General features: G+C 30.8%; 70 protein-coding genes and 1 other RNA gene (1 of these 71 cut by a window edge). 45 read left to right on the forward strand and 26 right to left on the reverse strand.

Annotated features, from left to right (window positions below; translation table 11 throughout):
* The first annotated feature begins 102 nt into the window (after positions 1 to 102).
* The 25 genes from hsdR (at position 103) to FMM58_RS02415 (ending at position 16,538) form a co-directional block, all read left to right on the forward strand.
* Positions 103 to 2,397: an EcoAI/FtnUII family type I restriction enzme subunit R gene (hsdR, locus tag FMM58_RS02295; RefSeq protein WP_150180357.1), complete on the forward strand. Its 2,295-nt coding sequence runs from the start codon at positions 103 to 105 to the stop codon at positions 2,395 to 2,397.
* Between the two features lie 11 nt (positions 2,398 to 2,408).
* Entirely contained in the window at positions 2,409 to 3,923 is a 1,515-nt protein-coding gene (locus FMM58_RS02300) for a class I SAM-dependent DNA methyltransferase (RefSeq protein WP_150180358.1), read from the forward strand.
* Between the two features lie 305 nt (positions 3,924 to 4,228).
* Complete coding sequence (gene rpsJ / locus FMM58_RS02305) at positions 4,229 to 4,540, forward strand: 30S ribosomal protein S10 (RefSeq protein WP_150180359.1); 312 nt, start codon at positions 4,229 to 4,231, stop codon at positions 4,538 to 4,540.
* Positions 4,541 to 4,549: 9 nt separating this feature from the next.
* Complete coding sequence (gene rplC, locus FMM58_RS02310; protein ID WP_150180360.1) at positions 4,550 to 5,125, forward strand: 50S ribosomal protein L3; 576 nt, start codon at positions 4,550 to 4,552, stop codon at positions 5,123 to 5,125.
* On the forward strand, positions 5,122 to 5,736 hold the full coding sequence (gene rplD / locus FMM58_RS02315; RefSeq protein ID WP_150141377.1) for a 50S ribosomal protein L4: 615 nt from the start codon (positions 5,122 to 5,124) through the stop codon (positions 5,734 to 5,736). Before rplC ends, rplD begins: the two co-directional genes overlap by 4 nt.
* A complete protein-coding gene (locus tag FMM58_RS02320; protein WP_150141375.1) occupies positions 5,736 to 6,017 on the forward strand; it encodes a 50S ribosomal protein L23 in 282 nt (93 codons plus the stop codon). The genes rplD and FMM58_RS02320 overlap by 1 nt, the downstream gene beginning before the upstream one ends.
* A gap of 1 nt (position 6,018) precedes the next feature.
* Positions 6,019 to 6,849, forward strand: a complete 831-nt coding sequence (rplB, locus tag FMM58_RS02325) for a 50S ribosomal protein L2 (protein WP_150180361.1) — start codon at positions 6,019 to 6,021, stop codon at positions 6,847 to 6,849.
* A 1-nt stretch (position 6,850) separates the two neighbouring features.
* Positions 6,851 to 7,132, forward strand: a complete 282-nt coding sequence (rpsS, locus tag FMM58_RS02330) for a 30S ribosomal protein S19 (RefSeq protein WP_150141372.1) — start codon at positions 6,851 to 6,853, stop codon at positions 7,130 to 7,132.
* 9 nt (positions 7,133 to 7,141) lie between these two features.
* Positions 7,142 to 7,513, forward strand: a complete 372-nt coding sequence (rplV, locus tag FMM58_RS02335; RefSeq protein WP_150141370.1) for a 50S ribosomal protein L22 — start codon at positions 7,142 to 7,144, stop codon at positions 7,511 to 7,513.
* Entirely contained in the window at positions 7,513 to 8,214 is a 702-nt protein-coding gene (rpsC, locus tag FMM58_RS02340; protein ID WP_150141369.1) for a 30S ribosomal protein S3, read from the forward strand. The genes rplV and rpsC overlap by 1 nt, the downstream gene beginning before the upstream one ends.
* 2 nt (positions 8,215 to 8,216) lie before the next feature.
* Complete coding sequence (gene rplP, locus FMM58_RS02345) at positions 8,217 to 8,642, forward strand: 50S ribosomal protein L16 (protein WP_150151446.1); 426 nt, start codon at positions 8,217 to 8,219, stop codon at positions 8,640 to 8,642.
* Positions 8,629 to 8,820, forward strand: a complete 192-nt coding sequence (gene rpmC, locus FMM58_RS02350; RefSeq protein WP_150141365.1) for a 50S ribosomal protein L29 — start codon at positions 8,629 to 8,631, stop codon at positions 8,818 to 8,820. The genes rplP and rpmC overlap by 14 nt, the downstream gene beginning before the upstream one ends.
* Before the next feature lie 3 nt (positions 8,821 to 8,823).
* Entirely contained in the window at positions 8,824 to 9,075 is a 252-nt protein-coding gene (gene rpsQ / locus FMM58_RS02355) for a 30S ribosomal protein S17 (protein WP_150141363.1), read from the forward strand.
* Positions 9,075 to 9,443 (forward strand): 50S ribosomal protein L14, encoded by a 369-nt coding sequence (rplN, locus tag FMM58_RS02360; RefSeq protein ID WP_150141361.1) that lies wholly within the window; start codon positions 9,075 to 9,077, stop codon positions 9,441 to 9,443. The genes rpsQ and rplN overlap by 1 nt, the downstream gene beginning before the upstream one ends.
* Positions 9,440 to 9,667: a 50S ribosomal protein L24 gene (gene rplX, locus FMM58_RS02365; RefSeq protein WP_150141359.1), complete on the forward strand. Its 228-nt coding sequence runs from the start codon at positions 9,440 to 9,442 to the stop codon at positions 9,665 to 9,667. The genes rplN and rplX overlap by 4 nt, the downstream gene beginning before the upstream one ends.
* Positions 9,668 to 10,222: a 50S ribosomal protein L5 gene (gene rplE, locus FMM58_RS02370; protein WP_150141357.1), complete on the forward strand. Its 555-nt coding sequence runs from the start codon at positions 9,668 to 9,670 to the stop codon at positions 10,220 to 10,222.
* Positions 10,215 to 10,400 carry a type Z 30S ribosomal protein S14 gene (locus FMM58_RS02375; protein ID WP_150141356.1) on the forward strand — a complete coding sequence of 62 codons (186 nt, stop codon included), beginning with the start codon at positions 10,215 to 10,217 and terminating at the stop codon, positions 10,398 to 10,400. The genes rplE and FMM58_RS02375 overlap by 8 nt, the downstream gene beginning before the upstream one ends.
* A gap of 11 nt (positions 10,401 to 10,411) precedes the next feature.
* The gene (rpsH, locus tag FMM58_RS02380; RefSeq protein WP_150141354.1) at positions 10,412 to 10,807 is read left to right on the forward strand and encodes a 30S ribosomal protein S8; all 396 of its coding nucleotides are present in this window, start codon (positions 10,412 to 10,414) and stop codon (positions 10,805 to 10,807) included.
* Between the two features lie 62 nt (positions 10,808 to 10,869).
* Positions 10,870 to 11,409 (forward strand): 50S ribosomal protein L6, encoded by a 540-nt coding sequence (rplF, locus tag FMM58_RS02385; protein ID WP_150141353.1) that lies wholly within the window; start codon positions 10,870 to 10,872, stop codon positions 11,407 to 11,409.
* Positions 11,410 to 11,418: 9 nt separating this feature from the next.
* A complete protein-coding gene (gene rplR, locus FMM58_RS02390; RefSeq protein ID WP_150141351.1) occupies positions 11,419 to 11,775 on the forward strand; it encodes a 50S ribosomal protein L18 in 357 nt (118 codons plus the stop codon).
* Between the two features lie 9 nt (positions 11,776 to 11,784).
* Entirely contained in the window at positions 11,785 to 12,228 is a 444-nt protein-coding gene (gene rpsE, locus FMM58_RS02395) for a 30S ribosomal protein S5 (protein ID WP_150141349.1), read from the forward strand.
* 3 nt (positions 12,229 to 12,231) lie between these two features.
* Positions 12,232 to 12,624, forward strand: a complete 393-nt coding sequence (gene rplO / locus FMM58_RS02400) for a 50S ribosomal protein L15 (RefSeq protein WP_150180362.1) — start codon at positions 12,232 to 12,234, stop codon at positions 12,622 to 12,624.
* Positions 12,624 to 13,889 carry a preprotein translocase subunit SecY gene (gene secY, locus FMM58_RS02405; protein ID WP_150141345.1) on the forward strand — a complete coding sequence of 422 codons (1,266 nt, stop codon included), beginning with the start codon at positions 12,624 to 12,626 and terminating at the stop codon, positions 13,887 to 13,889. The genes rplO and secY overlap by 1 nt, the downstream gene beginning before the upstream one ends.
* 59 nt (positions 13,890 to 13,948) lie before the next feature.
* On the forward strand, positions 13,949 to 14,608 hold the full coding sequence (locus FMM58_RS02410) for a Fic family protein (RefSeq protein ID WP_150180363.1): 660 nt from the start codon (positions 13,949 to 13,951) through the stop codon (positions 14,606 to 14,608).
* 586 nt (positions 14,609 to 15,194) lie between these two features.
* Positions 15,195 to 16,538 carry a hypothetical protein gene (locus tag FMM58_RS02415; protein WP_150180364.1) on the forward strand — a complete coding sequence of 448 codons (1,344 nt, stop codon included), beginning with the start codon at positions 15,195 to 15,197 and terminating at the stop codon, positions 16,536 to 16,538.
* On the opposite strand, the gene ffs is transcribed toward FMM58_RS02415, so the two are convergent.
* The 6 genes from ffs to ruvC all read right to left on the reverse strand — a co-directional run bounded on the left by ffs (position 16,525) and on the right by ruvC (position 19,982).
* An RNA gene (gene ffs, locus FMM58_RS02420) (signal recognition particle sRNA small type) lies at positions 16,525 to 16,622 on the reverse strand. The two genes, FMM58_RS02415 and ffs, sit on opposite strands and share 14 nt — an antisense overlap.
* A gap of 235 nt (positions 16,623 to 16,857) precedes the next feature.
* Positions 16,858 to 17,496 (reverse strand): HAD family hydrolase, encoded by a 639-nt coding sequence (locus FMM58_RS02425; RefSeq protein WP_150151517.1) that lies wholly within the window; start codon positions 17,494 to 17,496, stop codon positions 16,858 to 16,860.
* Positions 17,496 to 18,512 (reverse strand): OmpA family protein, encoded by a 1,017-nt coding sequence (locus FMM58_RS02430; RefSeq protein WP_150151520.1) that lies wholly within the window; start codon positions 18,510 to 18,512, stop codon positions 17,496 to 17,498. The genes FMM58_RS02425 and FMM58_RS02430 overlap by 1 nt, the downstream gene beginning before the upstream one ends.
* Before the next feature lie 93 nt (positions 18,513 to 18,605).
* Positions 18,606 to 18,995: a 30S ribosomal protein S9 gene (gene rpsI, locus FMM58_RS02435; protein ID WP_150151523.1), complete on the reverse strand. Its 390-nt coding sequence runs from the start codon at positions 18,993 to 18,995 to the stop codon at positions 18,606 to 18,608.
* Between the two features lie 2 nt (positions 18,996 to 18,997).
* On the reverse strand, positions 18,998 to 19,423 hold the full coding sequence (gene rplM / locus FMM58_RS02440) for a 50S ribosomal protein L13 (protein ID WP_150140102.1): 426 nt from the start codon (positions 19,421 to 19,423) through the stop codon (positions 18,998 to 19,000).
* An 82-nt stretch (positions 19,424 to 19,505) separates the two neighbouring features.
* Positions 19,506 to 19,982 carry a crossover junction endodeoxyribonuclease RuvC gene (ruvC, locus tag FMM58_RS02445; RefSeq protein ID WP_150140103.1) on the reverse strand — a complete coding sequence of 159 codons (477 nt, stop codon included), beginning with the start codon at positions 19,980 to 19,982 and terminating at the stop codon, positions 19,506 to 19,508.
* A gap of 120 nt (positions 19,983 to 20,102) precedes the next feature.
* On the opposite strand from ruvC, the gene dnaA reads away from it, so the two are divergent.
* From dnaA to gyrB, 3 genes are all read left to right on the forward strand, one after another.
* The gene (gene dnaA, locus FMM58_RS02450; protein ID WP_150140104.1) at positions 20,103 to 21,434 is read left to right on the forward strand and encodes a chromosomal replication initiator protein DnaA; all 1,332 of its coding nucleotides are present in this window, start codon (positions 20,103 to 20,105) and stop codon (positions 21,432 to 21,434) included.
* 148 nt (positions 21,435 to 21,582) lie between these two features.
* Positions 21,583 to 22,650, forward strand: coding sequence for a DNA polymerase III subunit beta (gene dnaN / locus FMM58_RS02455; RefSeq protein ID WP_150140105.1), 1,068 nt, complete (start codon positions 21,583 to 21,585; stop codon positions 22,648 to 22,650).
* A 12-nt stretch (positions 22,651 to 22,662) separates the two neighbouring features.
* Positions 22,663 to 24,972 (forward strand): DNA topoisomerase (ATP-hydrolyzing) subunit B, encoded by a 2,310-nt coding sequence (gene gyrB / locus FMM58_RS02460; protein WP_150140106.1) that lies wholly within the window; start codon positions 22,663 to 22,665, stop codon positions 24,970 to 24,972.
* Here gyrB and FMM58_RS02465 read toward each other — a convergent pair.
* The 7 genes from FMM58_RS02465 to FMM58_RS02495 all read right to left on the reverse strand — a co-directional run bounded on the left by FMM58_RS02465 (position 24,969) and on the right by FMM58_RS02495 (position 30,088).
* Complete coding sequence (locus tag FMM58_RS02465; RefSeq protein WP_223810438.1) at positions 24,969 to 26,330, reverse strand: nicotinate phosphoribosyltransferase; 1,362 nt, start codon at positions 26,328 to 26,330, stop codon at positions 24,969 to 24,971. The two genes, gyrB and FMM58_RS02465, sit on opposite strands and share 4 nt — an antisense overlap.
* The gene (locus tag FMM58_RS02470; protein ID WP_150140107.1) at positions 26,317 to 27,339 is read right to left on the reverse strand and encodes a ribonucleotide-diphosphate reductase subunit beta; all 1,023 of its coding nucleotides are present in this window, start codon (positions 27,337 to 27,339) and stop codon (positions 26,317 to 26,319) included. Before FMM58_RS02470 ends, FMM58_RS02465 begins: the two co-directional genes overlap by 14 nt.
* Positions 27,311 to 27,745: an RDD family protein gene (locus FMM58_RS02475; protein WP_223810180.1), complete on the reverse strand. Its 435-nt coding sequence runs from the start codon at positions 27,743 to 27,745 to the stop codon at positions 27,311 to 27,313. Before FMM58_RS02475 ends, FMM58_RS02470 begins: the two co-directional genes overlap by 29 nt.
* Positions 27,746 to 27,747: 2 nt before the next feature.
* Positions 27,748 to 28,359, reverse strand: a complete 612-nt coding sequence (gene pyrE, locus FMM58_RS02480) for an orotate phosphoribosyltransferase (RefSeq protein WP_150151526.1) — start codon at positions 28,357 to 28,359, stop codon at positions 27,748 to 27,750.
* A 3-nt stretch (positions 28,360 to 28,362) separates the two neighbouring features.
* A complete protein-coding gene (gene frr / locus FMM58_RS02485; RefSeq protein ID WP_150151529.1) occupies positions 28,363 to 28,920 on the reverse strand; it encodes a ribosome recycling factor in 558 nt (185 codons plus the stop codon).
* Positions 28,921 to 28,922: 2 nt separating this feature from the next.
* Entirely contained in the window at positions 28,923 to 29,297 is a 375-nt protein-coding gene (gene secG / locus FMM58_RS02490) for a preprotein translocase subunit SecG (RefSeq protein WP_150140110.1), read from the reverse strand.
* Between the two features lie 104 nt (positions 29,298 to 29,401).
* Positions 29,402 to 30,088 (reverse strand): Bax inhibitor-1/YccA family protein, encoded by a 687-nt coding sequence (locus FMM58_RS02495; protein ID WP_150140111.1) that lies wholly within the window; start codon positions 30,086 to 30,088, stop codon positions 29,402 to 29,404.
* A gap of 123 nt (positions 30,089 to 30,211) precedes the next feature.
* Between FMM58_RS02495 and FMM58_RS02500 the strand changes: the two genes are divergently transcribed.
* Genes FMM58_RS02500 through FMM58_RS02510 form a run of 3 tightly spaced genes read left to right on the forward strand, consistent with a single transcriptional unit; the run spans position 30,212 to position 33,702 of the window.
* Entirely contained in the window at positions 30,212 to 30,847 is a 636-nt protein-coding gene (locus FMM58_RS02500) for a carbonic anhydrase (RefSeq protein ID WP_150140112.1), read from the forward strand.
* Entirely contained in the window at positions 30,844 to 32,751 is a 1,908-nt protein-coding gene (locus FMM58_RS02505; RefSeq protein WP_150140113.1) for a mechanosensitive ion channel domain-containing protein, read from the forward strand. Before FMM58_RS02500 ends, FMM58_RS02505 begins: the two co-directional genes overlap by 4 nt.
* A gap of 3 nt (positions 32,752 to 32,754) precedes the next feature.
* Positions 32,755 to 33,702, forward strand: a complete 948-nt coding sequence (locus FMM58_RS02510; protein WP_150140114.1) for an asparaginase — start codon at positions 32,755 to 32,757, stop codon at positions 33,700 to 33,702.
* Position 33,703: 1 nt separating this feature from the next.
* Here the strand turns inward: FMM58_RS02510 and FMM58_RS02515 are convergent, their stop codons facing one another.
* From FMM58_RS02515 to FMM58_RS02525, 4 genes are all read right to left on the reverse strand, one after another.
* Entirely contained in the window at positions 33,704 to 34,675 is a 972-nt protein-coding gene (locus FMM58_RS02515) for an aldo/keto reductase (protein ID WP_150180388.1), read from the reverse strand.
* A 90-nt stretch (positions 34,676 to 34,765) separates the two neighbouring features.
* Complete coding sequence (locus FMM58_RS02520) at positions 34,766 to 35,728, reverse strand: alpha/beta hydrolase (protein WP_150140288.1); 963 nt, start codon at positions 35,726 to 35,728, stop codon at positions 34,766 to 34,768.
* A 240-nt stretch (positions 35,729 to 35,968) separates the two neighbouring features.
* Complete coding sequence (locus tag FMM58_RS08615) at positions 35,969 to 36,127, reverse strand: hypothetical protein (RefSeq protein ID WP_190317926.1); 159 nt, start codon at positions 36,125 to 36,127, stop codon at positions 35,969 to 35,971.
* 85 nt (positions 36,128 to 36,212) lie between these two features.
* Complete coding sequence (locus FMM58_RS02525; RefSeq protein ID WP_150180365.1) at positions 36,213 to 36,431, reverse strand: hypothetical protein; 219 nt, start codon at positions 36,429 to 36,431, stop codon at positions 36,213 to 36,215.
* 340 nt (positions 36,432 to 36,771) lie between these two features.
* Here FMM58_RS02525 and flgE point away from each other — a divergent pair, with 340 nt between their 5' ends.
* From flgE to FMM58_RS08625, 5 genes are all read left to right on the forward strand, one after another.
* Positions 36,772 to 39,297, forward strand: a complete 2,526-nt coding sequence (gene flgE, locus FMM58_RS02530) for a flagellar hook protein FlgE (protein WP_150180366.1) — start codon at positions 36,772 to 36,774, stop codon at positions 39,295 to 39,297.
* A 241-nt stretch (positions 39,298 to 39,538) separates the two neighbouring features.
* On the forward strand, positions 39,539 to 39,841 hold the full coding sequence (locus FMM58_RS02535; protein ID WP_150180367.1) for a hypothetical protein: 303 nt from the start codon (positions 39,539 to 39,541) through the stop codon (positions 39,839 to 39,841).
* Positions 39,817 to 39,963 (forward strand): hypothetical protein, encoded by a 147-nt coding sequence (locus FMM58_RS08620; protein ID WP_190317927.1) that lies wholly within the window; start codon positions 39,817 to 39,819, stop codon positions 39,961 to 39,963. The genes FMM58_RS02535 and FMM58_RS08620 overlap by 25 nt, the downstream gene beginning before the upstream one ends.
* Before the next feature lie 63 nt (positions 39,964 to 40,026).
* Entirely contained in the window at positions 40,027 to 40,515 is a 489-nt protein-coding gene (locus FMM58_RS02540; RefSeq protein WP_223810448.1) for a Fic family protein, read from the forward strand.
* Positions 40,516 to 40,557: 42 nt separating this feature from the next.
* Positions 40,558 to 40,701, forward strand: a complete 144-nt coding sequence (locus FMM58_RS08625) for a hypothetical protein (RefSeq protein WP_190317928.1) — start codon at positions 40,558 to 40,560, stop codon at positions 40,699 to 40,701.
* Between the two features lie 65 nt (positions 40,702 to 40,766).
* On the opposite strand, the gene FMM58_RS08870 is transcribed toward FMM58_RS08625, so the two are convergent.
* From FMM58_RS08870 to FMM58_RS08885, 4 genes are all read right to left on the reverse strand, one after another.
* Entirely contained in the window at positions 40,767 to 40,973 is a 207-nt protein-coding gene (locus FMM58_RS08870; RefSeq protein ID WP_223810439.1) for a hypothetical protein, read from the reverse strand.
* A 28-nt stretch (positions 40,974 to 41,001) separates the two neighbouring features.
* Positions 41,002 to 41,268, reverse strand: coding sequence for a nucleotidyl transferase AbiEii/AbiGii toxin family protein (locus tag FMM58_RS08875; protein ID WP_223810440.1), 267 nt, complete (start codon positions 41,266 to 41,268; stop codon positions 41,002 to 41,004).
* Positions 41,220 to 41,471, reverse strand: a complete 252-nt coding sequence (locus FMM58_RS08880; protein ID WP_223810441.1) for a nucleotidyl transferase AbiEii/AbiGii toxin family protein — start codon at positions 41,469 to 41,471, stop codon at positions 41,220 to 41,222. The genes FMM58_RS08875 and FMM58_RS08880 overlap by 49 nt, the downstream gene beginning before the upstream one ends.
* A gap of 125 nt (positions 41,472 to 41,596) precedes the next feature.
* Positions 41,597 to 41,806, reverse strand: a complete 210-nt coding sequence (locus FMM58_RS08885; RefSeq protein ID WP_223810189.1) for a hypothetical protein — start codon at positions 41,804 to 41,806, stop codon at positions 41,597 to 41,599.
* A gap of 224 nt (positions 41,807 to 42,030) precedes the next feature.
* Between FMM58_RS08885 and nifJ the strand changes: the two genes are divergently transcribed.
* The 9 genes from nifJ to FMM58_RS08635 all read left to right on the forward strand — a co-directional run bounded on the left by nifJ (position 42,031) and on the right by FMM58_RS08635 (position 52,177).
* The gene (nifJ, locus tag FMM58_RS02550; RefSeq protein WP_150140119.1) at positions 42,031 to 45,588 is read left to right on the forward strand and encodes a pyruvate:ferredoxin (flavodoxin) oxidoreductase; all 3,558 of its coding nucleotides are present in this window, start codon (positions 42,031 to 42,033) and stop codon (positions 45,586 to 45,588) included.
* On the forward strand, positions 45,557 to 45,892 hold the full coding sequence (locus FMM58_RS02555; protein ID WP_150140120.1) for a transformation system protein: 336 nt from the start codon (positions 45,557 to 45,559) through the stop codon (positions 45,890 to 45,892). Before nifJ ends, FMM58_RS02555 begins: the two co-directional genes overlap by 32 nt.
* Positions 45,870 to 47,279 carry a pilus (MSHA type) biogenesis protein MshL gene (gene mshL, locus FMM58_RS02560; protein WP_150140121.1) on the forward strand — a complete coding sequence of 470 codons (1,410 nt, stop codon included), beginning with the start codon at positions 45,870 to 45,872 and terminating at the stop codon, positions 47,277 to 47,279. Before FMM58_RS02555 ends, mshL begins: the two co-directional genes overlap by 23 nt.
* A gap of 83 nt (positions 47,280 to 47,362) precedes the next feature.
* Positions 47,363 to 47,992, forward strand: coding sequence for a hypothetical protein (locus FMM58_RS02565; RefSeq protein ID WP_150140122.1), 630 nt, complete (start codon positions 47,363 to 47,365; stop codon positions 47,990 to 47,992).
* A 13-nt stretch (positions 47,993 to 48,005) separates the two neighbouring features.
* Positions 48,006 to 48,608: a hypothetical protein gene (locus FMM58_RS02570; protein ID WP_150140123.1), complete on the forward strand. Its 603-nt coding sequence runs from the start codon at positions 48,006 to 48,008 to the stop codon at positions 48,606 to 48,608.
* Complete coding sequence (locus tag FMM58_RS02575) at positions 48,605 to 49,219, forward strand: transformation system protein (protein ID WP_150140124.1); 615 nt, start codon at positions 48,605 to 48,607, stop codon at positions 49,217 to 49,219. The genes FMM58_RS02570 and FMM58_RS02575 overlap by 4 nt, the downstream gene beginning before the upstream one ends.
* Positions 49,216 to 50,820, forward strand: coding sequence for a GspE/PulE family protein (locus tag FMM58_RS02580; RefSeq protein WP_150151538.1), 1,605 nt, complete (start codon positions 49,216 to 49,218; stop codon positions 50,818 to 50,820). Before FMM58_RS02575 ends, FMM58_RS02580 begins: the two co-directional genes overlap by 4 nt.
* Complete coding sequence (locus FMM58_RS02585) at positions 50,817 to 52,004, forward strand: type II secretion system F family protein (protein WP_150140126.1); 1,188 nt, start codon at positions 50,817 to 50,819, stop codon at positions 52,002 to 52,004. The genes FMM58_RS02580 and FMM58_RS02585 overlap by 4 nt, the downstream gene beginning before the upstream one ends.
* 11 nt (positions 52,005 to 52,015) lie before the next feature.
* Entirely contained in the window at positions 52,016 to 52,177 is a 162-nt protein-coding gene (locus tag FMM58_RS08635; protein WP_190317929.1) for a hypothetical protein, read from the forward strand.
* Positions 52,178 to 52,285: 108 nt separating this feature from the next.
* On the opposite strand, the gene FMM58_RS02590 is transcribed toward FMM58_RS08635, so the two are convergent.
* The 5 genes from FMM58_RS02590 to FMM58_RS02610 all read right to left on the reverse strand — a co-directional run.
* Complete coding sequence (locus FMM58_RS02590; protein WP_150140127.1) at positions 52,286 to 53,542, reverse strand: RNA polymerase factor sigma-54; 1,257 nt, start codon at positions 53,540 to 53,542, stop codon at positions 52,286 to 52,288.
* Positions 53,542 to 54,270, reverse strand: a complete 729-nt coding sequence (lptB, locus tag FMM58_RS02595) for an LPS export ABC transporter ATP-binding protein (RefSeq protein ID WP_150140128.1) — start codon at positions 54,268 to 54,270, stop codon at positions 53,542 to 53,544. Before lptB ends, FMM58_RS02590 begins: the two co-directional genes overlap by 1 nt.
* Complete coding sequence (tsaE, locus tag FMM58_RS02600) at positions 54,263 to 54,673, reverse strand: tRNA (adenosine(37)-N6)-threonylcarbamoyltransferase complex ATPase subunit type 1 TsaE (protein ID WP_150140129.1); 411 nt, start codon at positions 54,671 to 54,673, stop codon at positions 54,263 to 54,265. The genes lptB and tsaE overlap by 8 nt, the downstream gene beginning before the upstream one ends.
* Entirely contained in the window at positions 54,670 to 54,930 is a 261-nt protein-coding gene (locus tag FMM58_RS02605) for an RNA-binding S4 domain-containing protein (protein ID WP_150140130.1), read from the reverse strand. Before FMM58_RS02605 ends, tsaE begins: the two co-directional genes overlap by 4 nt.
* Before the next feature lie 82 nt (positions 54,931 to 55,012).
* Positions 55,013 to 55,741 carry the 3' portion of a hypothetical protein gene (locus tag FMM58_RS02610; RefSeq protein WP_150151541.1) on the reverse strand. The gene runs 93 nt beyond the window's last position, so the window shows 729 of its 822 coding nt (coding positions 94-822); the start codon falls outside the window, past its right edge — the gene reads right to left on this strand; its stop codon occupies positions 55,013 to 55,015.

Genomic DNA, 55,741 nt, shown 5'->3' on the forward strand with positions numbered 1-55,741 from the left:
ATGGACCTTTTAAAAAGTTTAATTCTAACAAAAAAAGGTAAAATAAATTTTTTGATTTAAAAAAATTTGTTAGAATTTATAAATTTGTTGAAGGCTTGCAATATGGATGAAAACGAAGTTAGGCAAAAGATTATTACACCAAGTTTACTTAGGGCTGGTTGGCGTGATGATGATATAAACGAAGAAAGGACCATGAGAAAACATGTGGAATTTACAAAGGGAAGAATGGTTTTTTTAAAAGATGAAGTTAAAAGGGTTGAAAATAAAAGATATGATTATTGTTTACGAAAACATGGCGTAAATCTTGCAATAATAGAGACTAAAAGATATGATAAACGAGCAGAAGATGGAATTCAACAAGCTATAGAATATGCTTTTAAATTAGATATTAAGTTTGTATATGCTAGTAATGGGAAAAAATTTATAGAACATGATTGTTTTACTGGCAAAGAAAGAGAATTTAATATAGATGAATTTCCAAGTCCTGATGAACTTTATAATCGCTATATAGAAAATAAAAACATACCAAAAGAAAGATTAAAGCTGCTTCAAACTCCTGGGTATTATGAGATAAATAACGATAGAAAAACAAGAGAGGAAAGGTATTATCAAGAAAATGCCGTAAATTTAAGTATAGAGGCTATAGCAAGGGGGCAAAATCGCCTTTTACTTGTAATGGCAACTGGAACTGGTAAGACCTATGTATCTTTTCAGATTGTTTATAGACTTTTTAAGGCAGGTATTGTAAAAAGGGTGCTTTATCTTGTAGATAGAAATACTTTAATTGACCAAACCATGCAAGGAGATTTTAATAAGGTCTTTAAAGATAAGATGACAAAAATAAAAAATAAAAAAATGAAATCAAATTATAATATTTATTTTGCACTTTATCAGCAATTTTTTTCTAATGATGATAATAAAATAGTAGAACATTATAAGCAATTTAAAGAAGATTTTTTTGATTTGATTATTATAGATGAGTGCCATAGGGGAAGTGCAAATGAAACTTCTATTTGGAGAGGCATAGTAGAGTATTTTAAACCTGCCATTCAATTAGGTATGACTGCTACTCCTAAATATAAAGAAAAAAAAGAGGATAATATTGATTATTTTGGCGAACCTATTTATGTTTATAGTCTTAAAAAAGGCATTGAAGACGGCTTTTTAGCACCATATAAGGTGGTAAGTTATAATAGTAATATTGACGATGGAATTGTTGTTAATGATAAAGAATATAAATTAAAAGATTTTGATAAGAAGATTGAGATTAAGGATTATACTAGGCTTGTCGCACAAACTATAAGTAATTTTTTAAAATATACCCTTAAAGATAGATATGCAAAAACCATTGTATTTTGTGAAGACCAATACCATGCTAATACAATGAGAAGAGAATTAATTAACGCTAATAGCGATGAAGTTAGCAGGGCTCAAGCACAAGAAAAGCATTATGTGCTTCGTATAACCTCGGTTGATAAAACAGGAAAAGAAAATCTTGATGATTTTGTAAGCACTGATAGTGTATATCCTGTTATAGTTACAACTTCTAGGCTTTTATCAACTGGCGTGGATACAAAGATGGTAAAGGTTATTGTTATAGCTAAAAATATAAACTCGGTTACTGAATTTAAACAAATTATAGGACGAGGCACTAGACTTTTAGAAGAAAAAGGGAAAAAGTATTTTACTATACTTGATTTTAAAAATAGTGTTGAAAATTTTAAGCAAGAAGGCTTTGACCCTACTGATTATCTAACTATACAAGGAAAATTAGGTGGTAGCATTAGTGATGGTAAAGGAGGATATCCACCAATAATAATAGACCCACCAACACCACCCTTGCCACCTACTGAAAAAATAAGAATAAATGGGATCGATTGCTATATAATAAGAGAAAAACACCAACTTTTAGATAGTAATGGCAAACTAATAACTGATGATTTCATAGGGTATTCTAGGGAGAATTTAATCAAAAAATATCAAAGTTTGGAAGATTTTTTAAGGGATTGGAATGCTAATAAAAATAAAACTGAATTCTTTAAAATTCTTGAAGAAAATTTGATTTTTATTGAATATATAAAAGGATGTAAAGAATATAAGGAATATGATGAATTTGATATAATCCTTTCTCTTGCTTATGGACAAAAACCTATTACAAGAAAAACAAGGGCTAAAAAATTGAATGATTTTATAAATACCTTTCAGTTAAATGCAAAAAGGGTGTTAGAAATATTACTTGAAAAATATGCACAACATGGCATAGTAGAAATAGAAAATCCAGCTGTGTTTCAAAATGAACCATTTAATGGTAATTTTGATGAAATTTTTTCGCCCTTTGGAGGAATAGAAAACTATAAAGAAGCTATAAATACGTTTAAAGAAAAACTATATCAATAAAGGAGAATATTATGGCGTTAAATATTAAAAAGATTCAAGATATTATGCGAAAGGATGCAGGCGTTAATGGGGATGCACAAAGAATGGAGCAAATTGTTTGGGTTTTATTTTTAAAGGTATATGATTTATATGAAAAAAAATGGAAAACAGAGGCGAATTTGCTAGATAAAAAATATACTTCTATAATACCTAATGAATTAGCTTGGGATAATTGGGCTAAATCTTATGAAATAGAAGGTGGTACAAAGTTTTTTATACAAACAAAAACTGGAGATGAGTTGCTAGAATTTATTAATAATAAACTCTTTCCAACACTTAAAAATATCAATTATTTAAATGGTGAAGCACCACTTCACCAAAGAATAGTAAAAAAAGCCTTTGAAGATACTAATAATTATATGAAAAATGGGACTTTATTAAGAGAAGTGATAGATATTATCGATGAGCTTGAATTTAAAAATAAAGATGATATGGCCAATCTTTCTTTAACCTATGAAACCTTTTTAAAAACCTTGCAAAGTGCAGGAAATGCTGGTGAATTTTATACGCCTAGGGCTGTCACTGAATTTGTCATAGATATGTTAAAACCACAAATTAAAGATAAAATAGCTGACTTAGCTTGTGGAACCGGAGGTTTTTTAATATCTGCTTATCATTATTTAGAAAGCAATAATAAATTAAGTGCAGCTGATAGAGATATTTTAAATAATAGTTTTTATGGTTGTGAAAAAAAATCTCTACCTTATATACTTTGTGCAACAGGATTTTTAATAAATGGTATAGAAAATCCAAACTTAGACCATAATAATGCCTTTAATACTGCTTTTGAAGACTTATGTAGTAAAGAACAATTTAATATAATAGCTATGAATCCACCTTATGGAGGAAGCGAAGGTTCTGAGATTAAAAATCTTTTTCCTAGTAAATTTAAGGCTAATGAAACGGCTGATTTATTTATGGTTCTTATCACTCAAAGATTAAAAGAAAATGGCAGGGCTGCTGTGGTTTTACCTGATGGTTTTTTATTTGGCAATGATAATATAAAAAAGAATATAAAAAAGCTACTTTTATATGAATTTAATCTACATTTAATAGTAAGACTTCCAAAAAGCGTTTTTGCACCTTATACTGGTATTACTACAAATATTTTATTTTTTGATAAATGTAAAAATGGAACGCAAAATACATATTTTTATCGCCTTGATATGCCAGAAGGGATTAAAAGTTTTGGTAAGACAAAGTCTATAAAATTAGAACATTTTAAGCCTTTTTATGAGTGGTATGAAAATGGTAAAAATGACATAATAGATAAAAAAAACAATTTTAAAGCAAAATCTTTTAGCAAAGATGAGCTTATACAAAGGGAATATAATTTTGATTTATGTGGTTTTATAAATGAAGAAGAAGAAGAAATTTTAAAGCCTTATGAGTTAATAGAACAAATAAAAAAAGAAAGGGATACACTCAATAACACTCTTGATTCTATAATGGATAAGATTAATAATATAGTCAATGAAAATAGCTAAATTAAGGATTTTCAAATTTTGAAAATCCTTAAAAAAAATTCATAAAAATTTTTTTAAATATAAACTCACTAAATCCAACCCACTTTAAAACCCATTCAAAAAAGCCTTAAATTTCTAAAAATACATAGTTTAAAGCAGTTAAAAATAAAATTTTTAAAGGACTTAAATTTATATTTTTGTCCTTATAAAAAGTATAAAAATACAAAAAAATTAACAAAATTCTTGACTTTTTAAAAGGTTTTTACTAAAATCACATTTTATTTTTAGTTAGTTCATACTAACAAGTTCTTTTTAAAGGAAAAATTATGGAAAGAATAAGGCTTAAGCTAAAAGCTTATGACCATCGAGTACTAGACAGAACAGTTGCAGCAATTGTAGAAGCTGTTAAGAGAACAGGTGCTGATATCAGAGGTCCAGTGCCTATGCCTACTAAGATTAGACGTTACACAGTTTTAAAATCTCCTCATATTAACAAAGATTCAAGAGAGCAGTTTGAGATAAGAATTCACGCACGTATGCTAGATATTATCGCAGCTACACCTGATACGGTTGATTCTTTAACTAAACTTGATTTAGCCCCTGAGGTTAATGTTGAAGTTAGGGCTATGGGAAAATAAGGATAAAAAATGGAATATATAGTAGAAAAAATAGGAATGAGTAGAACTATTAGCAATCCAAGTATCCCTGTAACCTTGCTAAAAATCGTAAAAGCAAAGGTATGTGAGCTTGACAATGACAGGGCTTTAGTGGCATTTGTTAAAGGCAAAGCAAATAATAAATGCATAGCTGGACAACAAAAAAAATACAATCTTAGCAAAGAATTTAATCGTTTTGTTGTTTTAGAAGTAGCAAATACCGAAGTTGGCGATTTAGATGTAAGTCCTTTAAATGAGGCTAAAATTTTAAAAATTAGCTTTAATTCTAAGGGTAGAGGTTATAGTGGCGTTATGAAAAGACACGGCTTTTCAGGTGGTCCAGCAAGTCATGGTAGTAGATTTCATAGAAGACATGGTTCTATTGGTAATAGAGAATGGCCAGGTCGCGTTCAACCAGGTATGAAAATGGCTGGACATTATGGCAATGTTAAAATAAGCGTAAAAAACGAAGTTATATCTTATGACGCAGAAAATCAAATTCTAGTAGTTAAAGGCTCAGTTCCTGGATATAACGGTGCAATAGGCAGGATAAGGATTGCAAAATGAGTAAGGTTAGTGTTTTAAACGACAATTTTGAAAAGGTAAGTGAATTTGATTTACCTGAAAGATATTCGCAAATAAATTCACATAATCTTTATTTGTATGTAAAATCTTATCTTTCAGCTTGTAGGGCAAATATAGCACATACAAAAAGTAGAAGTGAAGTAAGTGGAGGTGGTAAAAAGCCTTGGAGACAAAAGGGTCGTGGTGGTGCAAGGGCTGGTTCAACTCGTACAAATGTATGGGTAGGAGGTGCAGTTGCGTTTGGACCTAAAAATAATAGAAATTTCTATCAAAAAGTTAATAAAAAACAAAAAAGATTAGCATTAGAAAGAGCCCTTGAAGATAAGGCAGCAAAGGGTGCACTTTTTGTTGTAGATAACATAAATATCGAAAGTGGCAAGACAAAGGATGCTAGTAATTTAGTTAAAAAACTTGGCTTTAAAGATGTTTTGATTGTCAAAGATTTGCTTGATGATAAAACCTTTCTTGCGTTTAGAAATTTAGCAAGTGCTTATGCAGTTGATATAAGTGAGATTAATGCTTATTTAATTTCTGTATTTAATGCTGTGCTTATTGAAAAATCCGCATTAGAATCTATAACAAAGGATAATTAATGGCAGATATTACTGATATTAAAACTATACTTTACACTGAAAAAAGTTTAAAATTGCAAGAAAGTGGAGTTGTAGTTATACAAACTTCGCCAAAAATGACAAAAACAGGCTTAAAAGCCGTTTTAAAAGAATATTTTGGTGTAACTCCTCAAAGCATAAATTCTTTAAAGATGAGTGGAAAGATTAAACGATTTCGTGGACGCGTAGGTCAAAGAAATGACTATAAAAAATTCTATGTAAAGCTACCAGAAGGCGTTAGCTTAGAAAATACGGAGGCTTAATATGGCAATTAAAACTTATAAACCTTACACCCCAAGTAGAAGATATATAACAGGGTTAAGCTCAGATGACATAACAGCAAAGCCTAGCGTTCGTTCTTTACTAGTTAAACTTCCAGCCCATGCAGGTAGAAATAGCTATGGACGCATTACAAGTCGCCATAAACAAGCAGGAGCTAAGAAACTTTATAGAATTATTGATTTTAAACGTCGTAAATTTGGCATTGAAGGCAAGGTTGAAAGCATAGAATATGACCCATATAGAAACTGCAGAATCGCCCTTATTGCCTATCAAGATGGGGAAAAAAGATATATTATCCAACCTCGTGGCTTAAAGGTAGGCGATAAAGTTGCTTCAGCAGAAAGTGGACTTGATATAAAACCGGGTAATGCAATGAAACTTAAAAGCATACCAGTAGGTACTATAGTTCATAATATAGAGTTAAAGCCGGGCAAAGGTGGACAAATGATTCGCTCAGCCGGTGCATACGCACAACTCATGGGTAAAGAAGAAAAATATGTTATCTTAAGACTTGCAAGTGGTGAAATGAGACAGGTTTTAGCAGAATGCATGGCTAGTATAGGTGAAGTAGGGAACGAAGAATGGGCAAATATTAGCATAGGAAAAGCTGGTAGAAATAGATACCTAGGAATTCGCCCTCAAACAAGAGGTAGTGCTATGAACCCAGTAGACCATCCACATGGTGGTGGTGAGGGTAAGAAAAATTCAGGTCGTCATCCTGTAACACCTTGGGGTAAACCAACTAAGGGCGCAAAAACTCGTCGCAAAAAAGCAAGTGATAGATTAATAATTTCAAGAAGAAAAGGAAAATAAAATGGCTAGGTCGCTTAAAAAAGGTCCTTTCGTAGATGAACATGTTATGAAAAAGGTAGCACAGGCGAAAAAGGCAAATGATAATAAGCCTATTAAAACCTGGTCAAGACGTAGTACTATCATACCTGATATGATAGGCTTAACCTTTAATGTTCACAATGGTAAGAGTTTTATCCCTGTGTATATTACTGAAAATCATATAGGGTATAAATTAGGTGAATTTGCACCAACACGCACTTTTAAAGGCCACAAGGGCTCAGTGCAAAAGAAAATAGGCAAATAGGAGAGTATTATGAGTAAGGCTTTGATTAAATTCATAAGATTATCTCCTACAAAGGCAAGGCTTATAGCAAGAGAAGTACAAGGTATGAATGCCGAACTTGCTATGGCTAGTTTAAAATTTATGCCAAATAAGGGTGCAAAATACATAGCAAATGCAATCTCAAGTGCCGTTGCAAATGGTGGCTTTGAGGCAAATGAAGTGATAGTAAAAAGTTGCCGTGTTGATGCAGCTTCTGTGTTAAGAAGATTTAGACCAAGGGCTAGAGGAAGTGCAAGTCGCATTAGAAAACCTACTTCACATATCTTAGTAGAGGTTGAAAAAAGCGAAGAAAAGACTAAAAAAACTAAGTCAAGCACTAAAGCGAGTAAAAAGGAAAATTAATGGGACAAAAAGTAAATCCGATTGGTTTAAGATTAGGAATCAACAGAAATTGGGAATCAAGATGGTTTCCAACTAAGGCGAATTTATCAGAAAATATAGGTGAAGATTATAAGATTAGGGCTTTTTTAAAGAAAAAGCTTTATTATGCAGGAATTAGCCAAATTTTAGTAGAAAGAACAGCTAAAAAATTACGCGTTACAGTAGTAGCTGCAAGACCTGGGATTATAATAGGCAAAAAGGGTAGCGATGTTGATAATCTAAGACAAGAGTTACAAAAACTCATAGGAAAAGATGTAAATATCAATATAAAAGAAGAAAGAAAGGCTGGTTCTTCTGCCCAACTTGCTGCTGAAAGCGTAGCCACTCAACTTGAAAAAAGAATAGCATTTAGAAGGGCTATGAAAAAGGTTATCCAAGGGGCTCAAAAGGCTGGTGCAAAGGGTATTAAGGTATCTGTTTCTGGTCGTTTGGGTGGGGCTGAAATGGCTAGAACTGAATGGTATTTAGAAGGACGCGTTCCTTTGCATACTTTAAGGGCTAAGATTGATTATGGCTTTGCTGAGGCTAGGACAACTTATGGAAATATAGGTGTTAAGGTATGGATTTTTAAAGGCGAGGTTCTACAAAAAGGCGTTCAAGCTGATAAAAATGAAGAAGCAACTCCTGCTAAAAAAACAAGACGTACTAGAAGGAGTAAATAATCATGTTAATGCCAAAAAGAACAAAATATCGTAAAATGATGAAGGGTCGCAATAGAGGCTATGCTAATAGAGGGACTGAATTTACCTTTGGTGATTATGCTTTAAAAGCTACTGAAGCAGGTCGTATAAATTCTCGTCAAATAGAAGCAGCTCGTATTGCATTAACGCGTTTTGTAAAAAGACAAGGTAAAACCTGGATTAGAGTTTTCCCTGATAAACCTTTGACAAAAAAGCCTCTTGAAACTCGTATGGGTAAAGGTAAAGGTGGCGTTGAAGAATGGGTTATGAATATAAGACCAGGTCGCATTATATATGAAATGGCAGGTGTTAGCGAAGAAATGGCAAAAGAGGCCTTAACTTTAGCTATGCATAAACTACCATTTAAGACTAAATTTGTTACAAGAGAGAGTCAAAATGAAATTTACTGAGCTTAAAGACAAAAATAAAGACGAGTTAAATGAGATGCTAAAAGAAAAAAAGTTGCTTTTATTTACTTTAAAACAAAAGCTAAAAACAATGCAACTTACTAATCCAAAAGAGATTGGTCAAGTTAAAAAAGATATTGCTAGAATTAATACAGCAATCAGTGCTTTAAAACAAGGATAAATTATGGCATTAAAAAGAGAAATTCAAGGTGTTGTAGTTCAAATTTCTGGAAACAAAACAGCAAATATCTTAGCAGAAAGAAAGGTTGTTCATCCTAGATATAGAAAGATTGTAAAACGTTTTAAAAAATATCTTATTCACGATGAAAAAAACGAGCTAAAAGTAGGCGATGTCGCTGTTGCGATTGAGTGTCGTCCTATTTCAAAAAGAAAGGCCTTTCGTTTAAAAGCTGTATTATCTACAGGAGTTGAGTAATGATTCAAAGTTTTACAAGACTTGCAGTCGCTGATAATAGTGGCGCAAAGGAACTTATGTGTATAAAGGTTTTAGGTGGTAGTAAAAGAAGATATGCTACCATAGGTGATGTTATCGTAGCTTCTGTAAAAAAGGCTTTGCCAAATGGTAAGGTTAAAAAGGGGCAAGTTGTAAAGGCAGTTATTGTAAGAACAAAAAAAGAAATTCATAGAGATAATGGGTCTTTGATTCGTTTTGATGAAAATGCTGCTGTTATACTTGATAATAAAAGAGAGCCTATTGGAACTCGTATTTTTGGTCCTATAGGTCGTGAGGTTAGATATGGTGGTTTTATGAAAATCGTTTCACTTGCACCGGAGGTATTATAATGGCTAAGTTAAAAATCAAAAAAGGTGATAGCGTTAAAATTATCGCTGGTGATGACAAGGGCAAGGAAGGTAAGGTTTTAGCAGTGTACCCAAAGACTTTAAAGGTAGTTGTTGAGGGTTGTAAACTTGCTAAAAAAGCAGTAAAGCCTAATGATAAAAATCCAAATGGTGGTTTTATTAATAAAGAAATGCCTATGGATATTTCTAATGTGGCAAAGGTTTAGATTATGAGATTAAAAGAAAAATATAATCAAAGCATAAAGGCTACTTTGGCTAAGGAATTTGATATTAAAAATCCTATGTTAATCCCTGCTATTGAAAAGCTTGTTATTAGCGTAGGTGCTGGTGAGCTTGCAAAGGACCAAAAGGTTTTGCAAAATGTATCTGATACTATATCTTTAATCGCTGGTCAAAAGGCTGTTATTACCAAGGCTAAAAAATCAGTTGCTGGTTTTAAGGTGAGAGATGGCTTTCCTGTTGGCGTAATGGTTACACTAAGAAAAGATAATATGTTTGCCTTTTTAGATAAATTAATTTCTATAGCCTTGCCTAGGGTAAAGGATTTTAGAGGTTTATCAAGAGATGGTTTTGATGGAAGGGGTAATTATAATTTTGGGCTTGATGAGCAGTTAATGTTCCCAGAAGTTGAGTATGATAAAATTTTAAGAACTCATGGAATGAACATTTCTATCGTTACCACTGCACAAAATGACAAAGAAGCACAAAAATTATTAGAACTCATAGGAGTACCATTCGCAAAAGGAAGACAAAATGGCTAAAAAATCAATGATTGCAAAGGCGGCTAGAAAACCTAAATTTAAAGTTAGAGGCTATACAAGATGTCAAATTTGCGGACGTCCACATTCAGTATATCAAGATTTTGGAATTTGTAGGGTTTGCCTTAGAAAAATGGGCAATGAAGGCTTAATTCCTGGTCTTAAAAAAGCAAGCTGGTAAAAGGATAAATTATGATGAATGATATTATTTCAGATTCACTTACTCGTATTAGAAATGCAAGTTTAAGAAGACTTGAAACTACTAAACTTTTACATTCTAAGGTTGTGGAAGCTTTAGTTGGCATTTTTCAAACAAAGGGCTATATTGAAAGTTTTTCTGTAATAGAAGAAGATAAAAAGAAATTTATTAGCGTTGTTTTAAAATACGATGAAAAAGGCAAAAGCGTTATTAATGAGATTAAAAGAATTTCAAAGCCTGGTCGTCGCGTTTATAAGGGTAAGGAAGATATTAAAAGATTTAAAAATGGTTATGGTACTATCGTAGTTAGCACAAGTCATGGCGTTTTGGCAAATGATGAAGCGTTTAAGGCTGGTGTTGGTGGCGAAATTTTATGTACCATTTGGTAAGATAATGCTTTTTATGGCATTGGGTATTTTTAAGATATCCTAGACAAGTAAAAAGGAAAAAAATGTCTCGTATAGGAAAACAACCCATAAATATTCCTTCTGGGGTTGAAGTAAAATTAGAAGGAACCTTGCTTAAATTTAAAAAAGGGAATTTAGCAAAAGAATTAGACACAAAGGCTAATGTAAATGTTGAGTTAAAAGATGGCAATACGCTTATTTTTACTTCAAAAGGAGATGATAGGCAAAGTAGGGCTTATTGGGGAACTTATAGGGCATTAGCTTATAATGTAGTTATTGGTTTAACTCAAGGTTTTTCAAAAACACTTGAAATAAATGGGGTTGGTTACAAGGCTACTTTAAAAGGTAAAATTTTAGAATTAAGTCTTGGTTTTTCACACCCTATAAATTTTGCTATACCTGAGGGTATTGAGATTGTAGTTGATAAAAATAATGTTATTGTAAAGGGAAGTGATAAACAAGTAGTAGGACAAGTTGCTGCTCAAATCCGTGAATTTAGACCACCTGAGCCGTATAAAGGAAAAGGCGTTAAATATGCTGATGAACGCATTATACGCAAAGCTGGTAAGACATCTAAAAAGTAAGGATAGATAATGAGAGCAAATGTATTAAAAAGAAAATTAAATTTGAAAATTAAGAGAAAAAAACGAATTCGTGCGAAAATTTCAGGTTGTGATACCACTCCTAGAATTTCTGTATTTAAATCTAATAGAACTCTTTATATTCAAGCAATAGATGATACAAAGGCCATTACTTTAGCTGCTGTTGATGGTAAAAAAGTTGGAGTTAAGGCAAATAAAGAAGGTGCTAAAAAAATAGCTAGTGAGTTTGCAAAAATTTTAAAAGACAAAAAGATAGAAAAGGCTATTTTTGATAGAAATGGTTATGTATATCATGGTGTTATTGCAACCTTGGCTGATTCTTTAAGAGAAAATGGCATTAGGCTATAAGGAGAGAATATGGAAAAATACAATAAAGAAGAATTTGAAGAAGTAATTGTTGATATAGGCAGAGTTACAAAGGTTGTTAAGGGTGGTAGAAGATTTCGTTTTACAGCCTTGGTAATTATAGGCAATAGAAAGGGCTTAGTAGGCGTTGGTTATGGTAAGGCAAAGGAGGTACCTGATGCTATTCGCAAGGCCGTAGATGATGCCTTTAAAAATTTAGTAGAAGTAAAAACAAAGGGTTATACAATAGCACACGAAGTAGAAGTAAAATATAATGCAAGTAGAATTTTACTTAAACCAGCTAGTGAAGGTACTGGGGTAATTGCTGGTGGTTCTACTCGTCCTATAGTTGAACTTGCAGGTATTAAGGATATTTTAACTAAATCGCTTGGGTCAAATAATTCAGCAAATGTAGTTCGTGCAACTATAAAAGCTTTAACAATGCTAAAAGGATAGATAATGAATTTAACAAAAGCAGTAGGCTCAACACATAAAACAAAAAGAGTAGGTCGTGGTCAAGGAAGTGGTATGGGTAAAACTTCCACCCGTGGAGGCAAGGGACAAACTGCAAGAAAGGGCTATAACGCAAAAAGAGGTTTTGAAGGTGGACAACAACCTTTACAAAGAAGATTGCCAAAGGTAGGCTTTAGTTCAAAAATCGAAAAACCTTATGTTATAAATGTTGAAAGAATAGTAGCTATAAAGGATTTAAACGAGATTACAATTGAAAGTATTAAAGGCGTACATAAACTTTCAAAATCTGTTTCAAAGATTAAACTTATAGGTGCTAGTGCAAGGAATTTAGTCTCAAAAATTAAAAATGAAAATATAACACTTAGTGGTGTAAAATAATGAATAAAGCATTGACGAATAAAATTTTAATAACCTTGGCATTTTTATTCGCTTATAGGGTGCTAGCTTATGTGCCTGTTCCTGGCGTCAATGCTGATGTTATTGCCGAATTTTTTAACACTAATCAAAACAACGCCCTAGGCTTGTTTAATGTCTTTAGTGGAGGGGCAGCCGAACGTTTTTCTATTATCTCTCTTGGCATTATGCCTTATATCACAGCATCCATTATCATGGAGCTTTTAGCAGCTACCTTTCCAAATATAGGCAAAATGAAAAAGGAAAGAGATAGCATACAAAAATATATGCAAATAATTCGTTATGCAACCATTCTCATTACCTTTATTCAAAGTATAGGCGTGGCTATTGGTTTGCAAGGCTTACATGGACGTGGTGGGGCCGGTGCTATTATGGTAGAAGATATTAATGTATTTATTGCACTTTGTGCTATATCTATGTTAGCAGGTACCATGCTTTTAATGTGGCTAGGTGAACAAATTACACAAAAAGGCGTGGGTAATGGTATTTCTTTAATCATCTTTGCAGGTATAGTTTCAGCCATTCCTTCGGCTATCTCAAACACAGTTGGACAAATAAATTCAGGCGAAATGAATTTCTTAACTGCCTTTATAATCTTACTTTTAATTCTTGTTACAATAGGTGTTATCATCTTTGTAGAACTTGGAGAAAGACGTATTCCTATATCATATTCTCGCAAGGTGGTTATGCAAAATCAAAATAAACGTATTATGAATTACATTCCTATTAAGGTAAATTTAAGTGGGGTTATCCCTCCTATTTTCGCAAGTGCTATTTTAATGTTTCCAACTACCATTTTACAAACTAGCACGAACGAATATATATTAGCCATTAATGATTTTTTAAATCCTAATAGCTATGTTTTCAATCTTTTAACCTTTTTGTTTGTGATTTTCTTTGCGTATTTTTATGCTTCTATAGTATTTAACGCTAAGGACATAGCAGAAAATCTTAAAAAACAAGGTGGTTTTATACCAGGCATTAGACCAGGCGAAGGAACTGCACATTATTTAAACGAGGTAGCCTCTCGCCTTACGCTTTCTGGTTCTATTTACCTTGGGCTTGTTTCAACTCTTCCTTGGGTCTTAGTAAAATTTATGGGCGTGCCTTTTTATTTTGGTGGCACATCTGTTTTAATAGTAGTACAAGTAGCACTTGATACAATGAGAAAAATAGAAGCTCAAATTTATATGAGTAAATATCAAACACTTTCTGCTGTAGGGCTTTAAGTCTTACAGCTTTTTAAAGTGAAATTTAATCAAAATACTTACTTGATTTATGCCTAAGAATGGCTTATCACAGCATTGGCATAGAGGGCAATACCCTAAGTTATACCCAGTGTAAATCAATCATTTTAAATAATTACATTCTAAGAGCTGTAAAAGAAAGAGAATTTTACGAAGTAAGAAACTATAAAAATCTTTTGCCAAAATTCATAGAAAATTTAAAACATTATAAAAAACTTGATAATGAACTTATAAAAGAATTTTATTATTTTATTATACAAGATTTGATAGACAATAATGGGCAATTTAAAAAAATAGAAAATGTCATTATAGGGACGAATTTTGAACCGACAAAGCCTTATTTAGTGCCAATCCAACTTAAAGATTTAATAGACAATTTATATTATAAATTTGACCTAGCAAAAAATGATGACGACAAAACAAAAGCTATTTTAGAAAGCCACATTAACTTTGAAAGAATTCACCCATTTAGCGATGGCAATGGTAGAATTGGCAGACTCTTAATGGTTTATTCTTGTTTAGAACAAAATTTAAGCCCTATTATTGTGCCCCAAGAAGAAAAAGAAAGATATATAGCATATTTAAGAGAAGAAAATATAAAAGACTTTTTAAACTTTGCTAAAAAACTTCAAGTTCTTGAAAAAGAGAGATTTGAAAAATTTATAAAATTATTAAAGCCCAAAAAAGTACGAAAAAAATAAAAACTTTTTATATAATATTAAAAATATAAAAAATGCGAAATAAGATAAATGAAATATATATTAAAAAATAAAGACATTGATATTTTAGAATTTGAAGTTAGTGTTCAATAAACAGGCATTGATAGATATAAACATGTAATTGATAGTTTTTTAATAATAAATGAAAAAATGCTCCCACTTTCTTTTAATCTTAAACAACATGAAAAATTTAAGCTTAATGATGAATGGTTTTTTGGCTTTGAAAGATTAATTAAAAAACAAGCTAGTTTAGACACTAAGCTTTAAAAAATAAAGTTAAAAGACGATAGAATTATGTTTTTTTTTTTTTTTTGATACAATAGCCAAAACTTAAAAAGGATAAACATGGATATAGTCTTACTTGGAGGAAGTAATTCGGTAATGGTCGACGGACTTCAACTTGGCATAAAAGAAGAAGTTACGGCTATGGGGGGGGGTCTTTCATAATTTTGGCCTTGGGTCTTGTACTGCACTACAAAACTTATATGAGAGTAAAAGAAATCAAAAAATTTTAGAACAAGCTTCTTTAGTTATTACAGAAAGCAATATAAACGAAATTTGTAATAATTTGGAACCTTATCATAAATTACCATTTAAGCTTATAAATAGGGATTTAAAACTGCATTATGAAAATTTATATAGCTTAAATACAAAGATTTTAATACTAATTTTACCCTTATGGCGTGGAGAGTGTAATATAATAGACAATCTACATAAACACTATGCTAGCCATTTTGGTTTTAATATAATAGATATTAAAAAATATTATGAAAACAATAAAATAAGTGATTTTGGTAAGTCTTATGGAGTTCACCAAGCAGGTAGTTTAATGCGTGAGATTGGAAAAAATATAATTAAAAACTTAAATAATTTTTCTTATCCAAAGAAAGATATAAAAACTAAAAATACCAAATTTGAGATAGTTAAACCAAGTGAAATGAAGCTAATAAAGGGAGATTTAGAAGAAATAAATATATCTAATTCTATGTTTAATGAAACTTGTTATAGATTAAATAAGGATACTATTTTACAATTTGATGAAAGATATAAGGGATTAAAGCTTATAGGGATTCATTCTTGGTTAAATGGTAAAAATTTAAATCTTGATTTTAATGTAAAAAATTTTACAGAATGTAGAATTAATTACTCAAGTATAATTTTAGAAAACAAAGATATAAACATTAGCAAGGGGCTTCCCTTTATGAATATATTTATAGAGATACAAAAAAATTTTATTATAGATGAAAAAAGTATTGTAAAAATCAACTATGAAGACTTTGTAAGTGAAATTCACCATATCACTACAGTATGGCTTGAAAATGCAAAATGCCATAAATATGCTGACATAATAGCTTTTTTTCTAGTTGAAAATGAAGAAGATGAAAAGAATTTTAACTTTGATGAGTTAAATACTTATAGTATCTTAATAGACAAAAAATACGATTTTACTCATATTATGCCTAATATACTCTTACTTATAAAAGATTTTAATCAATACGCACAAATGGTTAAGAATAAAGCCTTAAAGCCCTTGCAAGATGAAAACATAAAATTAAAAAATGAACTTAGTCTTTGCGAGGGTCCTGCTTGTACTAGGGTTAAAAATCACCTTTGTTATAAATTTGGAAAAGCTATTATTATAAATTCAAAATCCTTTATGGGTCTTATTAGATTACCCTTTGTATTATCTTACATAAACGAAGAACATAAAAAAAATTTAAAGATAAATTTAACACCACTTGAAAAATGCAGAGATTATAAAGAAAGTTTAAAGATTAAAAATTATCTATCTTATAAGTTAGGGGATAGTTTTATAAAACATTATAAAAAATGGTATAAGGGTGGATTAATTAAATTTTATTTTGAGGCCAAAAGGCTCGAAAGAGAATTTAAAAAACCTCTTTCCAGATGACTGCGGCACATACTAAAATCAAGTGCTCTGCTGTGTTCCCACCCTGAAGCTGTGCTTAAAAATAATATTGCACAGGTCTGAAAAAAGGCGAAAGAATTATAACAAAAAAAGCTTGTTAAAAATTTAAACTAAAAATTTTTATTATAAGCTTTAATTTTGTAATAATTTTAAGAAATTTTAATTTTACTTAAATTTCATCTTGCATTTTTTGTATACAATCACTTTGTAGCTATAAAAGGCTCCCTACTTTGATTCTAATCCCCCTACGTGAATAGGGTGACTTTTTAGTTGCTACTTTTATCTTAAAATCAAAATGTGCTTACAAGGTCTGTATAAATTTAACAGCCTCGTAAACATTAGTCTTTATAATATCTGTATATTCTTTAAGCTCGTTTTCGCTTTCATAACCACAACTAATGGCTACAATCTCAATCCTAGCAGCCCTTGCAGCCATTATATCAAGCTTTGTATCACCTATCATAAAGGCATTTTCTTTGTCTTTGTTTAAAGCACTTAATGCCTTTAAAATAGGCTGTGCACTTGGTTTTGGCTTGTCAACGTCTTCTCTTCCTATGATAGCCTTAAAAAAGTTTCTAATCCCTAAATGTTCAAGTAGTGGTGATATAAAGGCACTTCCTTTTGTACTAACTATAGCTAGGTCGCTAAACCCACAAGCTAAGCTTAATGCCTCTTTTACAAGTGGTAAAAGCGTGGTTTGTTCTAAATAAATTTCTTTATAACGACTTCTATAAGTACTTATAAAAAGCTGTGCTAAATCCTTTCTTTGAGTAAGCTGTATAAACATTTCATCTAAGGGAAATCCTATTAATTGCTTAATATCACTTTGGCTTGGCTTGGTTAAAGAAAGTTTTTCAAAGGCATAGTAAAAAGAAGCCAAGATGGCAGGAGTTGAATCAATCAAAGTGCCATCAAGGTCAAATAAAATTATTTTTTGCATTATTGTAAGAAGAATTTAGCTTCTACTCTTCTGTTATCAGCACGACCTTCTTCAGTATCATTACTTGAACGAGGTCTATCAGCTCCATAACCTACCACTTCTATACGCGATTTTTCCACGCCTTGTTTTTGAAGCTCATTAGCAACATTTTGTGCACGTTGTTCTGATAATTTTTGATTGTATGCTTTTGGACCTGTATTATCTGTATGTCCTTCTAGGCGAGTTTTATATTTTTTATGTTCATCTAAAATTTTTGCAACCCCATTAATTTGAGCTTGGAAAGATGGGTTAATACTAGCACTATCAAGGCTAAAATGTCCTTCTAAAGAAATGGTTCTTTCACAACCATTTTCATCAAGCAAGGCATCTTCTCTTGGAACTGGGCAAGTTGATTTTGTCTCTTCTATTATAGGGACTACAACAGGGGTAGCTACAGGGGTGCTTTTAGAGATTTGTGCTACAGGCTTAGGAGAACTAACCGGTACAGGTTTAGAACTACCACCATTAAAACCAAAACTAAGTCCTAAGGTTGAAACCCAGCTATGATTAGCGTAATTAAAGCTTATTTGATCCCTTGTTTCAAGTCTTAAAGCAAGAGAATCGCTAAGTCTATATTTAAGACCTATGCCGTATTGCCCAAAGCCATCATCATCATTTTCAAGCTGTGGATTAGAAATAGCTTCATATCCACCACCTAATAAGCCATAAAGATAAAAGCTTTCACCTAAATCAGCACCTTTTATAAGATTTAAAAAGGTTCTTACTACTCTTGTACTATCGCCTATATCATCGTATTTTACGCGAGTATAATACTCAAAGCCAAGTTCAGCTTGGTCAATCCAAGCACCTTCATCAAAATGATAACCAAGTCTAATGCCAGGGGCAGCCCTATCTTGCATGTCTAAATTACCTTCAAAAACATTGTAATTTAATGTTGGAGTAATTTCAAATTTTACATTATTATCAGCTGCAAATAAGGCGCCTGCTAGACCAAGACACAAAAATATCTTTTTCATAAAATATCCTTTCTTATAAAATAAAAAACAAGATTGTAACATATTTTAAAAAATATGTTACTCAATTTGTGGATATTTAATGAGAATTTACTATTAACGTTTAGAAAATTGAGGACTTCTACGGGCCTTTCTGCGTCCGTATTTTTTGCGTTCAACGCTTCTACTATCTCTTGTAAGCAAGCCTTGTGGTTTTAATAAATGCCTAAAATCTGCATCCATTAAGGCTAATGCCCTTGAAATTCCGTGTCTTAAAGCCTCTGCCTGGGCTGAATAACCACCACCAAAGGTAGTAGCACGAATATCCATAGAACTTTCTTGTTTTGTTACAAGTAGAGGCTGAACAACTTTGATTTTAATAGACTCATGCCCACCAAGCCAGGTATTTAAATCAATACCATTTACGCTTATCTTACCACTTCCTGGTTTTATCCAAACCTTTGCTACGGCAGTTTTTCTTTTACCTGTTGCATATGTAGTTACCATAATTATTGTCCTTCTTTAGCAAGTTGTGCGGTGTGAGGATGCTCACTTCCTGCATAAATTTTAAGTTTTTTAAGCATAGCCCTGCCTAAATTTGTTTTAGGAAGCATACCTCTAACAGCTATTTTATAAAGTTTAACAGGATTTTTTGCAAGTAAATCTCCGAATTTTTCACTCTTAACACTTCCAAAATAACCAGAATGCCTATGATAAAGCTTATCTTCTGCCTTATTAGCACCTGTAAAAATAGCCTTTGAAGCATTTATGATAACTACATAATCTCCACAATCTACATTTGGAGTAAAGCAAGGCTTATTTTTACCTCTTAAGATTGTCGCTACTTCTGTTAAAAGACGCCCGAAACGTTTACCCTCAGCGTCTAAAACTATCCATTGTCTTTGAACTTCGTTTGGCTTTGTTATCTTAGTCATTTTCTACCTTTTGCCAAAATTTTAAAAATATGATTATAGTTATTTTTACTTAATTAAAACTGAATTTAAGTAAATATTAAATTTAAACCCTTATTCTTAAATTTGCACAATGAGTTAGGGCAACTGCTATTGCATCGGTAATATCTAGGGGCTTAATATCCTTTTGAATTCCTAATAATCTTTTAACCATAAAGGCAACTTGTTCTTTACTAGCCTTTGCCTTGCCCGTAATAGCCTTTTTAACTTGCAAGGGGGTATATTCGCTAAATTCTCCATGCATTTGTAAAATTTTTAAACTTAATGCCCCTCTAAACTGGGCAAGTTTTAAAACACTTCTTGGATTATAAGCAAAGAAAATATCCTCAATAGCCACCTCGTCAAAGTGATATTGTTTAAAAATCAAATCAAGACCTTCACAAAGTTCGGTTATTTGATATTGCAAGGTGCTTGGTTTTATCTTAATAAGTCCTGCTTCAAGGAGTAAATTTTTATTTTTATTCGCCTCAATAATTGCATAGCCACAAAACCTACTTCCAGGGTCTATCCCTAAAATTTTCACAATTTTCACCCTTAAAATTTTAGATAATTTCACTATGTGAAATTTTTTAAAATTATAGCTTTTTTTACTAAATTTTTTATATTTTTAGGTTATAATTGCCAAAAATTTACAAGAGGACAAATGGACGCAAGTCAGATATTAACAGCACTTAAAAACGAATTGTCACAAAGAGATTTTGAATATTATATATCACATTTACAATTTAGCGAAAAACAAAGCAAGGCCGATTATTTAGTATTTGTAGCTCCAAATGAATTTATGGCAAAATTTATAAAAACAAAATTTGGAGAAAAGATTGCTTATTTTTACGAAGCTAAAAGTGGAAATAAGGCAAAAATTAATATTATAAGCACAAATAATGATAAATTAAAACACCATAAAAGTACTACAAAGCTTGATATAGTGCATATTAAAGCACAAAGTACTATTTTAAATCCGTCTTTTACCTTTGATAATTTTGTAGTAGGAGATTCAAATAAATATGCCTTTACAACTTGCAAGGTAGCAAGTGATAAAGATAAACTTGGTAAGCTTTATAATCCTATTTTTATATATGGTTCTACTGGGCTTGGAAAGACTCATTTGCTTCAAGCTGTGGGAAATGTGTGTATTGAGCTTGGAAAAAAGGTAACTTATGCAACTAGTGAAAATTTTATAAATGATTTTACCCTGCATTTAAAAAATCATACTTTAGAAAAATTCAAAGAAAAATATAAAAATTGCGATGCCTTGCTTATTGACGATGTGCAATTTTTTGGAAAAACAGATAAAATACAAGAAGAATTTTTTCATATCTTCAACGAAATTCACAATCAAAGTGGGCAAATTATAATGACTAGCGATAAACCACCAAATATGCTAACAGGCATTACTGAAAGATTAAAAACGCGTTTTGTAAATGGAATAATCGCTGATATTACTCCACCTGAACTTGATACAAAAAAGGCTATTATTCAAAAAAAATGTGAATTTAATGAAATTTATTTAAGGCAAGAAGTTATTGATTATATAGCTGCTTCAATGGGGAATAATATTAGAGAAATTGAAGGAATGATTACAAATTTAAATGCCCATTCTAAATTAATTAATCAAGAAATAAATTTAGACCTAGTAAAGGCTGTTATAAAAGACCATGTTAAGGAGATGAAAGAAAATATAAACTTTGAAGATATTTTAAATTTAGTTTGTAGAGAATTTAATATAAAAATCAGTGACGTACAATCAAATAAAAAAATGAAAAATATAGTAATGGTAAGAAGGATTATAATATTTTTATCAAGAGAACTTACTAGTATCTCAATGCCAAAACTTGCTACTTATTTTGACATGAAAGACCATACAGCTATATCTCATAATATTAAGAAAATTAATGAATTAATTAATAAAGATTTAGAGTTAAAAAACAAAATAGATGAACTAAGAAATAAAATTTTAGTTAAATCTCAACAATAAGATTGTGAAAGAATGTGAAAAAATTTATTTAAGCTTGTTTGAAAATTTGTTAAAAAAATATGTTAAAATAACCCTTTGAAAATTTTTTTCACAATTTCAACAAACTTATTATTATGATGAATTTAAAATTTAAAAATAAGGAGAGAAAATGAAACTTAGCATTAACAAAAATACCCTAGAAGCTGCAATCACCCTATGCAATTCTTATGTAGATAAAAAAGATGCAAGTATTATAACTTCACACTTGCTTTTTCAAGCACAAGATGATAAACTCATCATAAAGGCTAGTGATTATGAAATAGGACTTACCTATCATATTAAAAAAATTCATATTGATAATCCAGGTTTTGCTACTACAAATGGGAAAAGTTTAGCTGATATCATTAAAAATTTAAATAATGAAGAAATAACACTTGAAACCATTGATAATTCTTTATTTATTAAACAAAAAAATACTAAATATAAATTACCTATGTTTAATTATGTAGATTTTCCTGAATTTCCTAACATTGAAAATAAAAATAAATTCAATATAGATTCTTCTGATTTAAGTAAATCTTTAAAAAAGATTTTACCTTGTATTGATACAAATAATGCAAAATACTCATTTAATGGAGCTTACTTAAATATAAAACACGATAAAATAGACTTTGTAGGAAGCGATACTAAACGTCTAGCAATTTATACCTTAGATAAACAAAATGATAATGAGTTTTCTATATGTATTCCTAAAAAAGCTATATATGAAATGCAAAAATTATTTTATGAAAATATTGAAATTTTTTATGATGAAAATATACTTATTGCAAAAAGTGATAATTTTGAATTTTATACTAAATTGATAAATGATAAATTTGCAAATTACGAAGCTATCATTCCTAACAATTTTAAACAAGAATTTTTATTTCAAACAGAAGACTTTATAGATTCTTTAAAAAAAATTAGTGTAATCACAGATAAATTAAAACTTCAATTTACTAAAAATAAAATTATCTTTGAAGGCATTAGTACTAATAATATAGAAGCAAAAACTGAAATTGAAAAAGAACTTGATATAAATGAAGAATTTTCTCTTACTATAAAAATTAAATTCTTTTTAGACTTTTTGTATTCTATAGAAGAAAGTTCTTTTAAATTAAGTATTAAAGAACCAAATTTATCATTTATTATAAATGCTGAAAATTTAAATGTAATCATACTACCTATTATTTTATAATTAAGGAAAAAAATGCAAAATTATGGCGAAAACAATATAAAGGTATTAAAAGGCTTAGAAGCAGTTAGAAAACGTCCAGGAATGTATATAGGTGATACAAATATTAATGGTTTACATCATATGATTTATGAAGTAGTTGATAATTCAATTGACGAGGCCATGGCTGGATATTGTACTAATATAAACATAGAACTTACAAATGAAGGAAGTTGTATTGTAAGTGATAATGGTCGTGGAATTCCTGTTGGAATTCATCCTACTGAAAATATCCCTACTTTAACTGTTGTTTTAACCGTTCTTCATGCAGGTGGTAAATTTGATAAAGATACTTATAAGGTTTCAGGTGGACTTCATGGAGTTGGTGTTTCTGTAGTAAATGCACTTTCAAAAAAACTTATAGCAACTGTTCATAGAGATGGCAAAATTTACAAACAAAGTTTTTCAGAAGGAAAGACTATAAGTGAACTTGAAATTATAGGAAATAGTCAAAAAACTGGTACTATAATCGAATTTTTCCCTGATAATACTATCTTTGAAATAACTGAATTTAACGATGAAATTTTAATAAAAAGATTTAAAGAACTTGCATATTTAAATCCAAAAATCACTATAAATTTTAAAGATAATCGCACAAATAAAGCAGAAAATTTTCATTTTAATGGAGGAATTTCACAATTTGTTAGCGACCTTAATAAAAATGAGGCCCTAACTAAACCTATATTTTTTAATGTCAATGAAGAAGATGTTAATGTAGAAGTAGCACTTTTATATAATAGTACTTATACAGAAAATTTATTTTCTTTTGTAAATAATATAAAAACCCCTGATGGAGGAACTCACGAGGCTGGTTTTAGAATGGGTTTAACTCGCGTAATTAGTAATTATATAGAGGCAAATGCAGCTACTAGAGAAAAAGATTATAAGATTACAGGCGAGGATGTTAGAGAAGGTTTAATTGCTATTGTAAGCGTAAAGGTACCTGAACCTCAATTTGAAGGACAAACAAAAGGAAAATTAGGTTCTTCTTATGTTAGACCTATAGTTAATAAGGCAAGTTTTGAATATTTAACTAAATATTTTGAAGAAAATCCAAACGAAGCTAGGGCTATTATGAATAAGGCCTTAATGGCTGCTAAGGGTAGAGAAGCTGCTAAAAAAGCAAGGGAATTAACTCGCAAAAAAGAAAGTTTAAGTGTAGGAACTTTACCTGGAAAATTAGCAGATTGTCAAAGTAAGGACCCAAGTGAAAGTGAAATTTATCTTGTAGAAGGTGATAGTGCGGGTGGTTCTGCAAAACAAGGAAGAGAAAGGGCTTACCAAGCAATACTGCCTTTAAGAGGTAAAATTTTAAATGTTGAAAAGGCAAGACTTGATAAAATTTTAAAATCTGAACAAATTCAGAATATGATTACAGCCTTTGGTTGTGGCATAGGTGATGATTTTGATATAAGTCGTTTAAGGTATAATAAAATTATAATTATGACAGATGCTGATGTGGATGGAAGTCATATACAAACTTTGCTTTTAACCTTTTTCTTTCGCTTTATGAATGAACTTGTAGCAAATGGGCATATTTATCTAGCACAACCTCCTCTTTATCGCTATAAAAAAGGACAAAAAAAAGAAATTTATTTAAAGGATGAAAAGGCTTTAAATGATTATTTAATAGAAACAGGTATAGAAAGTGGTGGTTATGAAGGAATAGGGCTGAATGATTTAAAAGATTTTCTTAAACTTGTGATCAATTATAGAACTGCCTTAAAAGAACTTCAAAAACGTTTTAATGTAATTTGTGTAATTAGACATTTAATAGAAAATCCTGATTTAATAAGTCTTTCAAATCAAAATTTATTTAATGTTATTAAGGAATTTTTAGAAAAGCAAGATTATAATATTTTAAATTATTATATGAATAATGATTCTTTGCGTATCTTTGTACAAACTGAAAATGGCTTAGAAGAATTGCTTATAAATGATGATTTATTTACTCATCCTTTTTATACAGAGGCTGGTCATATCTTTTCTAAGATTAAAGAAAGGGATTTAAAATTTGATAAAGATATCTTTGAAATTTTAGATGAGGTTGAAAAGAATGCTAAAAAAGGAGCTTATATACAAAGATATAAGGGTTTAGGTGAGATGAACCCTGAACAGCTTTGGGAAACTACAATGGACCCAACCATTAGAAGACTTTTAAAAATCACTATAGAAGATGCCCAAAGTGCAAACGATACCTTTAATCTTTTTATGGGCGATGAGGTAGAACCTAGAAGAGAATATATACAAGCACACGCAAAGGATGTTAAGCACCTTGATGTTTAAAGGGAATGTTTAAAATTTTTAATAGTACTTGTTAATTTTTTTGATAATTTTACCTTATATTTTACATTTGGTTTTAAGCTTAAAAGTTCATTATCTAAATGGGAAAGTTGTTTTTTTGTATATAGGCTAATATCCTTTAAATTTGGGCTTTTAACAAGCCTTTTTCCATTATCAAAGACAAGTTTTAAAAGTTCCTTGTAAGGTTGATTAAAATCAATTTTTTCATCATAAACAAAGATTTTATCATAAAGAAATTTTTTACTTTTTTTATCATAAAAACGAAGAACGCGTTTAAAATGTGGGATTATAGTTTTTTGCTTATCTTCGCTTAGTTTTATTTTAGGTATTATCTTATTATTAATCTCATTTGCTACTAATTTATAAACAAAGCCAAATATAGGCTCACTTGATGCAGTTATTAATCTTTCACCCACTCCAAAGGCATCAATAGGAGCATTTTTATCAAGTAAATTTTCAATCATATATTCATCTAAGGAATTTGAAACTATTATCTTACAAGATTTTAAATTTGCCTTATCAAGCTTTTTTCTAATCCTTTTACTAAGCCTTTCTAAATCACCTGAATCAATTCTAATTGCCCCATTTAAGATATTAAATTTTTTAAAGACCTTAATGGCATTTTCAAGGCCACTTTTATAATTATAAGTATCTATTAAAAGGGTAGGGTTATTAGGATAAAGTTTTAAATATTCACAAAAGGCCTCATATTCATTATCAAACATTTGCACCCAAGAATGAGCCATTGTACCACTAGGGGTTATATTATAATACTTTGCTGCAAGGGTACAAGAACTTGCCATGCAACCTCCAATTATTGCTGCCCTTGCCCCATTAATGGCCGCTTCTTTTCCATGTGCCCTTCTAGCTCCAAATTCAAGCACAGGGCGATTTTTAGCACTGCGAACTATACGATTAGTTTTTGTAGCTATTAAGCTTTGGTGATTTAAGCTTAAAAGTAAAAAAGTTTCTAAAAGTTGGGCTTGTATGCTAGTAGCTTTAATGCAAAGAATAGGTTCATTTGCAAAGATTATTTCACCTTCATTCATAGCATAAATACTACCATTAAATTTAAAATTTTTCAAAAAATTTAAAAAGGCATCATTAAAATAATTTAAAGATTTTAAATAAGCTATATCATCATTATTAAAATGAAAATTTTCAACAAAGTCTAAAACACTTTCAAGCCCTGCAAAAATAGCAAAGCCACCATCATCAGGCACCCTTCTAAAAAAGATATCAAAATATGAAATTTGGTCCTTTTTTCCACTATTAAAATAGCCTTGTGCCATTGTAAGTTCGTAAAAATCGCAAAGTAAGGCTAGATTAAAAGTCTTCAAAGCTTATACTGCCTTTTGAATAATTTGTAACCTTGCTTTCAAAAAAGTTACTTTTTTGGTCATTAAATTTAGAAAAATCATCAACCCATTTTATAGGGTGTTTAGAATTGTATAATCTTTCATAACCAATAGCAACTAATCTTTGGTCTACTAAATAATGAATATATTCTTCTATAATATCATCTGTAAAGCCCATGATTTGATTTTGGGTGATATATTGTCCCCATTTAATCTCAAGCTCACCAGCCTTAGTAAACATTTCATAAATTTTTCTTTCATTTTCTAAATTAAATAAATCACTTCTTTCGGCACGAACCGAATTTATCATATTTTGAAATAATAATAAATGAGTGATTTCATCTCTTTGAATAAAGCGAATCATTTGAGCAGAACCTAGCATTTTACCAGCCCTTGCTAGTGCATAAATGGCAGTAAAACCACTATAAAAATAAATACCTTCTAAAATTTGATTTGCAACCATAGCAAGTAATAATTTATTATCATCCACGTCCCCTGCCAGGCTTTGATAAATGCCTGAAATAAAGTCATTTTTTTCCCTTAATGTTTCATCGTATTTTTCCATTTCATAGATTAAATCAGTATCATCACAAATGGCCTCAACCATTACAGCATAAGATTTTGAATGATTTGCCTCTTCATAGGCCTGTCTTGCTAAAACGGCGTTAATTTCTGGGGCGGTTATGTAAGGATTGATATTATCAGCTAAATTATTTGTTTGAAAGCTATCCATTGAAATAAGTTGGCTCCATACCAAATCATACATTCTTTTTTCAGCAGCAGTTAAATTACAACGATAATCAAGGGCATCCTTTGTAGTATCAACCTCTCTTGGAAACCAAGTATTTGCCTCCATTAAGTCCCAAAGTTTTAAAGCCCAAGTGTATTTTGCCTTTGTGAAATTTAAGATTCCATGTGGATTGCCGTTAAATACGCGTCTTTCTCCTAAATTTTCACTTGAACTAGGATTGTAAATTTTTTTTCTCTTCATAATCTTTCTCCTTTTTAACAATACAGCTTTGAGATATCAAATCATAGGCAGTTAAGCCATCTTTTCTAAATAAACTAATAATAATACCAAATAAAATGGCACAACTTATGATAAAAGCAAAATATCTTAGTATAATTTTAAGAATTTTAAGCTTTTTTCCTGTTTTTAAATCAATTAAGTAAAGTCCATAAGCTTTTAAACCCGGACTTTGTGCTGATTTTAAAAAAAATAAGCCTTGCAAAAAACCAAAGCCAAGTACGCAAATAAAAATGCTAAGTTGAGATTTTCTAAACTCAGCAGCAGAACCTAAAATAAAATAACTTATATATAAAAGTGGAACATAAAGTAAGAATAGGTCTATTAAAAAGGCCTTCATTCTTTCAACGCGACTTGCCCTTACTATCAATTTTAATTGCCTCTACTACCCGGTTTTATCGCCTTTGTACCTTCCTTACAAAGTGGACAATCACTAGCTTCATAAATTTCAAAATCAAAATTTCCCAAGGTAAAAAGTGGTATATTACTAGGCAATTTTGCCTCTTCTTTTCTTTGAGTTTTTAGGTTAGAAACTGCACAAAAACCACGATTTGCTAAGGCTGCAAAGGCTACTACCTTTCCACCTAAATTCTCAATTATCTTTGTGCTTTCAAGGGCTGAACCACCTGTTGTAATGATATCTTCACAAATGATAAATTTTTCATTTTCTTTAACACTAAAACCACGTCTTAAAGTCATAACCCCATCTACTCTTTCAGTGAAAATAAAACGTTTTGAAGAAACCCTAGCTAACTCATAACCTGCTAAAATTCCTCCAAGTGCAGGTGAACAAATGCTATCAAATTTAATCTTATTTTTTGCGATAATCTTAAATAATCTCTCACAAAGTTTTCCTGCTAGATAAGGATTTTCAAGTATTTTTGCACTTTGTAGGTAAAATTTAGAATGTTTTCCTGAACTTAATAAAAAATGCCCTTGTAAATATGCCCCAAATTTTTTATAAATCTTTTCTAAATTTGCCATTTTTTATACCTTTAAAAGCTCACTTTCTTTATTTTTCACGCTTTCATCGATTTTAGCCACATAAGAATCAGTAAATTTTTGAATTTCATCATAAGCCTTTTTTGCCTCGTCCTCGCTTATAACCTTATCTTTTTCAAGTTTTTTAACATTATCATTTGCATCTTTTCTAGTATTTCTAACTGAAATTTTAGCCTTTTCACCCATAGCCTTTGCGTGTTTTACATTTTCTTCTCTTTGTTCTCTTGTCATAGGAGGAAAGAAAAGTTTAACGCTTTCTCCATCGTTATTTGGATTAACGCCGATATTTGCAGCTGCTATGGTGCTTTCTATTGTTTTTAACATAGGTTTTTCCCAAGGACTTATGCTAATAGTTGAGGCATCACTTGCTAAAATGGTAGCTACTTGATTTAAAGGGGTAGCATTACCATAATAATCAACCATGATATGATCTAGTATATGTATATTTACCTTGCCAGTTCTAAGTGTAGTAAAATCTTTTTTAAGGGCTTCAAGTGCTTTTTCGTTATGTTCTTTTTGCTTTTTATAAATTTCATTAACCATTTTTATTCCTTTGTAGAATTTGTTTCGATATTAGGTGCTAGTGGGGCTAAATTTGAACTTGGAAGTTCAGGTATAGAAAGTGGGGCTGATGGCACTACCGGAATACTTGAATTTGTTTCTATTTGAATTTTTTCAGCTAAGGAATTTTTACTTGCTTTATTATAAAGATAACCAAGACCTATGGTATTTGCGATTAATACTAAACCCATAATAAAGGTAAATTTAGCTAAAAAACCAGCCGGTCCTTTTGCTCCAAATAAAGACTCATTACTTCCACTATATGCCCCAAGACCTATACTTGAACTTTTTTGTAATAAAACAGCGATACAAATTATCACAACAATAACAAATTGTAAGACAATTAAAAGGGTAATCATTTTAGCTTCCTAATGTAGATTTTGAGTAAAATTGTAGCTGATTTAAGTTTATAAAGATTTAAAATTTAAAAGAATTTGAAAGATATCTTTCAAATTCTTTATAACTAGCGATTTACACTTCTTAGAATATTTAAAAGTGACACAAAAAGATTTACAAAGTCTAAGTATAAAGCAACCGCACCCTCAACAGGTGTTTCATAATTTCCACGAATGATATTTTGTGTATCATAAAGAATGTAAAATGAAAATAAAATTGCTGCGATTGCCGAAATTGCTAAGCTAAAAACGCTACTTTGTACAAAAATATTTATCAAAGATGCAGCCACAACTACGATTAACACTATAAAAAGTGCCTTGCCTATAACGCTAAAATCTTTTTTTGTATTCATTGCAAAAAGGCTAAGTCCAGCAAAGGCTACCGTTGTTAAGGCAAAGGCTTGTGCTATTATAACTCCACCTTCTGCTAACATTAAAACAGACATTAAAAGAGGAGTTAGTGTAAGCCCTGAACAAAAGGTAAAGCCAAAAAGCAAGATTAAATTTAAAGGGGCCTCTCTTTTTTTATACATTAAGCCAAATAAAAGTCCAAGTTCCACAGCAAATAGTACCCAAAACATTACTTGAGATTGCACGAAGTATTGTGCTAGGCTAAAAACGCCTATATAAGCACCAGCAGTAGCAGCAAGTAAAGAGGCAGCAAAAAGCTGATAGGTTTGTTTTATAAAATTAGCAAGTGCACCTGATTTTGCACTTGAAAGTTCTCTTGAATAGTCTCTATCATAAAGATTCATTATATCTCCTTGTTTGATTTTTGTAAATTTAACACAATTTTTTTAATAAATGCAAATTCATACAAAAATTTTACAAATTAAACATTTTTGCTATAATGCAAAAAAATTTTTTCAAGGTTAAAAATGCAAAATCTTATCAGCGGTGCTATTAAATTTATGCAAGAGGATTTTAAGGAGCACGAACAATTATTTGAAAGTCTTAAAAATAGGCAAAATCCTCACACGCTTTTCATAGGCTGTTCTGATTCAAGAGTGATTCCAAATTTAATCACAAATACAGGACCTGGTGAACTTTTTGTGATAAGAAATATCGCAAATATAGTCCCTCCTTATCGCGTTGGGGATGATTATTTAGCTACGACCTCTGCTATAGAATATGCCTTAAATTCTTTGCATATTGAAAATATCGTAGTTTGTGGTCATAGTAATTGTGGTGGTTGTAATGCCTTGTATTCAAGTGATGAGGAGTTAAAGGAATTACCAAATGTTAAAAAGTGGCTAACCATGCTTGAACCCATAAAACATGATGTTTTATCTTTTGCAAAGGATGATATTGCGATGCGTTCTTGGCTTACTGAAAAGCTAAATTTAGTAAATTCTTTGCAAAATATCTTAACTTATCCAGGAGTTTTAAAGGCATTAGAAGATAAGAAAATCGAAATTCACGCTTGGTACTACATAATAGAAACGGGCGAAATTTATGAGTATGATTATAAAAGGCAGATTTTTACCTTAATTCAAAATAGGAATGTAAAATGAAAAAAATTATCTTAATATTTGCTTTATGCTTTGTTGTATTTTTGCAAGGTGATAATATAAACGAGTTTGAAGCACAAGAATTTGAAGTACAAGAACAAAATGCAAGTAGCGATGATAGTGGTAAAAAGATATATTTACTAGTACAAGACTTTGTAAAATTAAATCAAAAATTAAAAAAGGCTAAAGAAACTCAGGATATAAATTCTAGTTCTTTTAAATCCTTAAATTCCGAGATTAGTAGGGAAAAGGCTAAAATTTTAGCCACAATTCCAGGCGTTATAACGCAACAAAAGATAAATAGCGATGATGTAAATAAATTCTTAGAGGTTAGACAAAATTTAGAAAGCCTTAAAGAAAGAAGTACAAAAAATCACTTTGTTTTCGTGGATACTAGCTTGGATTTAATGTATATGCAAGTTATACAAGATTTTTTCTCAGCCTTATTTAAGCTTGAAAAATTGTTTAAAGAAACTGCAAGTAGTTCTTCAATGATAGCTGTAATCGATGAATCTCTAAACGCTTTGCAAAAAGATTCTGTTAATAATCTTGGTGAAAATAAGGCAAAGATTACAAATGAAAGTGAGCTTTTAAGGGTAGAAAGAAAAGAAGCCATGATTGCAAATGCTGTCGAGGCCTATAATGAAATTTTAATGCACTTAAAAGATAATGCAAATTTGCTTGAAAGTAATTATATTTTTAGTACCTTTAAGTTTCAAGATTGGATAAATTATATAAATGAAATTTTTGATATTGAATATATAAATGTAGGCAAGGTCTTACTTTGCGTAATTGTGATTTTGTTTTTTATTTCACTTAGAAAATTTTTAGCAAATATTTTATATATTGTTTTGATTAAATTATTTTATCGAAACAAGGATGGAAGTAGCGTTAAAGAACTTTTTATAGATAGTATTAAAAAGCCTGTTGGATACTTGCTTTTAGTTTATGCCATTAGCTTGTGTTTAACGATAATTTTTTATCCTCAACCCGTATTTTTAGCAATCACTAATCTTTTATATATAATCTATGCAATATTCTTTGCCCTTTTAGCCTTTAAGATTATCGATGGTTATGGCATGGTAATAATCTCAAAAATAGCTCAAAAAAGTGGCAAAAAAGAAGTAATTAACCTAGTTATAAAAATAGTTTATTTTATAATCTTCATAATAGCCATACTTTTCATACTTTCAAGGCTTGGTTTTAATATCTCAGCCATTATCGCTTCACTTGGAATAGGTGGTTTAGCAGTTGCCCTTGCTGCAAAAGATATTATCGCAAATTTCTTTGCGTCTATACTCCTTTTATTTGATGATAGTTTTAATCAAGGCGATTGGGTAGAGATTGCTGGTATTGAGGGTAATGTCGTTGAAACAGGACTTAGAAAAACTACTATTAGGACCTTTGATAACTCCTTAGTATTTTTGCCAAATTCAGCAGTAATGGCAGCAAATATTAAAAATTGGTCTAAACGTCGTATAGGAAGACATATAAAAATGTATATAGGCGTGGGATACGATGCTACCCCTGAAAAGCTTGATGCTTGCGTGAATGATTTAAGAGAGCTTTTAAATACTAGCGAGTTGGTATCTCACCCAGAAGATAATGCCTTAAAAGCCGGTAGCTGGGCAAAATATAGACAAAATTTAGTTTCTATTAATGATCTAGAAGGTTATAAAAATGCTTGTTATGTTGCATTAAGTGATTTTGGAGATAGTAGTATAAATATAGAACTTTATTTTTATACCAAGGGCGTAACAGCTAAGGATTTTAGGGAAACTAGACATAAATTAATGCTTGAGTTTATGCGTATAGTTGCTAAAAATGGACTTAGCTTTGCTTTCCCAAGTAGAAGTATTTATATAGAAAATTTGCCTAAGAATTTAGAATTTAGCACCAAGGCTTAATCTATGCAAGAACCAAGGATTGCCATTTTAGCAACGGGTGGGACAATTGCTGGTTTAAGTAAAGATAACCTAAGTTTAAATTATAAGGCAGGGGTTTTAAGCATTGATAGCTTAATAAAATCCTTGCCTAAGATTAATGCTAAAATTTCTACTTATCAAATTTCAAATATCGATAGTTGCGATATGGATGATGAAATTCAAATAAAATTAGCAAAAAAGATTAACGAACTTTTTGAAAAAGATATCGATGGCATAGTTGTAACGCATGGAAGTGATACCTTAGAAGAAAGTGCGTATTTTATACAATTAAGCGTAAAAAGCAATAAGCCAGTTATTTTTACAGCCTCCATGAGACCCTTTTTTTCACTAAGTAGCGATGGGCCCAAAAATCTTTATAATGCCATTATTTTAGCTACAAAATCAAAAGGGGTTTTAATAAGCATAAATGATAAAATTTTTAGCCCTAGAGTGCTTAGTAAAACTCACACTCTAAATTTAAACGCCTTTTCTTCGCCAAATGAACTTGGCTATATAGTGGATAATGATATATTTTTTTATGAAAAAAATAAAAAAGCACCCTTTGATATAGATAAAATCACTACTTTGCCAAAGGTTGATATACTTTATTCTTACTCAAATGATGGAAACGCTATAAGCGCAAAAGCTCTTTTTGAAAATGGTACCAAAGGCTTAGTTATTGCAGGAAGTGGGGCTGGAAGTATACATAAGAATTTAAAAAATGTGTTAAAAGAATTAATAAAAAAGGGCTTAATCATAGTTGTTAGTACTAGGGTTGCTTTTGGTAGCGTAATTTTAAGCAAAGAAGATATTAAACTAGGCTTTATCTCAGCTCTTGATTTAAATCCTCAAAAGGCTAGAATTTTACTTATCCTAGCCCTAAGTAAGACTAAAAATATACAAAAAATTCAAAAATATTTTTTAAAATATTAGCTTATCTATCTATCCATTTTTGCGTATTTTCATTATATCTATTGCCTACTATTTTAATCTTTTCAAGCCTTTCATTTATGTTTTGTAAGTCTTGCACGCTTAAATTTATATTAACGGCGTTAATATTTTCTTCAAGCCTATTAATCTTAGTGGTTCCAAAAATAGGTACTACAAAATTTGCTTGATTGCTTACCCAAGCAAGTGCAATTTGTGCTGGAGTGGCATTTTTAGAATTTGCAAGTTCTTTAATATAATCAATCAAGGCTTGATTTGCCTCAATGGCTTCTTTTGCAAAGCGTGGATTATTAGCCCTTGAGTCATCTTTGTTAAAGGTGGTTTTATTATTTATGACCCCTGTTAAAAAGCCCCTACCTAGTGGAGAAAATGGCACAAAGCCTATATTAAGCTCTTTTAAAAGTGGTAAAATTTCATCTTCTGGTTCTCTCCACCACATAGAATACTCACTTTGCAAGGCCGTTACAGGTACAATTGAATTTGCCTTTTTTATGGTATTAACACCTGCTTCGCTTAGTCCAAAATTTCGAATTTTTCCTTCTTTTATAAGTCCTGCTATGGTTTGTGCTACCTCTTCAATAGGGGTATTTTTATCAACTCTGTGTTGATAATAAAGGTCTATATAATCAGTTTGCAATCTTTTCAAAGAACCCTCAACACTTTTAATAATCCTTTCTTTTGAACTATCAAGCCCATTTTCATAAATGCCAAATTTAGTAGCGATTACTACTTTGTCTCTTTTTCCCTTAAAGGCCTTGCCAAGCAATATTTCATTTGTATGAGGTCCATAAACTTCTGCTGTATCAAAAAAGTTAATGCCTAAATCAATAGCCCTATGAACAAGTTTTATCATCTCATTTTCATCTAGCTTTTTATAATCTCCATAAGCATAAGTTAAACCCATACAACCAAGCCCAAATTGAGAAACTTCTAAATTTCGCAACTTCCTTTTTTGCATTTTTATATCCTTTGCAAATAAATTTGCACTCATAGCCATAAAGGCCACAAGGCTAGAAAATTTTAAAAATTCGCGTCTATTTTGCATGTTTTATCCTAAATTTTTATTGATAAATTCAGCTATTGTGTCAAATTGTATGAATTTTTCATTATCATATAAGTCTGTATGATTTGCCCCTTTGACTATGATTAGCTTTTTATTTGAGCCCTTTAACTTTTTATAAACATCCTCGCTAAAATACCTAGAATGTGCCTTTTCACCATGTATCAATAAAACAGCGTTATCAATCTCATTAAGGTAATTTAAAATAGGTGCATTTAAAAAGGATAAGGTAGAAGTAACATTCCAACCTCCATTTGAATTTAAGGACCTTTCATGGTACCCTCTTTTTGTTTTATAATACGCGTGATAATCCTTGAAAAATTGTGGTGCGTCACCTGGCAATTTATCAGGTACGCCCCCGGCTAAGGCATAATTATTGTTTTTAAAATCCTTAATCCTTTGTTCGTTTAATGCCTTTTTCTTAGCCATTCTAGCTTCCTTGCTATCTTCTTTATCAAAATAGCCTTTCGCATTTACCCTTGACATATCATACATTGTAGACGCAACTGCTACCTTGATTCTTGGGTCATTTTGTATAGCATTTATACTAAATCCACCCCAGCCACAAATTCCTATAATGGCTATTTTTTCAGGGTCAACCTTTTCATTTGTGCTTAGAAAATCAACTGCTGCACTAAAATCTTCTGTATTTATATCAGGCGAGGCGACATATCTTGGACTTCCACCACTTTCTCCTGTAAATGATGGGTCAAAGGCTATTGTTAAAAAGCCTCTTTGTGCTAGATTGTGAGCATAAAAGCCGCTTGATTGTTCTTTAACTGCCCCAAAGGGACCACTTATCGCAATGGCACTAAGTTTACCCTTAGCGTTTTTTGGTTCATACATATCAGCTACTAAGGTGATTCCATAGCGATTTTTAAAGCTTACCTTGCTATGTTTTACCTTATCGCTTAGCTTAAAGGTTTTATCCCATTTTTGAGTTAATTCCATTGTATTTTCCTTTGAAAATAAATTTGTAAAAGCTAGAACTCCAGCAACTAAACTTGCAGTTTTTAAAAAGGTTCTTCTGTTTTGCATTTGATTCCTTTTTTGAAAGATTTTTAAAATTATAAAGGATTAGAGTTAGTATAAGTCAAGTTAAATTTGAAAAAAATTGAAATTTAATGTGTGTTTAGATAATTAACATTAAAATATAAAATGTAATGTTAGAAAAAGTTAAATTTACAAGCCCTATAAGTGCTTTGCATTTGGTAAGGTACAAGGATTGTCGCTAGTGGTTAGTTTTGTTTTAATGAAAATATCTATTTTTGTATATTCTTTTGGTTGTTTTTTAAACAATTTTTGTAAAAATTTATCTATTTGACTATCAAATATTATTTTAAAACTCATCGTACTTTCTATTTATTAATTTTTACATCTGCTTCAAGTTTTGCCTTTTCTTCATCGCTCATTTTATTAAATTTTTTTCTAAATTTTATCGCTGTTTTAGTTTCTTCATAAGGTATAAACTCATATTTTGGCTTATCAATATGATTTTTAACTGCGTTCTTAGAAATTTTCTTAATTTATTAAAATCTTTTAACTTTTCTTGAGTTGAAATTTTTAATTTTTCCACCTTTTCATCTATACTCAAAAGTGAGTTTAAAAGCTGTATTTCACTCATATTTAAGTATTTTTTATAATTAATTTGCATTTTTACTCCTTTTCTATATTCTTTTAATGGTCTGTTTATTTTTTATTGATTATATAAACTTACTATATCAATGCTACATATAAAATAAGATGCAATTAGCAAGTCCGAATCTCCTTCTATTTTATAATTTGTAGTAATCCAACCTGCAATCTATAAAAGTAGCTACAAATACACCAATCAAAATTTTAAGATACCAGACTTTTCTTTTAATATATCAATCCTCGTTATGTGCGTATTGTACTTTAGATACCAAAATTACAAACAAAATTTTAAAACTTGGCACATTTATTGCTTAACTTTTTCTAAGCAATTTGAAGCAATACATTTTAAAGGATTTACTATGATGAGATCATTATGGTCTGGTGTATCCGGGCTAAAAGCGCATCAAACCGCGATGGACGTTGAGGGTAACAACATAGCCAACGTTAACACAACAGGTTTTAAATACTCTCGTGCAGACTTTAGTACGATTTTTTCTCAAACCGTTAAAATCGCCACTTCCCCAACAGGAACCCTAGGTGGACAAAACGCTATGCAAATAGGTCTTGGTACCACGATTACTTCTACTACTAGAATTCACTCACAAGGTTCTATTGAAACTACGGATAAAAACACCGACGTTGCACTTAATGGCGATGGTTTCTTTATCGTAAGTGATGATGGTGGCGTGACTGATTATCTTACTCGTTCGGGTGATTTTCAACTTGATGCTTATGGAAATTTTGTTAATAATTCAGGTTATGTGGTACAAGGTTGGAATATAGACTGGAATACTCAAACCATAGATACAAGTCGTTCAGCTACTAACATTTTTATAGACCCAGGTCTTCATATCTCAGCAGTTGCATCGACCACAGTTTCAGTTAAGGCAAATTTAAATAGTGGTCTAAGCATAGGCACAGCAAGTACTTCTTTATATGCTCTTGATTCAGTGCACGGTTATAATACTAGAACAGCTACCGAAGCAAATGAAAATGATACAGGTACTACTCAGTTTTACACAACTTCAAGTAATTCTATGGAAGTTACTGAAAAGGGTGTTGATGCAGCTGTTTTATTTAATGCAAGTGGAACAGGTTTAAATTTAAGAAATGGTCAAGGTATTTGGATAAGCTATGCAGATGCTACTTATTCTACGCATTCTACAGCTGGTTTAACCTATTTTAACTCTAGTGCTGGAGTTGATCAAAATGATGTAATATTCTGGGGTGATAGTACACAAAATGTAACCCTAGATATCACAATAAACGGGGTTAGAATTCAAAACTCAACTATAAGTAGTATAGAAGAAGCCATTGCTTATATCAATACCTATACCTCTCCAACCGATACTAGAGATGGTACAGGTGTAACTGCTGTTATAAATGCGGCTGGCACGGGTATAGACTTTGTAAATGATAATGCCGATGGTACTACTGATAATATGAAAAATATTAATCTTACGGTAAATAATGGTAATACGGCTGGTGAGTTATGGAGTATTGCTAATTATGATGCTGCTACTGGTACTTATGGCAATTATAATGTAGGTGGTGCTGGTGTTTCTTCTTGGATTGATGCAGCAGTAAATGCAGTAAATAATGTAGAAGTTATAACAGCTCATTATTATGTATATAGTTCAAATTCAGTAACCCTAGATGATATGTATAATCCTGATGGTGGTGCTGGTTTAAATGTAGCAGACGTAGGTGTGCTTGGTACTGCAACTAATAATTATGTAGAAGCCACTACTAATGGTTCTTTACTTACAACTGCTGTAAGGACCTTTCATACCACTGAGGATTTAAGGGAGTTAATACAAAGGGATGCAAGATATGGGGTTGATTATGATGGAAGTGGCAGCTTTGATACAAGTGATATTAATGAAAATGTAACCGTTATAGTAAATTCAGATGGTTACTATGCTATATCAGTATCCGAAGGAGATGCAAATGTTAATATTTGGAATGCTGGTGCTAATGTGTTTAACACTACAGCTGTTACTGCACAAGATTTAACCCTAAGTATAACCGAATATAGCGACCAAGCAGGGACAATCAGTACAAATTCTGCCTTTACTACTATGTTTCAAGCTTGGGAAGGTATACTTACGACCGGTTCTCAAGTAAGAGAAAGCGAACAATTTAAACTTTCAGCCTTTTCAGTAGGACTTGAAATTTATGACTCATTAGGGGCCTTACATACCATAGAAGTACAATGGGTAAAACAAGCTACTACAACAGATGGTGGTAATGAATGGCTAATGATAATAAGCGTTGAAGAACCTGCAGTAATTAACACCTCAGGAGATGGCCCTTCAAATGTAGTGGTAGGAACTGCAAGGTTTAATAACGATGGTACAATGGCATCTTATACACCAAGGACCTTAAATTTCTCACCAAATAACGGGGCTGCATCTAATCAAACCATAAGACTAAGCTTTGGTACAAGTGGTACAAATGATGGGGTTGTAAGTTCTAGTTCAACTTCAACTTTAACTAGTCAATCAACCGATGGTTATGCTTCTGGTTCTATTTTGGCTGATCAAATAAGAGTTGACTCAGATGGTAATATTTTAGCCGAGTTTACAAACGGCTTAACCTTTGCAGTAGCTACTATAGCAGTTGCAACAGTGGCAAATAACTCAGGGCTTGAAGAAATAGGGGGTAATCTTTATAAGGTAACTGCAAATAGTGGTTCTATAGTAGTTGGTGTGGCTGGTACTGGAGGTAGAGGTACTATGGCAACTGCTTCTTTGGAAATGTCAAACACAGACTTAAGTACAGCTTTAACAAACTTAATAGTTGTGCAAAGAGGTTATCAAGCTAACTCAAAGACCATAACCACAAGTGATGAAATGCTTCAAACTTTATTGCAACTTAAATAAAAGTTTTTAACTTTTAAAGCAAGGGCGTAAAAACCCTTGCTTAAATCTAGCTTTACAAGCCTATCTTGGTAGTCTTGTATTACTAGATTAGGCTTGGTGCCTTCAATCTATTGCTAACGCGCTCTTTTTAGAGTGCGTTGCAATCTAAGAATTTCTAATCACCTTATAATGTCTTTTCCCCTTTGATTTTATAAGGTGTTGTTTTGTGTTATAATTATAAAAAAATAAAAAAAAGAATAAAATGAATTACGAGCCATCCTTTACAATAACGTCAAAGATATTAAATTTAACAATCCTACTTTGTGAGCTATTAACAAAGATTGATTTAAATAATAAATTTACTACCATTCCAAAAATACTTCGTAAAAATCGCATACGAACCATTAGGGCTAGTTTAGCAATAGAAAACAATAGCTTAAATTTAGAACAAATCACAGCCGTAATAAACAATAAAAGAATTTTAGGCAATCCAAGAGAGATTCAAGAAGTAAAAACGTTTATAAGGCTTATGAAAAGATTATGCAATTTAATGGGCTTAAAATAAGTGATTTTTTAAAAGCCCATGGCATAATGATGAAAGATTTAAGTCATAATGCTGGAAATTTTCGCGTTGATAATGTGGGGATTTTTGGGGATAATGAATTGTTGTACCTAGCACCCTGCTAAATTTGTAAAAAATCAAATGCTAAATTTATTTAAATGATATAAAAATAGCACACTTCACCCCTTATAAAATCAAGCATTTTTCACTATGAAGTAGAATTTATACACCCCTTTGATGATGGTAATGGCAGAATGGGTAGAATGTGGCAAAGTAAGCTTTTGGGCGAGTATAATGGGTTATTTTATTATTTATCTATTGAAGAATTAATAGCAAGAAAGCAAAAAGATTATTATAAGGTGCTAAGTAAAAGCGATAAAAATGGCAATAACGTTGAATTTGTAGAATTTATGTTAAAAATCATAAAATTAGCCCTCGATGAACTTGTAAATGGCACGATAAACGACACATTAAATGGCGTATTAAATGAGAATGAAAAGGCTATTTTAAGGGCATTAAAGAAAAATCCAAAATTAACACAAAAAGAATTATCAATAAAATTTAATCTATCATTAAGGACAATAAATAGAATATTAAAAAATTTAAACGAAAAGGCATATTTAAAAAGAATGGGTTCTAAGAAAAGTGGATATTATGAAGTGCTTTGGGATGAGTAAATTGTGCTATAATTGTTGGCTAAAAAACTTTAAAGGGAATTTGTGGAGACTAAAATAAATAAAAATAAATCTTATGAAAAAATTCCAACAAAAAAGACCTTAAAAGCTATTAAAAAGTGTGGCAAGGGTAAGGGTAAAATATATAAGAATTTTAAGAGTTATATGGATGAGATTGCTTTGGCATAAAATAAATTTAAAAAGTGGCGTAATAAATGGCACTTTAAATGGTGTATTAAATTATAATCAAAAGTCTATTTTAATGGTTTTTCAAAAAAAATTAAATTTTCATCTTTTAAATTTTTTACTTGCTTTTCTTGCGTTAAATTTTCTATATTTTTAATAATATTTTGTGCGTAGTTTTCTAAATTTTTAGCATTAATTAAATTATACCTTTTAAACTCATCTTGCAAAAATAAATTTAACTCATCAACCCCGGCATAAGAAATTTTTTCATACATTACAAATAAAGAATCTTTACTAAAATGCTTAGGATAGCAAAAAACCTAAATCATAAAAATCTCTAATCTTATCCCTGTCACTAAAAGCAGCAATTTTCATTTTAATAAGTTCATCTATATCATAGACATTGATGCCATTTTTTGATTCGTATTTTAAGCTATTGTTTTGTAAAAAGTGCTTGTTGTGATTACTTATTTTTACCTTTAAAGGATAGACCCCAAGCTTAGATTTTTCAACATAATCTATCATGGCACGAAAGGTTGTATCTGTGTCTTTTTTATATTTATATTCCAAAGTTTAAAATCATTGTGTTTTTTTAATCTATTTATGAAATTCATATTATTACTTTTTGAGTCAAAGTTTAAATTCTCGCTGTAGCGATTTAAACCATAATAAAGGCTTAAAGCAGTATCGCCCTTTAAAACAAAATTATCACCAAAAAACGGCAAAAATTCTTTGATAAGAGTTGTTCTTTGAATTTGATAATTTTCAAGCATTTTCTTTATCCTTAAAATATAGTTTTGTTAGTTCAAATTTTATAAAATTTTCTATGTTTTTTTCTTTGTTAATGATTTTTAAATACTCAAAAAGTTCTCTTTCATCGTTTTCATATAAAAAATCATTAACAGCCTTTTAACCCAGCTATATCATTTTCATAAACTAAATCAGCAATAGCCCTTGCAAAATTTGCTATAAAATACCTTTTATTATTAAAAATTCTTTTTTCGATGCCCTTTGTTCCAAGGGGCGAGTTTAAAGTATACATTTTTAAGGGTTCATTGTCCTTAAAATATAAATCTTTATGCCAATCAGCACTTAGCCCTTTTTTCATTTACTATATTTAAGGCTTGCCACCCTGAAATATGTCTCATTTGATTCCTTAAATTTAAAATACTTAGTTTTAGCATAAAATTTATAAACTAACTAATTAAGTTTAAATTCAGTTTAAGTATAAAAAAATAATAAAACTTTTACCCATTAAACACAATTTAAGGCTTTATTGTGTAAATTCTCTACACTTACATTTATTAATACTTTTAAACAGAAAGGATTTTTATGAATAAAATTATGAGAACTATGGATGGAAATGAAGCAGCAGCCTATGCAGCTTATGCTTTTACTGAAGTTGCGGGAATTTATCCTATTACACCAAGTTCGCCTATGGCTGATTATACCGATATGTGGGCAGCAGCGGGCAAGAAAAATCTTTTCGGTATGCCTGTGAAAATTGTTGAAATGCAAAGCGAGGCAGGTGCTGCAGGTTCAGTACATGGGTCTTTACAAACAGGGGCTTTAACTACTACTTATACAGCCTCTCAAGGACTTTTACTTAAAATTCCAAATATGTATAAGATAGCAGGTCAGCTTTTACCCTGTGTTATCCATGTAGCAGCGAGGTCCCTTGCCTCTCAAGCCTTGTCGATTTTTGGCGACCATCAAGATATTTATGCAGCAAGACAAATAGGCTTTGCCTTGCTTTGTTCTCATTCTGTGCAAGAAACTATGGACTTAGCTGGGGTTGCACACCTTGCAGCCATTAAAGGACGCATTCCATTTTTACATTTTTTTGATGGTTTTAGAACAAGCCATGAAATTCAAAAAGTAGAGGTTATGGATTATGCTCATTTTGATAGGCTTATAGATAGAAAGGCTGTTTTAGAATTTAGAAATTCATCCCTAAGCCCTGAAAATCCTAAGACAAGAGGAACAGCACAAAATGATGATATTTATTTTCAAACAAGGGAATTAAACAATCGCTTTTATCAAGCCTTGCCTGATATCGTAAATGATTATATGCAAGAAATTTCTAAGATTACAGGTAGGACTTATAAGCCTTTTGTGTATTATGGGGCAAAGGATGCTACAAAATTAGTTATAGCTATGGGTTCGGTTACTCAAACTATAGAAGAAGTAGTTGACTATCTAAATTCAAAGGGCGATAAAGTAGGACTTTTAAAGGTATATTTATATAGACCTTTCTCGCTTAAACACTTCTTTGAAGTAATACCTGAAAGCATTGAAAAAATTGCTGTTTTAGATAGGACGAAAGAACCAGGTTCAATAGGCGAGCCTTTATACTTAGATGTAAAATCTGCCTTTTATAGACACAAACACCAGCCTATAATAGTTGGTGGTAGATATGGACTTTCTTCAAAGGATGTTGACCCTGCACAAATTATCGCAGTTTATGATAATTTAAATTTATACGAACCAAAGGATGGCTTTACCGTTGGTATAGATGATGATGTAACTCATACTTCCTTAAAGGTGGGTGAAAAAATTTCACTTGGCGATGAAAGTACTATTGAGTGCTTATTTTATGGACTTGGTGCTGATGGAACCGTGGGTGCTAATAAAAATTCTATTAAAATAATAGGCGATAAGACAGATTTTTACGCACAAGCTTATTTTGCTTATGATAGTAAAAAATCAGGAGGTTATACTAGAAGTCATTTAAGATTTTCTAAAAAGCCTATTCGTTCGACTTATCTTGTTTCAACCCCTCATTTTATAGCCTGTTCGGTCGCTGCTTATTTAGAAATTTATGATGTTTTAGCAGGTATTAGACATGGTGGAACCTTCCTTTTAAATAGTATTTGGAGTGCACAAGAAACGATTAGACAATTACCTGATAATGTTAAAAAGGTTTTAGCACAAAAAGAAGTAAAATTTTATATCATAAATGCTACAAAACTTGCAAGAGATATAGGGCTTGGAAATCGCACAAATACCATCATGCAGTCTGCCTTTTTTAAATTAGCTGAAATCATACCTTATGAAGACGCTCAAAAATATATGAAAGAATTAGCCTATAAGTCTTATAGTAAAAAAGGCGATGCTATAATTGAGATGAATTATAAGGCTATTGACGTGGGCGCTGAAGGTCTTGTAAAGGTAGAAGTTGACCCAGCTTGGAAAGAATTAATCCCTGTTAAAAAAGAAAAGAAAATAAGCTATAAGGGTACTGAATTTGTAGAAAAGATAGTTAAGCCTATGAACGCTGCAAAGGGTGATGAGTTGCCAGTTTCTGCCTTTTTAGGACATGAGGATGGTAGCTTTGAGCATGGTACTACCGAGTACGAAAAAAGAGGGGTTGGCGTAATGGTGCCAAGATGGATAGAGTCAAATTGTATACAATGTAATCAATGTGCTTCTGTTTGTCCGCATGCTGTTATTAGACCATTTTTAATAGATGATGATGAATTTGATAAGGCCCCTATGGGAGTAAAAGAACATACCTTAGAGGCAAAGGGCGTTAAGGATGAAAAACTTAAATTTAAAATTCAAGTTTCTCCTCTTGATTGTACGGGCTGTGAGTTATGCGTACATGAATGCCCTACTAAAGAAAAATCCTTAGTTATGGTGCCTTTGCAAGAAGAAATTGACTTTGGCGAACAAGAAAATGCTGATTATTTATTTAAGAAAATAGTTTATAAGGACTATATTTTAAATAGGCAAACTACCAAGGGTGCTCAATTTTCTCAACCTCTTTTTGAATTCCACGGGGCATGTCCGGGGTGCGGCGAAACGCCTTATATAACCCTTGTTACAAGGCTATTTGGTGAAAGAATGATAGTTGCAAATGCTACTGGTTGTAGTTCTATTTATGGAGGAAGTGCCCCTTCTACTCCTTATAGAAAAAGCGTTAGAAATGGACATGGACCTGCTTGGGCGAATTCTTTATTTGAAGATAATGCTGAATTTGGACTTGGAATGAAAATAGCCACTGAAAACACAAGGCATAGGATTGAAATGCTTATGAATGAAAATATGGATATGGTCCCAAACGGCTTAGCTGCATTATTTAAAGACTGGATAGCTAATAAAAATCACGCCGTTTCTGTTGAGATAAAAGATAAGATGATTCCACTTTTAGAAGCAAATCAACACATAAAAGGCATTAATGATATATTAAATTTAAAACGTTTTCTAAGTAAAAAATCTCACTGGATTTTCGGGGGCGATGGCTGGGCTTATGATATAGGCTATGGAGGCTTAGACCATGTTTTAGCAAGTGGAGAGGATGTTAATATCTTAGTGCTTGATACAGAAGTTTACTCAAATACAGGAGGACAAAGTTCAAAATCTTCAAGGACAGGGGCAGTAGCCCAGTTTGCCGCTGCTGGTAAGCCTATACAAAAGAAAGATTTAGGGCAAATTGCAATGACTTATGGCTATATCTTTGTAGCACAAGTAAACTCCTCAGCAAATTATAACCACTTAATCAAAGCCTTAATAGCAGCTGAAGCTTATGAGGGACCTTCTTTGGTTGTGTGTTATTCTCCTTGTATAGCACATGGTATTAAGGGAGGTTTGGGTTATTCAGGCGATCAAGGTGAGTTAGCTACAAAATGTGGTTATTGGCCACTTTATACCTATGACCCAAGATTAGAACATGAAGGAAAAAATCCTTTGAATTTATTCTCTAAAGAACCTGATTGGAGCTTGTATGAACAATTTTTAATGAATGAGGTGCGTTATAATTCTTTGAAAAAAGCAAATCCTGAACACGCTGCCGAGTTATTCTTGCGTAATCAAAAGGATGCACAACACAGATACAGACAATTAAAACGTATCGCAGATGCTGATTATAGCAATGAATTACAAGCTTAATCTTTTCTTCTGCCTTTTTTTGTTTTTAAAGGCAGATGATTTTTTATCTTTAAAAAATGAAAAGGTGAATTTTTCAAATCTTGAAAATCCCTTTTCTAATCCATATTTAGAAAAAATTTATAAATTACAAATTCAAGCTATTATATTAAATCACGTTAAAATCGATGATAACTGGTATAAAATAAATGATGAAATTTATTCTGCTAAGCTTAAGGACATTAAGGAAAATGCTATTGTGCTTGAATATGATAATGAGTTAATTTTAATCAAGGCACAAAGCAATGATAAGATTCTTATTAATTAGCCTTTTTCCTATCTTTGTATATGCCTTAAATTGTGAAAAACGGCTTTTTGATATAAGTATTTATGATGATTTAAGAATAGAAGAAAGCTTAAAAGAACTTGCAAATTATTGTACTTTTAGCGTAGTGATTAAGGATAAGTTAGCAAAGGAAAAATTAAACAAAACTCAAAATATAGTAAATATTAAACAAATGAGCTTAGAAGAGGTTTTAAAGCTTTTTTTAACAGAAAATGATTTAGCTTATGAATTTGATGGTAAGGTTTTAAAAATTTCAGCCTTGCAAACTAAGACTTTTAAGATTAGTTATATTACCTCGGTGCGTGAGGGTCAAAGCATAACAAAGGCCTCAGTTGACGCTAAGCCTAAGCAAAGCGAGTATAGTCAAATAAGCGATGATTTAGAAGATAATATGATTAAAAGTATGGAAAAATTTGACTTTTGGAAAAATATAGAAGATGAGATAAACGCCCTTTTAAGCACTCAAATAAATGAGGAGATAAAACCTGCTATTATTAATCAAAATGCAGGGATTATAACAGTTACTGGTTCGCCATCTCAGCTTGAAAGGGTTAAAAATTATATATTAAAACTTGAATCAAGGCTTAAAAAGCAAGTAATAATCGATGTTAGCATAATCGCAGTTAGTTTAAATGAAAGCCATTCTAGTGGGATTAACTGGCAAAATTTTAATTTAGGGTTTAGTTCGTCTACAAATTCAAGTTCAAATTCCTTTATACAGCTTCAAAGTGGAGAAAGTTTTGTTAAAAATTTAGGCTTAAGGGTAGATTTAAGCTTTGATTCTGTGTTAAATTTTTTAGCACAAAGTGGAAAAACTCATGTCTTATCAAATCCTAAATTAATGGCACTTAACAATCAACAAGCCATTATTTCAGTGGGGGACACTATAAATTATCAAGTAAAGGAAAGCTCAAAGGGCACGGAAAATGGTACTACGGTAAGTGAAAGTTATAATAATTATTCTATCTTTGTAGGAATTTTATTAAATATCTTACCTGAAATTTCAGATGATGGAAAGATTATGCTTAGGATTAATCCAAGTCTTAGTGATTTTAAATACCCAGAAGATAATAGAAGACAAACTGACCCAAGAACCATAGCACCTGATACCATACAAAAAAAGCTCTCAACCGTGGTTCAAATGGAAAATAATCAAAGCTTAATCTTAGGTGGACTTATCTCGCAAAATGAAGTAAAGGAAAACTCATCAGTAAATTTTTTATCTAAAATTCCCTTACTTGGTCTGTTTTTTCAAGGAGAAGAAGAATCGAGCGTAGCAACTGAGATTGTTTTTATAATAACACCTAGCATAGTTGATAATGTTTCAATGACGCCAAGTTTAAAAGATTTAGGCTTTAAAATGCTTTGATTTTACATTTTAAGAATTTTTTGTTAATAATTTAAGGAAAAATTGATATAATTTAAATTTTAAGGCAAGATCGAAGGAATGCAATGTTAAAAGAGTTATTAGATATCAAAAAGGAAATGGAGCCCATTATCCACGATATTAATGTCAAGTTAAACCTTTTAGCAAGAGAGGTTATAGTTCGTAGAAAAGAGTATGAAATTTACGGACCTATGATTGATAGAGTTTATTTAGATAATGCAATTTATGCTAAGGTTATGGCAAGTGGTAGGGATGCAAAAAGTGATAAGGTAGATATTAAAAATGGCTTTTATATGGTTTTTGTAGCACCTGAAAAAGAAAGCACGAAGGATATTAAAAATAAATTAAAAGTATCTTATGAAGGGGTTGACAATAAGCTTATCGCAGAACTTATACACAAATGTCAACGCTTTAAAGAAATCATTCAAAAAACTCAAGCTACACTTTCAAAGGCTTCAAATTTAAATGTAGTTATAGAAACAAATTTAGGAGAGGCCACTTCTGCTATTAAATTTCATATAAATATTAAATACACAAAAGAAAATCAAACCTTAACTCGTGATAATGTTAAATCAGCGGGTAGTTTTAGGGATACTAGAACTTATATAAATTTGATTGTAGAAAAAAGTACAGATTCAGCAATTTGTGAAAAATTACTTGACGATGTTGAAAAGTACTTCATAGGTGGTAGCTGATAAAAAGGCTTTTATGAAAGACTTTGTTGATATCAAAAGTAGAATTTTAATACAAACAAAATTAAATGATTTTACTTCAAAAAAAGGTATGTTTTTACTTTGGGGAAAAAGTGGTAGTGGTAAAAGCATTTTGCTTAATGAATTTGCTAAGAAACATAACTTAATTAAAATTTCTAAACTTTTTAACGATAGAAAAGAATTTGAAAGCCTTATTAAAAAGCAAGTTAATAACAAGCCTATCTTGCTTGATGAGGTGGGAATGTATGAAGAAAGTTTACTTGAAAGTGTGAGAATTCATAGTGATGAATTTGCCTTTGTGCTTAGTTCTCACAAGATGCTAAAACTCTTTAAAAAAGAACATTTTCAAACGCGTTTTGTGGCTAGTTGTGAGCTTAAGAGTTTGGATAAAATTGAGTTAAAAGATTATATTTTTAAAAAGCATAACTTATTTTTTTATGAAAAAGAATTTAGGTTTCTTAGAAAAATTTATCAAGGAAATTTAAGGAATATAGATAAAACCTTGCAAAGTTTTAAGGATATAAATGGCTTTTATAAGGAAAGCAAAAGCACACTTTACAAGCTTAGATTAAGTGCTATTGAACAAGGTTTATTATGAATGAAAGAATAAGAGAACTAGAACAAAAATATAAATATTTTATTATTAAAAAATACCTTAAAATTGTTGTCTTTTTTTGCCTTATAACTATATTTTGCACTGGCTTTTATATCATGCTTGAAAAACAAAATGAACAACAAATTTTAATAGCAAAAAGCCAAGAAGAAAAGCGAATTTTAGAAGCTAGGATAAACGAGGCAAAGATTAATGCTCAAAAATTAAAACTTGCAAAAGAATTAAATAATAAGGTTTTAGAATTTGAACTTGAAGAAACTAAAAAGATATTAGCCCAGCAAGAAAGTCAGATTGAAATGTTGCAAGAACAAAAAATTCAAATTAGTTCAAATAACCTTAACATAGCCACTCTAAGACATGCCTTTTATCAAAATCCTAGCTATGAAAAGGCTATTTTACTGGCTCAAACTTATTTGGATATGAAAGATTATAATAAGTCGATTTTTTGGTCCTTAAAAGCAAATGATATCAATAAAATTTCAAACACTTCTTGGAAACTTTTTGCAAAGGCTAAACAAGCACAAGGCTTTGAAGAAGATGCTAAAAAGGTTTTAGAACTTTATGCAAAGCATTATGAAGTAGAACTTTTGCAATGAGTTTAAAAAATAAATTTTCAAATTTTAAAAAAGAAGAACTTAGCCTTGAAAATGATAAATTTTTCACATTTTTAAAAGAAAATTATCTTGCAAAAAATTTAGATTTAAACGAGCTTTTAGAACTTAATATTAAAAATGAAGATTTTTTAAAGGTCTTTGCAAGGTCTTTAAATATGGAATTTATGGATTTTGAAAGGGTTGATGAAAATCTTTGTGCAAAGATGCCCACTTCTTTTATGCAAGAATTAGAATTTGTACCCTTAAAGGCTGATGAAACAAATATTTATATACTTTGTGTTAAAAATTTCAATTTAGAAAATTTAGAACGAATTCAATCTTTTTTTATGGATAAAATTCTTAAACTTTATATAAGCGATTCTTTTAAAATTCATAAAATTTTAAAAGAATTAGCCATTAAAGAAAAGCTTGAAATTTTAAGCTTTAAATTAAAAGAAGAATGGGAAAAGGGCTTAAAAGAAGAACAAAGTTTTGTAAGTCAAATTTTTGATTTTATCATTAAAGAAGCCCTAAATTTAAAGGCCAGTGACATTCACATTGAAGGTTTAGAAAATGGGGCATTGATAAGATTTAGAATAGATGGGGTTTTAAGCTTTTTTTGCCATTTACAAAAAGAAGTTTATACAGCCTTAGTTTTTTATATAAAACACCTTTCTCACTTAAATGTAGCCCAGCAAAGAAAGGCACAAGATGGCAGTTTTGAGTTAAAAATAGAAGATAAAAAATACGATTTTAGAATTTCAACCCTACCCTTGCTTTACGGAGAAAGCGTGGTAATGCGTATTTTAAGGCATGATGAAAATTTTTTAAGCCTTGATAATTTGCATTTTGATGAGTTTAATTTAACTTTGTTAAAAAAGGCAATTGCTAGTCCTCATGGCATGATTTTACTAACAGGCCCAACGGGTAGCGGGAAAAGTACCACTCTTTATGCTTGTTTAAATGCCTTAAAATCCATTGAAAAAAAGATTATCACAGCAGAAGACCCCATAGAATATAAAATGTCCTTAGTACAGCAAATCGCTTTAAATTCAAAGGCGGGGCTTGATTTTAACAATGCACTAAGGGCGATTTTAAGGCAGGACCCAGATATCATAATGATAGGTGAAATACGCGATGAAGAAAGCCTTGATATAGCCATTAAGGCTTCTTTGACCGGGCATTTATTGTTAAGCACACTTCATACAAATGATGCCCTAAGTGCCATTGATAGACTTTTAAATATGAATGCAAATCCTTATTTGATCGCACATTCTTTAAATTTGATAATAGCCCAAAGGCTGGTTAGAAAACTTTGTAATTATTGTAAAACTAAGGTTTTTAACGATGAATTTAAGGATTATTTTTACGAGCCAAGTGGCTGTATACGTTGTAATAAAACGGGCTTTTTAGGAAGAGAATTAGTAGCTGAGGTATTATTTATAGATGAAAATTTAAGCAAGCTTATATTAAATCTTTCTTCGAAAAAAGAACTCTTAGAACAAGCCAGGAAAAATGGCTTTAAAACTATGTTTGAATTAGGACTTATCAAAGCAAGGCAAGGCATTATAAGCATAAATGAGCTTTTAAGGGTGATAAAATGAATTTTTATCTTGTTGAATTTAGGCAAAATGATACTCAAAAAAGTAAGATTATTTATGCAAATGATTTAAGCGACGTTCAAAATACCGTCTTAAAACAAGGTCTTATCGTAATTAATATTAAGAAAATTAAAATTTTAGAATCAAAGATTGAAAACAAGCATTTTATTTTATTTTTTAAAGAACTTTCTTTGCTAAGCGAGGTTGGACTTAGTATAAATGCTTGTTTAAACGAACTTGAAAAGGCATTTAATCAAAAGCATTTAAATAAGGCAATCAAGGCTTTAAAGGCAAATTTAGGGGCCGGACAAAATCTTAGTCTTGCCTTTAAGGAGGCAAATTTTGGACTAGGACTTAGTGAATTAACCCTAATAAAAATGGCAGAAAATACAGGAGAACTTAGCAAGGTTTTTTTGCAAATTTCAAAACTCAGGCAAGGTTTTTATGAAAATCAAAAAAAGTTAAAAAAGACCTTGCATTACCCTATAATAGTCTTAATTGTACTTTGCTTTGCCTTTGTTTTTTTAATGCTTTTTGTCGTGCCAAATTTTAAGGATTTATTTGAAAATATGAACGCAACCCTGCCACTAATCACGCGTTTTATGCTTGGAAGTTATGAGTTTTTAAGTGTTTTTTACCTACCTTTAATTTTTATCTTAGTTATTTTGATTTTATCCTTAAATTTAGCCTATAAAAAGCATTTTTCTTTTGCCTTATTTTGTGATTTTATGCTTTTAAAACTTCCCATACTTTCTAAGCTTATAATCTATAATCAACATTATTATTTTTTCTTTACTTTTTCCTTGCTTTTAAAGAGTGGAGTTTCCATAAAACAAGCCTTTGAACTAGCTAGAAGTGGGGTTAAAAATAAGGCCTTGGGTTTGGAGATTGACCTTGTTTATTCAAATTTTTCAAAAGGAATTGCCTTAGACGAGGCTTTCAAAAAGTCAATTTATTTTGAAAGTATGGTTATATCAATGTTAGCAGTAGCCTTAAAAAGTGCAAAACTAGAACTTTTGAGCCTAGAAATTGCAAATTATTATGCCTTAAAGCAAGATGATTTAATGGGTATTTTTTTATCATTAATTGAGCCATTAATGACCTTATTTGTCGCTATTTTAGTGCTTTTATTAGCGCTTGGAATTTTTTTACCTATGTGGGATTTAAGTAGTGGGGCGAATTTGTAAGAAAGAAAAAAATGAAAGATTTAAATTATTATTTAAATTTGCCTTGTAAAATAACAATAGAAAAAATTTCAAAAAATGAAGGTGGTAGATATAGTGCGACCATGCCTGAATTTAAAGGAGTTGCATTGTTTTGGGTGATGGAGAAAGCAAAAAGGAAGCATTGCAAGAATTAAAAATAGCATTTAAGTCAACGCTTATTGCTTTGCTTAAAGCAAATATAACAATCCCTAAACCAGAATAAGAATTGTAAAAATAGCATATTATTAATTTTTATAAATTCACTATTCCTTTTTTTCACCTTTGCCCTCTAGTTCATAAAGTATTTTTCTATCTGTTGAACCTGCTATATTTAATTGCAAGCGATATTTTGCGATAGTCCTTCTTTGTATGCCAATGTCAAATTTTTCCCTAATGAGTTGTAAAAGCTTACTATCACTTAGTGGCTTTGCGTGATTTTCATTTTTTATAAGCTGGGATAAAAATTCTTTTACGCTAGTGTTTGAAGTATCTTCATCAAGTCCAAAGGCAAAGAAATCTCTCAAAGGTATCAAGCCTCTTTCACAGCTTAAATATTTATTTGCAATGGCCCTTGAAATAGTTGAGGCATTGCGTTCTAAATCTTGTGCTAAGTCCTTTAAGGTCATGGGTTTTATATCTTTGCCAAGGAAAAAATCGTATTGGTGTTCTACTATCATAAGCCCTATTTTATAAAGAGTAGCCTTACGCATGGAAAGAGCATCTACTAAATTTTTAGCTTCTTTTATATACTTAGTTAAAAATTCATGTTCTAAGCCATCAATCTCAAGTGAAATTTCAGGATAATACTCATCGTTAATCTTAACCTTTATCTCGCCATTTTCCCTTTCTATAAATATATCAGGAATGATTGTTTTACTATCTTCAAAATATTCTAAAAAAGGAGGTATGCTAAATTTTTTAATAATCTTAATAGCCTTTTTATACAAAGGGCTTTTTGTGTAATTTTGTATATTTTCAAAATCCCTTATAAGCATTTTGCAAAAATCATATAACTCATCATCCAAATCTATGCTTTCTAAGGCAAATAAAAAAGCCTCTTTATAGTCCTTTGCCCCAACGCCAACGGGTTCTAAGAATTTAAATCTTTGTCTAATTGTCTCAATATCATCTTTATCAAAATTTGCTAAAAGTTCTTCATCGTATTCAAAATAGCCTTCATTATTTAGGCATTGTATTATTATTTGGGCTATATTTTGAGAATGCTGTGTAGGAAAAAGAGGAGGTATTATTTGTTCGTTTAAAACCTCATAAATGCTTTTTTTGGCTACCGAATAGTTTTCAACAAAGTCAGAAACTGCGTTTTTTGTATAGATTGAGTCGTAGTAATTTTTGCCGTTTTTATGCGTTTGACAAGAATCTTGAATGCTTAAAAAAGGATTTTCTTCAGCAAATTTTTCTAAATTTTCTTTTAAGTCTTCGATATTTGCTTGTAAAATTGGCAACCACGAACGAAGTGTTTGTGAAATTTTCGTTTTTGGGGCTAATTTTTGTTTTAACATTAATCTAAGAGTTTAAACTCTATTCCTAAATAGTATTTTTTCACATCCTCATTATGTGCTATTGATTTTGCATCCCCACTTGCTAAAAGCATACCCTGTTTTATAACATATGCCCTATCGCAAATTGCTAAGGTTTCTCTAACATTATGGTCTGTGATTAAAATACCAATATTTAGCAATTTAAGTTCTTTGATGAGTGCTTGAATTTCAGCCACTGCTATGGGGTCAACTCCTGCAAAGGGCTCATCAAGTAACAAAAATTTAGGATCACACATTAAAGACCTAGCTATCTCACAACGTCTTCTTTCTCCACCACTTAAACTTAAACCCTTTCTTAAACGAATAGGTTCAATGCTTAAAAGTTCTAGCATTTTTTCTACTTTTTCGTTTAAAATTTTTTTATCCTTATAAATTATTTGTGCTGCTAATAATAAATTATCCTCTACGCTTAAATCCTTAAAAACGCTACTTTCTTGAGGTAAATAGCCAATACCAAGCCTTGCCCTTTTATTTAAGGGTTCTTTTGTAATATTAACCCCATCAAGCAAAACCTCTCCTCCACTTGGTGAAATAAGTCCACAAATCATATAAAAAGTAGTAGTCTTGCCAGCTCCATTTGGTCCTAAAAGTCCAACTACTTCCCCACTTTGTACATTTAAGGAAATGCCTTGTATAATCTTTGTTTTTTTAATAATCTTTTCTAAATTTAAAACTTCTAACTTACTCATAAACTATGTACTTTCTTTTTTTATCATCTATAATGCTAATATCTATTTTTAAAGCCTTTATGCCAAATTTAAGCAAGGCCTTTTCTAGCTTTTCATCGCCCCATTCTACTATATGTAAGCCCGGTTCTAAGAAATTTTCAAATAAGCCATTTTTGATTAAATTCTCAAAGCCACCTTGATAAATATCATAGTGATATAAGATAAATTCATTATTATTATAACTTTGCATAATGGAAAAGGTAGGGGAATTTATATCATCTTTAAAGCCTAAAAATTTAGCATATTCTTGCACTAAAGTAGTCTTTCCACTTGCTAAATCACCATTTAATAAAATCACTTCATTTATGCCTAAATAAGAAAAAAGCTCGTTAAGTTCATCTTTTGCTAGTATAAATTCTTTCATATTTTTTTCTCATCAAGCTTGATAACATATTTATTTTGAGCTGATTTTGGAATATTTTTTGTAATAGGTATATTTAAAACCTTAAATTCTTGTATGTAGCTTGTAAAATGCAAACTTATAATATCTCCTATTTTTACTTCTTTACTAGGCTTTGCTACTATATTATTAATACTTACAACTCCACTTTTGCACATATCCTCGGCTATTGCCCGCCTTTTAGTGATATTAACTATATTTAAAAATTTATCTACTCTCATAGCTAGAATTTTAACAAAAAAAAATGAATTTTAAAAGCAAAAATTTAAAAATAGGAACAAAAAATGCTTATAAAAACGCTTTTTAATCAATATCTAACAAATACTTTATATTTGCCTTTGAACGCATTTTATCAAAATAATCTTTTATATAATTTTGTTTTTGGTCATTTATATAAGCGTTTAAAATTTCATTTTCTGCTTGTTCGTAAGTGATATTTTGAGCTCCTGATTTTGCCTTTACTTGATATAATTCAAAGCCATTTGCAGAATCTAAAACTGGTGCAAAAGAATCAATTTCTATGCTTGATAAAAGCCCTAAAAGCCTTGGGTCTGCATTTTCTAAATTAAGCTGTTCACTTTGTGGCTTGATATTTGAAATTTTACCTAAGGCTAAATCATTTAACTCTTTTTCATCTTTTGAGCGATAAATATAAACTGAGATTGAGGTATAAAAGACGAATTTGTTTTGATTTTGTTCAAAGTATTTTTTTGCCCCTTCTGTGCTAAAATCAAGCTTGGTAGTACTTGCAATTCTATCATTTAGCTTTCTTTTTTCTAAATCTTTTTTAAATTTAGCTCTAAAGCTTTCATAGCTTTGATTTTTAGCCGCTAAATCTTGCTTTAATTTATCCATATCAACTCTATTTTGTTCTAATAATTTTTCAATGCCTGTATCAACTTCAAGCTCATTTACATAGACATTAAATTGTTTCATTTGTATTAATTCTATTTTTTCATTTACAAGCAAGGAAATGGCTTCTTGGCTTGAAACCCCTAAATTTTGCTTAGTATGTTCTATATCATACATTGT

This window comes from Campylobacter sp. LR291e, from assembly GCF_008633915.1.
In the GTDB taxonomy this organism is placed as follows: domain Bacteria; phylum Campylobacterota; class Campylobacteria; order Campylobacterales; family Campylobacteraceae; genus Campylobacter_D.

Bases quoted from the DNA above. Each gene is read 5' to 3' on its own strand.
- hsdR (WP_150180357.1), top strand. From the start codon at position 103: ATGGATGAAAACGAAGTTAGGCAAAAGATTATTACACCAAGTTTACTT.
- FMM58_RS02300 (WP_150180358.1), top strand. From the start codon at position 2,409: ATGGCGTTAAATATTAAAAAGATTCAAGATATTATGCGAAAGGATGCA.
- rpsJ (WP_150180359.1), top strand. From the start codon at position 4,229: ATGGAAAGAATAAGGCTTAAGCTAAAAGCTTATGACCATCGAGTACTA.
- rplC (WP_150180360.1), top strand. From the start codon at position 4,550: ATGGAATATATAGTAGAAAAAATAGGAATGAGTAGAACTATTAGCAAT.
- rplD (WP_150141377.1), top strand. From the start codon at position 5,122: ATGAGTAAGGTTAGTGTTTTAAACGACAATTTTGAAAAGGTAAGTGAA.
- FMM58_RS02320 (WP_150141375.1), top strand. From the start codon at position 5,736: ATGGCAGATATTACTGATATTAAAACTATACTTTACACTGAAAAAAGT.
- rplB (WP_150180361.1), top strand. From the start codon at position 6,019: ATGGCAATTAAAACTTATAAACCTTACACCCCAAGTAGAAGATATATA.
- rpsS (WP_150141372.1), top strand. From the start codon at position 6,851: ATGGCTAGGTCGCTTAAAAAAGGTCCTTTCGTAGATGAACATGTTATG.
- rplV (WP_150141370.1), top strand. From the start codon at position 7,142: ATGAGTAAGGCTTTGATTAAATTCATAAGATTATCTCCTACAAAGGCA.
- rpsC (WP_150141369.1), top strand. From the start codon at position 7,513: ATGGGACAAAAAGTAAATCCGATTGGTTTAAGATTAGGAATCAACAGA.
- rplP (WP_150151446.1), top strand. From the start codon at position 8,217: ATGTTAATGCCAAAAAGAACAAAATATCGTAAAATGATGAAGGGTCGC.
- rpmC (WP_150141365.1), top strand. From the start codon at position 8,629: ATGAAATTTACTGAGCTTAAAGACAAAAATAAAGACGAGTTAAATGAG.
- rpsQ (WP_150141363.1), top strand. From the start codon at position 8,824: ATGGCATTAAAAAGAGAAATTCAAGGTGTTGTAGTTCAAATTTCTGGA.
- rplN (WP_150141361.1), top strand. From the start codon at position 9,075: ATGATTCAAAGTTTTACAAGACTTGCAGTCGCTGATAATAGTGGCGCA.
- FMM58_RS02375 (WP_150141356.1), top strand. From the start codon at position 10,215: ATGGCTAAAAAATCAATGATTGCAAAGGCGGCTAGAAAACCTAAATTT.
- rpsH (WP_150141354.1), top strand. From the start codon at position 10,412: ATGATGAATGATATTATTTCAGATTCACTTACTCGTATTAGAAATGCA.
- rplF (WP_150141353.1), top strand. From the start codon at position 10,870: ATGTCTCGTATAGGAAAACAACCCATAAATATTCCTTCTGGGGTTGAA.
- rplR (WP_150141351.1), top strand. From the start codon at position 11,419: ATGAGAGCAAATGTATTAAAAAGAAAATTAAATTTGAAAATTAAGAGA.
- rpsE (WP_150141349.1), top strand. From the start codon at position 11,785: ATGGAAAAATACAATAAAGAAGAATTTGAAGAAGTAATTGTTGATATA.
- rplO (WP_150180362.1), top strand. From the start codon at position 12,232: ATGAATTTAACAAAAGCAGTAGGCTCAACACATAAAACAAAAAGAGTA.
- secY (WP_150141345.1), top strand. From the start codon at position 12,624: ATGAATAAAGCATTGACGAATAAAATTTTAATAACCTTGGCATTTTTA.
- FMM58_RS02410 (WP_150180363.1), top strand. From the start codon at position 13,949: ATGGCTTATCACAGCATTGGCATAGAGGGCAATACCCTAAGTTATACC.
- FMM58_RS02425 (WP_150151517.1), bottom strand. From the start codon at position 17,496: ATGCAAAAAATAATTTTATTTGACCTTGATGGCACTTTGATTGATTCA.
- FMM58_RS02430 (WP_150151520.1), bottom strand. From the start codon at position 18,512: ATGAAAAAGATATTTTTGTGTCTTGGTCTAGCAGGCGCCTTATTTGCA.
- rpsI (WP_150151523.1), bottom strand. From the start codon at position 18,995: ATGGTAACTACATATGCAACAGGTAAAAGAAAAACTGCCGTAGCAAAG.
- rplM (WP_150140102.1), bottom strand. From the start codon at position 19,423: ATGACTAAGATAACAAAGCCAAACGAAGTTCAAAGACAATGGATAGTT.
- dnaA (WP_150140104.1), top strand. From the start codon at position 20,103: ATGGACGCAAGTCAGATATTAACAGCACTTAAAAACGAATTGTCACAA.
- dnaN (WP_150140105.1), top strand. From the start codon at position 21,583: ATGAAACTTAGCATTAACAAAAATACCCTAGAAGCTGCAATCACCCTA.
- gyrB (WP_150140106.1), top strand. From the start codon at position 22,663: ATGCAAAATTATGGCGAAAACAATATAAAGGTATTAAAAGGCTTAGAA.
- FMM58_RS02470 (WP_150140107.1), bottom strand. From the start codon at position 27,339: ATGAAGAGAAAAAAAATTTACAATCCTAGTTCAAGTGAAAATTTAGGA.
- pyrE (WP_150151526.1), bottom strand. From the start codon at position 28,359: ATGGCAAATTTAGAAAAGATTTATAAAAAATTTGGGGCATATTTACAA.
- frr (WP_150151529.1), bottom strand. From the start codon at position 28,920: ATGGTTAATGAAATTTATAAAAAGCAAAAAGAACATAACGAAAAAGCA.
- secG (WP_150140110.1), bottom strand. From the start codon at position 29,297: ATGATTACCCTTTTAATTGTCTTACAATTTGTTATTGTTGTGATAATT.
- FMM58_RS02495 (WP_150140111.1), bottom strand. From the start codon at position 30,088: ATGAATCTTTATGATAGAGACTATTCAAGAGAACTTTCAAGTGCAAAA.
- FMM58_RS02500 (WP_150140112.1), top strand. From the start codon at position 30,212: ATGCAAAATCTTATCAGCGGTGCTATTAAATTTATGCAAGAGGATTTT.
- FMM58_RS02505 (WP_150140113.1), top strand. From the start codon at position 30,844: ATGAAAAAAATTATCTTAATATTTGCTTTATGCTTTGTTGTATTTTTG.
- FMM58_RS02510 (WP_150140114.1), top strand. From the start codon at position 32,755: ATGCAAGAACCAAGGATTGCCATTTTAGCAACGGGTGGGACAATTGCT.
- FMM58_RS02515 (WP_150180388.1), bottom strand. From the start codon at position 34,675: ATGCAAAAAAGGAAGTTGCGAAATTTAGAAGTTTCTCAATTTGGGCTT.
- FMM58_RS02520 (WP_150140288.1), bottom strand. From the start codon at position 35,728: ATGGAATTAACTCAAAAATGGGATAAAACCTTTAAGCTAAGCGATAAG.
- FMM58_RS08615 (WP_190317926.1), bottom strand. From the start codon at position 36,127: ATGAGTTTTAAAATAATATTTGATAGTCAAATAGATAAATTTTTACAA.
- FMM58_RS02525 (WP_150180365.1), bottom strand. From the start codon at position 36,431: ATGCAAATTAATTATAAAAAATACTTAAATATGAGTGAAATACAGCTT.
- flgE (WP_150180366.1), top strand. From the start codon at position 36,772: ATGATGAGATCATTATGGTCTGGTGTATCCGGGCTAAAAGCGCATCAA.
- FMM58_RS02535 (WP_150180367.1), top strand. From the start codon at position 39,539: ATGAATTACGAGCCATCCTTTACAATAACGTCAAAGATATTAAATTTA.
- FMM58_RS08620 (WP_190317927.1), top strand. From the start codon at position 39,817: ATGCAATTTAATGGGCTTAAAATAAGTGATTTTTTAAAAGCCCATGGC.
- FMM58_RS08870 (WP_223810439.1), bottom strand. From the start codon at position 40,973: ATGTATGAAAAAATTTCTTATGCCGGGGTTGATGAGTTAAATTTATTT.
- FMM58_RS08880 (WP_223810441.1), bottom strand. From the start codon at position 41,471: ATGCTTGAAAATTATCAAATTCAAAGAACAACTCTTATCAAAGAATTT.
- FMM58_RS08885 (WP_223810189.1), bottom strand. From the start codon at position 41,806: ATGAAAAAAGGGCTAAGTGCTGATTGGCATAAAGATTTATATTTTAAG.
- nifJ (WP_150140119.1), top strand. From the start codon at position 42,031: ATGAATAAAATTATGAGAACTATGGATGGAAATGAAGCAGCAGCCTAT.
- FMM58_RS02555 (WP_150140120.1), top strand. From the start codon at position 45,557: ATGCTGATTATAGCAATGAATTACAAGCTTAATCTTTTCTTCTGCCTT.
- mshL (WP_150140121.1), top strand. From the start codon at position 45,870: ATGATAAGATTCTTATTAATTAGCCTTTTTCCTATCTTTGTATATGCC.
- FMM58_RS02565 (WP_150140122.1), top strand. From the start codon at position 47,363: ATGTTAAAAGAGTTATTAGATATCAAAAAGGAAATGGAGCCCATTATC.
- FMM58_RS02570 (WP_150140123.1), top strand. From the start codon at position 48,006: ATGAAAGACTTTGTTGATATCAAAAGTAGAATTTTAATACAAACAAAA.
- FMM58_RS02575 (WP_150140124.1), top strand. From the start codon at position 48,605: ATGAATGAAAGAATAAGAGAACTAGAACAAAAATATAAATATTTTATT.
- FMM58_RS02580 (WP_150151538.1), top strand. From the start codon at position 49,216: ATGAGTTTAAAAAATAAATTTTCAAATTTTAAAAAAGAAGAACTTAGC.
- FMM58_RS02585 (WP_150140126.1), top strand. From the start codon at position 50,817: ATGAATTTTTATCTTGTTGAATTTAGGCAAAATGATACTCAAAAAAGT.
- FMM58_RS08635 (WP_190317929.1), top strand. From the start codon at position 52,016: ATGAAAGATTTAAATTATTATTTAAATTTGCCTTGTAAAATAACAATA.
- FMM58_RS02590 (WP_150140127.1), bottom strand. From the start codon at position 53,542: ATGTTAAAACAAAAATTAGCCCCAAAAACGAAAATTTCACAAACACTT.
- lptB (WP_150140128.1), bottom strand. From the start codon at position 54,270: ATGAGTAAGTTAGAAGTTTTAAATTTAGAAAAGATTATTAAAAAAACA.
- tsaE (WP_150140129.1), bottom strand. From the start codon at position 54,673: ATGAAAGAATTTATACTAGCAAAAGATGAACTTAACGAGCTTTTTTCT.
- FMM58_RS02605 (WP_150140130.1), bottom strand. From the start codon at position 54,930: ATGAGAGTAGATAAATTTTTAAATATAGTTAATATCACTAAAAGGCGG.